The sequence below is a fragment of the Burkholderia sp. BCC1985 genome, assembly GCF_905339915.1.
GTDB lineage: Bacteria > Pseudomonadota > Gammaproteobacteria > Burkholderiales > Burkholderiaceae > Burkholderia.
This window is the reverse complement of the sequence record NZ_CAJPGY010000046.1, coordinates 1-52,656: the sequence shown is the minus strand read 5'-3', so window position 1 is coordinate 52,656 and position 52,656 is coordinate 1. Positions and strand designations below refer to the sequence as shown.

Genomic DNA, 52,656 nt, shown 5'->3' with positions numbered 1-52,656 from the left:
CCTCCCCCCGAGAGCCTCCAGTCGCCCGCCGCCCACCGCCCACCGCCCACCGCCCACCGCCCACCGCCCACCGCCCACCGCCCACCGCACCCCGCACCCCGCACCCCGCACCCCGCACCCCGCGGCTGGCGCGGCAATCCGCATCCGCGCACCACCGGCTCATGCGCGTGCCGACACCCGGCGAAATGCATGTCCACTCACTGTAGACGCAACCCCACCTTGATTCCGGATCGTATGAATTAAGATGCAGCCGGCACTTCGGGGTGTCCGGCGCTGGGCGACAGAGGCAGTACGCAAGCCGTCGTCCGTACCGGAAGCAAAGGCCGTCCGCGCGATCGAACCGGGCGAGGCTCGACGAAAGCGCGGCATTCCATATCCATTGAATGGCACTGCTTATCAATATGCGCGGCAGGTTCGACCTGCTGCACGGGCAAGCACATGCCGTCAATCCAGAACAAGAGGATTGTGATGAAACCCGTTACCTGGACGGCCATGGCCGTCGTTCTCGCGTTGACCGCATGCGGCGGCGACGACGTCTCGACCAAGAGCGGTGCGTCGCAGTCGACGCCGACCTCCCCCGGATCACCTTCCGGCACGACATCGCCCGGCGGCGGCTCGAACGGCGGCTCGAATGGCGGGCCGACCGGCGGCGGAACCACGCAGCCGCAGGCCGGCTGGTCGACGGCCGTCGCGGTGGACGGCAAGGGGCCGGAAGGCGACCCCAGCGTGACGATCGACGCGAGCGGCAATGCGCTCGCCACCTGGATGACCGTCGACCCGGCCAGTCCGTACGGCAACGAAATGTGGGGCGCGCGCTATGTCCCCGGTTCGGGCTGGCAAAGCGCGACGCGGCTCGACACGAGCGACGGTACGCATTCGATGAACGGATTGACCGGCGTTCCGCCGCAGCTGGTCGGCAATGCGAGCGGCCAGGCGGTCGCGTTCTGGACCGAATGGATGCCGGGCCCCAACACGTACGCATTGTGGGCGCGCCCGTACAGCCCGGGCGCCGGCTGGGGCACGGCGTCCGAACTGGCAGCGGACATGAGCGGTTCGTCCTACACGGCCGGGATCGACAGCCAGGGCAATGCGCTCGTCGCCTGGACGCAGTCGATCAGCCTGCTCGATACGCGCATCGCCTGGACGCGCTATACGCAGGCGGGACAGTGGTCGCCCACGGCGCTGATCCAGATGCCGGTGCAGACCGGGCCGGGTGCGGTGACCGGCGATACGGACAACGTGAGGCCGATGATGTCGGTCCTGTCGTCCGGCCGCGCGGTGCTCGCGTGGCGGCAGACCAACCATACGCATTCGGCGCTGTGGACGGCCACGTATGACCCGACCAACGGCTGGACCGACGTCAACCAGGCCGTGTCGAACACGAGCCTGTTTACGACGATCATCTCGCCCGCGGCCGGCATGGACGCGAAGGGCAACATCACGCTGGTGTGGGGGCAGCTCGACGTGACCGGCGGGCATCTCGAGACGACCACGATGGCGCAATGCTTCGTCGCCGGCACCGGGTGGCAGCCGGCCGCGCCGGTGGCGCCGGCGATCACTGAGCCGACCGGCTTCATCGCGACGCCGATGCTGACCGTCAACGACAACGGCATCGCGGCCGTGATGTGGGCGGAGGGCGGCGCGGTGCTGCAGGCGAGCGTGTCCGATGCCGGCGGAAACTGGGGGCCGCTGCAGCGGCTGACGGAACACCTGAACGGGGCGGCCGCCCAGTACCCGTCGCTGGTGATCGACGCGGCGGGCCACGTGACGGTCGCATGGCAGGACACGGGCTTGCCGGGCGCGTCGGCCGTCATCGCGGCCCGCTACCGGGACGGGGCGTGGAGCGCGTCGACGGTGGCGGCACAGAGCGCATCGTGGCCGGCGCTGGCCGTCAACGCGACGGGGTCGATGGCACTCCTCTGGCAATCGTACGTCGCGAGTATCGGCAGCCAGCTGCAGTCCAGTTTCTATACCCCGGGCTCGTGATCGCGTTGCGCGGGAAACCGAAGGAGAAGCCATGAAGAAGACCTTGCTTTGCACCGTACGGACCGCGCTGGGCGCCGCGGCCGCCGGCCTCGCGCTGGCCGGTTGCGGCACGACGCAGATGAACATGACCGACGTGCAGACATCGACCGCGAAGACGATCGGCCTTGCGTCGTCGGACGAAATCACGATCGCCAACGTGCAGTACGGGAAGAAGAACGGGCTCGGCGGCCAGCAGGTGAGTTACGACGCGACCACCGGCAAGGGGCGGCGCTTCACCTGCACCGTGTTCATGATTCCCGGCCTCACGCCGATCGACCGGCCGACGTACAACGACTGGGAATGCCACCCGCGTCGCTGACGCCCGCGCTGCCCGCCGCGCGCATGTCGATCGACGGCGCGGCGGGCACTGCGACGAACCCGCTGTCCACCGCCGCATTTTGGTCCGATAATCGACGAACCGATCCCTTCCTTTCCTATCGGCTCGAATGAAAACTGCCATGGATCAAGCGGATGCCATCCCCGTCTTCAAGTTTCGTACCACCGACTATCCGGTGCGGGACCGATTCCACGTGTGGGTCAAGGACATGCTCTGCGACTACCGGCTGGACGACCTCGGCGACTACGGCGCGTTCAACGCGGAAGCGACCGGCGCGGCGCTCGGCCCGCTGATCTTCTCGAGCCGGTGCTGGCGGTCGCGCGCGCCGACCTACTCGGTGCACCGCACGACGCGGCGGATCCGGCTCGACGGCCAGGATTCGATCCGCTTCACGCTGCTGCTGGGCGGCCATCTCACGTGCCGCACCGGCGGGCCGGAGCTGGTCAAGCGCGCGGGCGACCTGTTCGTCTATGACGTCGCGCAGGTCAACGATTGCCGGGTCGAGGCCGGCGACGTGATCAGCCTCGTGGTGCCGCGCTATCTGCTGCCGGCCCATGCGGCGAACGCGCACGGGCAGACGCTGGCGAGCGGTGTCGGGCGGCTGCTCGGCGACCAGATGCTGTCGCTGCACCGCAACCTGCCGAACCTGCGCACGCACGAATTGCCGAGCGTCGTGCAATCGTTGCTGCTGCTCATGAGCGCGGCCGTCGCCCCGAGCGCACAGGCGTTCGACGAGGCGCGCGGCCCGATCGACACCGCGCTGATCGAGCGCGTGCGGCGCTATATCGACGCGCACCTGCTGGAGCCCGACCTCGCACCCGAGCGGATCTGCCGGGACATCGGCGTGTCGCGGGCGCGGCTTTATCAGCTGTTCAAGGAAGAGGGCGGCGTGATGCGGCAGCTCACGCGCAGGCGGCTGCGTCACGCGTACCACGTGCTCGGCGATCCGCAGCGCCGGCACCAGCGCATCGCGGAGATTGCATGGGCGCACGGCTTTCCGGACGAGAAGTACTTCCATCGGCTGTTCAAGGCCGAGTTCGGCCATACGCCGAAGGAAACGCCGGCATGCGCGGCGGCGCCGGTTCTGCTGCCGTTCGGCGCGGACGATGAAAGCCGCTGGGGAGACGGCGGGCGACTGAAGGGGTGGACGCTGCCGTTCGGGGTACTCAACAACTGAGCGGATCACGCGTGATGATTCAACGCGGAAGTCGCGCCATTCGTGCCATTCGCGCTCGCACGTCACGCCTCGTTCGCAGCGCTGTCGCCCATGTCGCCTTCGATCGCGGCCATCAGATCGTCGACGCTCACCATCAGCGCCCGAACCTGCCGCAGCGATTCGTACTGGTGCAGCACCGTGCGCCATGACGGCAGTTCCAGCAGCGCTTGCCAGACGGCGCCGAGGCCATGCGGATCGGCATCCGCGCACTGCGCGAGCGCGCTCGCGTATTCGAGGCTCGCCGGCGCCGACAGCAACTGCATCCGGCTTGCGGCACCCAGCAAGCGCGGCGCCGGGTCTGCCGACGCATCGCAGCAGTACAGCACTTCGCGCTGCAATGCCGCGTCGTCGATCGTCAGCGCGCGCAGCGACGCGCCGTGCAGGCGTACCGTGCCTTCGCGCGTGTCGAACGCATAGACGGTGTCCGGATCGGCTTGCGCGAGCAGGCTCAGGCCGCGCAGCAGGCGCGGCAGATCGGTCGTCGCGGCATCCGCGGACGCTTTCGCTTCGACGAGAAACACGACGTGCCACGCGGCCGACGGATCGTCGCCGCGCGCGCGAGCGAGCAGCACCGCATCCCACTCGGTCTTCGCGCGGTCGTGCTTGGCCGGTATCGAAGCCGGCACGCGCATCGACGTGACCACGCGATACGTGCGCTGCGCATCGCTCGCATCGAGCTGCGCGGCCAGGGCGTCGAGCGCCTGCGCGGCCAGCGCCTCGACGGCCGCGCCCCGCTGTTGCGACGTGACACCTTGCGCGACGGCGAGCGCGCTGCCTTCGAGCGGACCCTGGCGGCTCCACAGCGTGCGGTACAGCCGGACGTCCGGATCCGGCGCCAGCGCATCGAGACGCCGCAGCCGCGCGAGCGCGGCGCTGTCCTTCAGTCTGGCGACGTCCTGTTCGAACGCGGTGTCGGTCGCCATCTCCGGCCGCGCGAGCAGCTGCCGCAGCGCGGCGTCGAGATCGTCCCACGACGCGCGGGCCGCGGCCGCATGCAGCCGCGCGAGCGGTTCGCGTTGCCATGCCTGCGCATGCCGCTCGAGCCGGGCCGGATGCGCGATCGTGTTGACGGCCGAGCGCAGCGCGCGCCGGTCCTGCTCGGCATGCGCGGCGAGCGATGCGTATTCGCGCACGGCCGCCGCGCGATGCCGAAGCACCGCGGCCTGGAAGGCGGGGTCGCCGGATTGCGGGTCCATCGCGTCGCCGATCATCCGCGCGAGCGCATCGATGAAGCGGCGTTGCAATGCGGGGTCGGGCGTGCGGCCGTCGGCCTGCATCCGGCGCGCTTCTTCGATCGCGACGGCGATGACGACGGCCGGGTTCGCGGCGTCGGCCAGCGACGGCGCGCGCACGAGCGGCGGCAACCGGTAGCGGCGATCGACGGTGCGCAGGACTTCGTCCAGCAGGGCGGGCAACGGTGTCGGCGGCATGGCGAATGTCGGAAAGGCACGCGGTTCAAGCGTGACGGGCGTTGTGCAACGGTATCACGCAGCGTCGGCAGGCGGGGCGGGCGCCGCGTTCGTCGCGAGCCGCCCCCGCCGCTGAACGTCAGGCCGTCAGCCCGTCAAGCCGTCAGCGTCACCGACAGGCTGCCGAGTTCACCGAAGCGCACCGTCAGCGCATCGCCGAGCGGCACGTCGATCGCGCCCGCATACGAACCGGTCGTCACGATCTGGCCGGCCCGCGCGCCGTCGCCGCGCGATGCGAGGAAATTGACCAGCCATACCAGCGGCTTGAGCGGATCGCCGTCCGGATGACGGCCGTCGATCGTGCGATTCAGCGCACCCTCGAACGACAGCGCGAGCGTCTCGAGCGGCACGTTCAATCCGTCCGGCACGACGGGACCCACGCACAATCCCTGGTTGAACTGCCCGTCGGCGAGCAGTTCGAACTTCGATGCGCGTGTGGGCTCCGCATAGCGGCAACCCAGCACCTCGAGCACGATGCGCACTTCGCGGATCGCGCCGCGCACGTCGTGCTCGTCGTACGGCTGCGCGCGGGCGGGCAGGTCGCGATCGAGCACGAACGCGATTTCCGGCTCGATCCGCACGATCGGGCCGCCGACGACGCGGTACGGCGCATCGGCCGCGCGGATCGTCGACGCGAAGATCGGCGCGACGATCACGCGGTCAGGCGGCGGCAGCGCGCATTTCCATCCGCCGATGGATTCGCCGAGCAGGTCGGCGACGCGATGCTGGATCGCGAGTGCGGTATCGACGTTCTCGGGGCGCAAGGCGTCGGGCAGCAGCGGGCCGGGCACGCCGGCATGGCGGGCGGCGACGAGATGCTGGGCGGCGCCGTCCACGCGTTCGGTAGTCGTTGTCATGTCGGTTGAGCGAGTTGAAAGTGAGCCGGCAAAAAAGGGCCGGACGAAGGTCGTAACGTCGATGATAGCGCCTTCGGCGGCATGGCCGCTCGGCAGCACGGTTCGGCCACCGGGACGGCACCCCGGCTGCTCCGCGTGGCGCTTTGCCGCACGACCCGCTGTCGGGGAATCTTGATCGCCGTCAACCTTCGAACCGGCCGTCCGCCGATGATGGGCACATGGCCGCGCGCGACCGCGCCCGGCAACTCACCCCAGCGAGGTTCGCATGTACAAGAAGATCATGGTGGCCGTCGACGGCAGCGCTTCGTCGAAACAGGCGCTTGCCGAGGCAGTGAAGGTGGCACTGGCGGGCGACACGCACGTCAGCGCCGTCTATGTGGTCGACAAGTCGGTGCTGTTCACGTACGCGGGCCGTTTCGACCCGCACGCGCTCATCGAGGAAATCCGCGACGACGGGCGCAAGGTGCTGCGTGAAGCCGAACAGATCATCGCACTGGCCGGCGCGAAGGGCGAGGCCGAGCTCGTCGAAACCGAGAGCATCGGCGAGGACGTCGCGGAACGCCTGCAGCGTTACGTGACGGAGCGCGGGATCGATCTCGCGGTGGTCGGCACGCACGGGCGGCGCGGCATCCGGCGCGTGCTGCTCGGGAGCGTCGCCGAGCGCTTCGTGCGCGGCGCGAAGTGCCCGGTGCTGCTGATTCGCGGCGACGATTCCGGCGAGCCGGCGTCCGCCGCGGCAGCCTGACGCGAGCGCACGATGATACGTCGCCAGTACCGGATCGTCGTCGCGGCGATCGCCGTGTTCGTGTCGCTCGCGGGGATGATGGCCGTCGTGACCGGGCTGCTTTTCGACGCGACGATCGCGCTGCGCGGCGGCGCGATCGCGTTGATCGTCGGCGTGGCCTGCTTTGTCGTGATGCTCAACCCGGGGCCGAAGGGCGAGGGGTGACGCGCGGCCGGCGTCGATTCTGTCCGTGCGGCGCACGCCTGTGACAGGCTGACCGTTCCCGCGCGAAGCCGTAAACCCCGGCATCGCGCGCGTGTCTCGCAGCGCTCGAGGCGTTTTCGAGCGTCGGCAGTTCTGTCAAACTGGCGCCCATGACACCGCGCCTCGCCTCACCGCCTTCCTCCGATTCCGCGCCTACGCCCGCAGGTTTTCCCGACGCCGACGAACTGGCCGCGCTGCGAGCGTGGTATGCGGGCATGACCGTGCGTCAGGCCGTCGAGCGCTATTTGCCCGATCGTCTCGGCGACGGGCGCTCGGCGCGCGGCGTGATCGGCGGGATTCGCCGCGGCCTCGTGCGCGTCGCGCGGCAGGCCGGGCGACCCGACCTCGCGGAGCAGCTCGGTCATGCCGACAGCGCGCGCATCCAGATGGCGAAGGCCGCGACCGATGCGATCGGCGTGCTGCGCCATGCGCGCGCGCCGGTGCCGCAGATCAGCGACGACGTCGGCTTGTGGCTGCCGGCGCGCGCCGTCGTCGCGCTGCGTGCGCACGGGATCGCGACGCTGGCCGACCTGACCGTGCGGATTCCGCGGCGGCGTCAGTGGTGGCGCGCGATCGCGGGGCTCGGCATGGCGAGCGCGCGGCATATCGAGGCGTTCTTTTCCGCGCATCCCGACCTGACCGAGCGGGCGCGTGCGCTGATCGCGGCCACGCCGCGCAGCGGCATCGTGCCGTGGGAGCAGCTGAAGCTGCCGCACGAAGTCGACGGATCGAACGGCACGTTCCGCGCGCCGCGCGCAACCAGCACGCTCGACGCGGACAACGATTACGCGGCCGTGCACGCGTGGCTGTCGCTGCACGAATCGGCCGCGACGCGCCGCGCGTACCGGAAGGAAGCCGAGCGGCTGATCCTGTGGGCGATCGTCGAGCGCGGGCGCGCGCTGTCGTCGCTGACCACCGAGGATGCGGTCGCGTATCGCGCGTTCCTGCGCAACCCGGCGCCGCACGAGCGCTGGGTCGGGCCGGTGCGGCCGCGCGGCGCGCCGGACTGGCGGCCGTTTTCGGGCGGGCTGTCCGCGCGCTCGGCCGCGTACACGCTGTCGGTGCTCGGTGCGCTGTTCCGCTGGCTGATCGAGCAGCGCTACTTGCTCGCGAATCCGTTCGCGGGCGTCAAGGTGCGCGACACGCGCGGCGCGAATGCGCTCGACACGTCGCATGCGTTCACCGAAGGCGAGTGGCTGCTCGTGCGCACGATCGCGGACGGGCTCGAGTTTCGCAAGGACAAACCGTCCGGCGCGCCGCAGTCCGGCTGGACGCCGGCCGCCGCGCAACGGCTGCGCTTCATCCTCGATTTCGGCTATGCGACCGGGCTGCGTGCGAGCGAGCTGGTCGGCGCGACGCTCGGCGACATCGAAACGGACGCGCACGGCGATGCATGGCTGAAGGTGATCGGCAAAGGCAGCAAGGCCGCGCGTGTCGCGCTGCCGCCGCTCGCGCGCACGGCGCTCGACCGGCATCTGGTCGCGCGGCGGCTGCCGGTGACGCCGGTGCGCTGGCGCCCGGATACGCCGCTGATTGCGAGTCTCGCGGAAGACGGCGCGGCCGGCATCACGAGCGTGCGGCTGTGGAAGGTGATGCAGCGGTTCTTCGCGCAGACGGCCGCGCTCGTCGATGACGACAATCCTGCGCTCGCGCAGAAGCTGCGGCAGGCCAGCCCGCACTGGATGCGCCATACGCACGCGACGCATGCGCTCGCGCGCGGCGCGGAGCTGACGACGGTGCGCGACAACCTGCGCCATGCGTCGATCTCGACGACGTCGATTTATCTGCATGGAGACGATGTGAAGCGGGCGCGGCAGATGTCGAGTGCGTTTTCGGCTGACAAATGAGCTGGGGGAGCACGGTGCACGAGCGATTGCGCGACGATTGAACGGAACGACACCGCATCGGTGACGGTCAGAACGGTTATTCGATCACGGAGCGCATGAATGGCATCGAGTCAGGGAACCGTGGATTTCATCGTCGAGCAGATGGCTGCGGCGGGCGCCGTGTCGGCCCGCAAGATGTTCGGCGAATACGGCATCTACTGCGACGGCAAGATGGTCGCGCTGGTGTGCGACGACCGGTTGTTCGTCAAGCCGACGCCCGACGGGCGTGCGTTTCTCGGTGCGTGCGAGGAAGGTCCGCCGTATCCGTCGGCGAAGCCGCATCTCGTCATCGGAGGAGAGCGCTGGGACGACCGCGAATGGCTGTCGACGCTGATCCGGATCACGGCCGCGCAACTGCCGGTGCCGGTGAAGCGCAGCCGATAGCGGTCGGCGTATTCTGTGAACCATGCGCGCTTCCCCCGCGCCCCCGCTGGAGCACAAGAATGGAGACATCCACCCCCCCGCAAGCCCCGCGCTACGCCCGCCGCGCCTGGCACGCGCTCGTCGCGGCGCTATGGGTCGGCTGGAGCGCGCTGTCGTTCGGCGCGGACGGCGCCGACGGCGCGGCGGCCCTGCTCGACCGTTACCACAGCCTCGGCGAGCAACTGAAGAACAACCCGTTCCACCGCCCGCTGTACCTCGAATCGTCCGAGGCATCTTCATCGCTGAAGGGCGATATCTACGCGGTCGTCGACTATCCGTTCGCCGTCGTCAACGGCAAGCTGAACGATCCCGCGCAGGGCCCCGCGAACTGGTGCGCGGTGCTGATCCTGCACCTGAACACGAAGTACTGTCACGCGTCGACCGGCGGCAACGGCCCGGTGCTCGACGTGAACCTCGGCCGCAAGATCGAGCAGAAGCTGTCGGACACCTACCGCGTGCAGTTCCGCTACCGCGTGGCCGCCGCGACGCCCGACTACTTCCAGGTCGACCTGACCGCCGACAGCGGCCCGATGGGCACGAAGGATTACCGGATCGCGCTCGAGGCCGTGCCGGTCGGCGCGTCGCGCACGTTCCTGCACCTCACGTATTCGTACGGCTTCGGCACGGTCGGCCGCATGGCGATGAAGACCTACCTCGCGACGGTCGGCAGCGACAAGGTCGGGTTCACGGCCGCGAGCGGCGCATCGGCTGCGCAGCCGCAATACATCGGCGGCGTGCGCGGATTGCTGGAGCGCAACACGATGCGCTACTACCTCGCGATCGACACGTATCTCGCGACGCTCGACAAGCCGCTCGACCAGCGCCTCGCGCGCTGGTTCGACGCGACCGAGCAGTATCCGCAGCAACTGCACGAAGTCGAGCGCGGCGCGTATCTGCAGATGAAGGCGCAGGAGGTGCAGCGGCAGCAGACGGCGCGATGACGCCGCCTGCCGCGCGCTGCTCGGCGTCGATCAGTTCGACGCGCCGCCGACCGTGCGAATGCTGTGCCACTGCCCCTGTTCGACGCGGAACAGCGTGTAGGGCGGCTTGATCAGGTCGCCGCGCTCGTCGAACGAGATCTTCCCGGTCACGCCCGTGACCGACACGCCCGGCAGGCTCGCGACGATCCTGCTGCGGTCGACCGAGTCGGCCTTGCGGATCGCCGCGATCATCGCGAGCGTCGCGTCGTACGCAAACGGCGCATACAGCTCGACGTCCTGGTTGAAGCGCGCCTTGTAGCGCTGCGCGAACGCGATCGCCGACGGCAGCTTGTCGAGCGCCGGCCCCGGCTCGAGATCCTGCGTACCTTCGCCCGCATTGCCGGCGATCTTCAGGAACGCATTGCTTTTCAGCGCGCCGGCGCCGAACAGCTGCGCGCGGATGCCGAGCGAGCGCATCTGCTTGACGAGCATCGCGCCCTGTTCGTCGAGGCCGCCGAAGAACAGCAGGTCGATGTTGTTGCTCTTCATCGTGGTCAGGATGCCGCGGAAATCGACCGCCTTGTCGTTCGTGTATTCTCGGCCGACGATGGTGCCGTGCGCGTCCTTCACGCCTTTCTCGAATGCGTCCGCGAGCCCCTGGCCGAATGCGGTGCGGTCGTCGATGATGCCGATCCGCTTGGCCTTCAGCTGCTCGACCGCGAAGCGTCCGGCGACCACGCCGCCGACGCCGTCGTGCCCCATCGTGCGGAACACGTTCTTGAAGCCCTGCATCGTCAGTTGCGGATTGGTCGAGCCGGGCGTGATCATCGCGACGTTCGCCTGCTTGTAGACGGCCGACGCGGGGATGCTGCAGCCCGAGTTGTAGTGGCCGACCACGCCGACCACGCCGTCGTCGACGAGCTTCTGCCCGACCTGGATCGCGATGCGCGGATCGGCCTGGTCGTCCTGCACGTCGAGCACGAAGCGCACGGGCTTGCCGCCGATGGTCGGGTGTTTCGCGTTCTCCTCGTCGAGCGCGAGCTGCGCGCCGTATTGCAGGTCCTTGCCGACGCGTGCGACCGGGCCCGTCAGCGGGCCGGCGAAGCCGATCTTGACGGTTTCCGGGTCCGCGGCCTGCGCGGACGCGGTGACCGTGCCGATCGAGCAGACGGCCAGCCATGCCAGCCAGTTACGACGATTCATGATGCCTCCTTGCAGTGGTGGAAGTGGCGGCGCGCGTCAGAATCGCGCGGCCCGGTAGGGGGTGAGATCCAGCGGCGGCGCGCGTTGCGCGACGAGATCGGCGACGATCCGCCCGGTGATGCCGGCGAGCGTGACGCCGAGATGCTGGTGGCCGAACGCGTGGATCACGCGCTCGCTGCGCCGCGCGCGGCCGATCACGGGCACGCCGTCCGGCAGCGTGGGCCGAAAGCCGAGCCAGCTGCGCGTCGGCGCGCCGAGCGATGGCAGTGCCTCGCGCGCGGAGCGGGTGAGCAGCGCGACCAGCGAGCGGTTCATGCCGGCGTCGAAGCCGCCGAGTTCGACGGTGCCGGCCGCGCGTAATCCTTCGTCGAGCGGCGTCATGTAGAACCCGCGCTCGGCCCAGCCGACCGGCCGCGTGACGATCTGCTCGTGCGCGGCGAACTGCACGTGGTAGCCGCGCTCGGTGTCGAGCGGTACGGCGTCGCCGCACGCGGCGGCGAATGCGCGCGAGCGGGCGCCGGCGGCAATCACCACATGATCGAAGCGGCGCACGGTGCCGCCCGCATGCAGGCTCACGCCGTCGCCGACGGGCTCGATCCGTTCGACCTGCGCGCGTTCGAGCGTCGCGCCGCCGGTTGCCAGGTGCGCGAACAGTTCGCCGAGGAACCCGCAGGGATCGGAGAAATGCCAGCTCCCGTGGAACAGCACGCCGCGCGTGAAGATCGGCGCGAGCGCGGGCTCGAGCCGGCGGATCGCGTCCGCGTCGAGCGTGTCGAACGGCACGCCGAGCCGGCGCCGCAGCGCGAGCGACGGCTGCGCGGCGTCGAACGACGCCTGCCGTGCGTACAGATACAGGCATTCGCGCGGCCGCACGAATGCCGCGAGCCGCGACGGCGCGAGCAACGGCGCATAGCCGTCGGCGGCGCGCGTCAGCAGCGCGGCCAGCGCGCTCGCGCTGCGCGCGTGATGCGCGGGCGTCGACGCGACGAGGAACCGTGCGAGCCACGGCGCGCCGCGCAGCAGGTAAGGCCAGCGGATGCGCAGCGGGCTGTCGGCGCCGAACAGGAAGTGCGGCATGTCGCGGAACACGGACGGGCCGTTGACGGGCACGCAGCCATACGGCGCGAACGTCGCGGCGTTGCCGAACGACGCGCCATGGCCGACGCCGGCCGGATCGAACAGCGTGACGCGGTGCCCGTCGCGCTGCAGCCAGGCCGCCGCGCCGAGTCCGATGAAACCTGCACCCACGATGGCGATGTTCGCCATGTCGCCTCTCCTCCGGCACGCGTGATTCACACAAAGATGGGATAAAGAATCACACAGTAATTTTTTGTGTGCAATCAAAAAGCGATTGTATGGCGCTAGCGTTTACCCGATTTCAAGTCACTGTTTTGACTGACCTTTCGGCTGACGTTTGACCGGAAGGGGATGTCATATACAATCGCTGGGCAGGCTTGAACGGCAGACAAACGCTTTTTGTGTGGATACAGGCGACGAATGGCAGCAGACAAATTTTCCGGTGAGCGCGACGGCGACGCGCCCGCGCAGGCGAAGCGGCCGACCTATGTCGAGGTATCGAGCTCGATCGAGGCAGAAATCCGCAACGGCATGTACCCGCCGGGCAGCCGCCTGCCGCCGCAGCGCCAGCTCGCGACGGAGCTCGGCATCAACGTGTCGACCGTGTCGCGCGCGTACAAGGAACTGCAGCTGCGCGGCCTCGTGATCGGCAGCAAGCGGCGCGGGTCGCTCGTCACCGGCGGCGCGATGCCGAGCATCGAGCCGGCCCGCGCGTCGCTCGCGGCGGGCAACGGGGTGATCGACCTGACGGTGAACCGGCCGGCGACCGGCGAGTTTCTGGCGTGCCTCGCGCAGACGTTTGGCACGCTGCCGGCCGATCCGCGGTTCGCCTCGTTGCAGGAATACCAGCCGCCGCAGGGCCCCGACTGGGCGCGCGCCGCGGGCGCGCAGTGGCTGGCCGCGCCGGGCTTCACGCCGTCGCGCGACCAGGTGGTCGTCACGAGCGGCGCGCAGCACGGGCTTTATGCGGTGCTGAACAGCCTGATCGGCACCGACGGCGTGATCGTCGCCGACCGGCTCACGTATTACGGCCTGAAGGCGCTCGCGCCGGTGTTCCAGTTCGAGATCGTTAGCGCGCCGGCCGACGACGACGGCCTGCTGCCCGACGAGATCGAGCGGATCTGCCAGCGCATGCCGGTCAAGGCGATCTTCGTCGTGCCGAACCTGCAGAACCCGACCGTGACGACGATGAGCCTCGCGCGCCGCATGGCGCTCGTCGACGTCGCGCGCCGCCATCACGTGACGATCATCGAGGACGACGTGTACGGGCCGCTCGTGCGCGACCGGCTGCCGGCGATCGCGGGCTTGTGTCCCGAGCTCACGTTCCATATCGGCGCGACGTCGAAGATCCTCGCGCCCGGGCTGCGCCTCGGCTACCTGAGCTGCCCGCGCGACAGCGTCGCGCTGTGCGCGGAAGCGGTGCGCACCACCGCGTGGATGCCCGCGCCGACGTCGATGCTGATCGCGACGGTGTGGATCGAGAACGGCACCGCCGAGCGGATCATGAGCGCGCAGCTGGCGGAGATCCGCGCGCGCGTCGATCTGGCGCGGGAACTGCTGCCGGCCGGGCACCTGAAGTCGGATCCCGCATGCATGTTCGTGTGGCTGCGGCTGCCGCCGCCGTGGCGGGCCGACGACTTCGCCGCGAACGCGAAGGCCCGCGGCGTGATCGTGATGCCGTCGTCGACGTTCGCGGTCGATCGCGCGGAAATCGAGCACGGCGTGCGCATCAATCTCGCGTGTCCGGCGACCCGCGACGAGCTCGTGAACGGGCTGCGGATTCTGGCCGGCACGCTGAAGGACCGGCCGCGCGCGCTGTTCGGGTCGATCTGACGCGCGCCGTTCGCGCCGAGCCAACCCGCAACGACTTCGACGATCCGCCGCGACAGCGGCGCTGTGCCGTCACGCAGGCGTGACATCGCGTGCAGCGGTGGCGGCTGGCGGTTCGCCGCCTGTATCGGGCCGGCCGATGGTGATCCTCACGCCGGGCGTCGGCGAACGGCCCGCATGCCTTGTCCTCACCGGAGCGCGGCCGCATCTCGTCCGGGCCCGATTCCCCGACCATCGAGACACGCGCTGGCGCGCGTGCCAATCGCCGCGGCGTTCTGGCGTGATTTTCACGGCTGCACGATCGCGGGTCGGTGCAACCCATCCCTGCCGGGCCTGTACTGCATTGCCGGATGCCGCGGACGCAACCGCGAACTGCGCGATCACCCGGTACCCCCTCGAATCCCCAGCCGCCGCCTCCCCAGCCTCTGCGCCAATTCATAAGACGTACAGTTCGCCCGAAATCGCAAATTCGCGCCGAACTGTACTCTTGTGTGCGTATCCGATGTGTGTACTCCGCGCCAACTGTTCTGCTTTTAAGATTCGATCATCAAGTGCACAGTGCCGCAAGCCCAGACGTCACGGGCCGCCCGGCGCATCTTCAAAAGCGAGCCACGGCGATGGAAAAGGCAAAACCGGAGGGAGCAATCAGGCATCACGACAGCCCGGTCGGCGGGCAGAACACGCGCGCATCGGACGCGCGCGGAGGGGCGGCGCGCATGCGCGCGCCGGCGGGGAGCATGCGATGAAGCTCTACGAAAAACTCGCGGACGACATCGAACGCCTGATCCGCCAGGGCGTGTACCGGCACGGCGACCGGATTCCGTCGGTGCGGCAGGCGAGCCAGCAGCACCGGATCAGCATCACGACCGTGCTGCACGCGTACCTGCTGCTCGAAAGCCGCGGGCTGCTGGAAAGCCGTCCGCAGTCGGGGTACTTCGTGAACCTGCGGCGCGACGACAACCATGCGCCGGTGCGCGAACTGCGGCCGTCGAAGCCGATCGCGATCTCGTCGTCGGTCGACATGAGCCGGCTCGTGCTGTCGACGCTGCGCTCGATCGGTACCGACGACGCGGTTCCGCTCGGCTCGCCGTACCCGGACCCGAGCCTGTTTCCGTTCGAGAAGCTGAACCGCTACGCGTACGCGGCCGGCCGCGACAAGTCGCTGTGGGGCGTGACCGACGGGCTGCCGCCCGGCCATCCGCGCCTGATCCGGCAGATCGCACGGCGCTACCTGGAAAACGGGATGTCGGTCGACCCGAACGAGATCATCGTGACGGTCGGCGCGACCGAGGCGATCAACCTGTGCCTGCAGGCGGTCGCGAAACCGGGCGACACGATCGCGGTGGAATCGCCGACGTTCTACGCGATGCTGCACGCGATCGAGCGGATGGGGATGAAGGCGATCGAGGTGGCGACGCATCCGGAATACGGAATCGACATCGCGGCGCTGGCGGCGATTGCGAAGTCGCAGCCGATCGCCGCATGCATGGTGATGCCGAACTTCCAGAATCCGCTCGGCTTCCAAATGCCCGACGAGCGCAAGCGCGAACTGGTGGAGTTCGCAACTAAAATCGACATGCCGATCATCGAGAACGGTGTGTATAACGAACTGTATTTCGGCGAGTCGCATCCGAGCACGCTGAAGTCCTACGACCGCAGCGGGATCGTGCTGCACTGCGCGTCGTTCTCGAAAAGCCTGACGGCCGCCTACCGGATCGGCTGGGCGTTGCCGGGCCGGTATCGCGATCAGGTCGAGAAGCTGAAGTTCCTGAACACGCTGGCGACGCCGTCGCTGCCGCAGCTGGCGATCGCCGAGTTTCTCGAACGCGACGGCTACGAGCATCACCTGCGGCGCCTGCGCAAGGCGTATGCGCAGCAGGCGAACCTGATGCGCGCGATGGTGTCGCGGTTCTTTCCGGAAGGCACGCGCATCTCGAGCCCGGCGGGCGGCTACGTGCTGTGGGTCGAGTTGCCGGCGCAGGTCGATGCGATGCGGCTGTACCAGCTCGCGCTGGAGCAGGGAATCACGATCGGTCCGGGCTACATGTTCTCGATCACCGACAACTACCGCAATTTCATCCGGCTGAACTACAGCAGCCCGTGGTCGCCCGAGATCGAGCAGGCGGTGATCGCGGTCGGCAAGCTCGCGGCGTCGTGCATGCGGTGAGGCGAACGCCGGTGCGCGTCGCGTGCGCCGGCCTGCTCGATGGCGATATACGGGTTGAACTGCGCGCCCGGGTGTCGGCGTGCGGCGATCAGCGGCTGCCGCGCGCGATGGCCAGCATCACGCCGAAGCCGACGAGCAACACGCCAAACGTTCGATCGATCCAGTGACGCAAAGACAGCAAGCGATCGCGGACGGCGTCGGCGGAGAAACAGAGCGCCACGAGACTGAACCAGCCCGCGTGCGCCAGCGCGATGAACAGGCCGTAGCCGATCTGCACCGGTAATGGCGTGTCGGGGCGGACCGCCTGCATGAACAGGCTGACGATGAACACGGTGGTTTTCGGATTCAGCGCGTTCGTCAGAAAGCCGGTGCGCAGCGCCGCCAGATCCGACAGGGGCGCGGCCTGCGTCGCGGGGCGGCCGTCCACGGGTTTGGCCGCGAGCATCTTCGCGCCGAGGTAGATCAGGTAGAGCGCGCCGACGAGCTTCACGGCATTGAAGAGCCACAGCGACTGGCGGAGCAGGAGGCCTACGCCGAGCAGCGTGTAGCTCACGTGAACCGTCACGCCCAGCCCGATTCCCCACGCGGTGAGCAGGCCCGAGCGGCGCGACAGCATCAGGCTGTTGCGCGTGACCATCGCGAAATCCGGCCCGGGGCTGACGACGGCCAGCAGCGTGATGGTGACTACGACTATCCATTCCGTCATTGCATCGTCCTTTTGAAATTCATCGTGATGAGCGAATATTAGGGATCACGATTCGCGAGGAAAAGCGATGTTTTCTGACCAGGATGGTGAGCCTGACTCACATGAAATTAGAGCCAATCTGCCGTCGTTGATGGCCCTGCGCTGCTTCGAGGCGGCGGCGCGCCATGAGCATTTCAGCCGCGCCGCCGATGAACTGCATCTGACGCACGGCGCCGTCAGTCGCGCGGTGCGTCTGCTCGAAGACGATCTCGGTGTGGCGTTGTTCGAGCGGCGCAGTCGTCGGGTCTTCCTGACCGACGCGGGTCGCAAGCTGGCGCAGGCCGTCCATGACGGCCTGCATCTGATGAAACAGGCCGCGCATGAATTGCGGACCGAGGCGGCCCGCGCGCAGCGTTGGGTGCTGTCGTGCGAACCGACGCTGCTGATGCGCTGGCTGATTCCGCGCTGGCCGGATTTCCAGGCAGCTTACGCGGGCGTCGATATCCATCTCGCCGCGGCGGGCGGCCCGTTCTCGTTCGACAACGGCATCGACATGGCGATCCGCCGCAATGACTTTGCGTGGCCCGCCGGCTATCACGCGGAGCGACTGTTCGCGGAGAAGGTCGGTCCGGTGTGCCGGCCCGACAAGGTCGATGCGTGGTTTTCAGGCAGTCGGCATGACCGCGCGTTGAAGCGGGGCGCGCCGCGACTGCATACCCGGACGCGGCCGGACGCATGGAAGGAATGGGCGGCGGCCGCGCATCAGCCGGCGGGAAGCGGACGCGGGCAGGCGTTCGACCATTTCTATTTCAGCCTTCAGGCGGCCGTCGCGGGGCTGGGTGTCGCGATCGGGCCGTGGCATCTCGTTCGCGACGACCTCGAAAGCGGCGTGCTGGTCGCGCCGATGGGTTTCGTCGACGACGGCTCGCACTATTGCCTGCTGACGCCGGAGCCCGTGAAGGACGGAAGCGCACAAGCGGATCTGCTCGGCTGGCTGAAGGCGATGGCCTGACGTGTGAGCCGGACCGCTTTTAGCGCCGGCGACATCCAGAAATTCAAAAAAAATGGCGCCGCGGCCATTCAGCCCGCGGCGCCATTGCGTGCCGCCACGACGGGCATCACCCGCCGCAGCGCGACAGCATGCTTAGATCTGCACGGTGTCGGCGACTTCCTTGAAGTCTTCGATCTGGTCGAAGTTCATGTACTGGTAGATCTTGTCGCCGTTTGCCGTGAGCACGCCCATGTCGGCCATGTACTCTTCCTTGGTCGGGATCTTGCCCAGACGCGAGCAGATCGCCGCCAGTTCCGCCGAGCCGAGGTACACGTTCGTGTTCTTGCCCAGGCGGTTCGGGAAGTTGCGGGTCGACGTCGACATCACCGTCGCGCCTTCGCGCACCTGCGCCTGGTTGCCCATGCACAGCGAGCAGCCCGGCATTTCGGTGCGAGCGCCGGCCGTGCCGAACACGCCGTAGTGACCTTCTTCCGTCAGCTGCTTCTGGTCCATCTTGGTCGGCGGCGCGACCCACAGCTTGACCGGAATGTCGCGCTTGCCTTCCAGCAGCTTCGACGCGGCACGGAAGTGACCGATGTTGGTCATGCACGAGCCGATGAACACTTCGTCGATCTTGGCGCCGGCCACGTCGGACAGCGTCTTCACGTCGTCCGGGTCGTTCGGGCATGCGACGATCGGCTCGTGGATGTCGGCGAGGTCGATCTCGATGACGGCCGCGTATTCGGCGTCGGCATCCGGCGCGAGCAGTTGCGGGTCAGCCAGCCACTGCTCCATCGCCGCGATACGGCGCTGCAGGCTGCGCGGATCCTGGTAGCCCTGCGCAATCATCCACTTGAGCAGCGTGATGTTGCTGTTCAGGTATTCGATGATCGGTTCCTTGTTCAGGCGCACCGTGCAACCGGCGGCCGAACGCTCGGCCGACGCATCCGACAGTTCGAACGCCTGCTCGACCTTCAGGTCGGGGAGGCCTTCGATTTCGAGGATGCGGCCCGAGAAGATGTTCTTCTTGCCTTGCTTCGCGACCGTCAGCATGCCTTGCTTGATCGCGTACAGCGGAATCGCGTTGACGAGGTCACGCAGCGTGACGCCCGGCTGCATCTTGCCCTTGAAGCGGACCAGCACCGATTCCGGCATGTCGAGCGGCATCGTGCCGGTGGCGGCCGCGAACGCGACCAGGCCCGAGCCTGCCGGGAAGCTGATGCCGATCGGGAAGCGCGTGTGCGAGTCGCCGCCGGTGCCGACGGTGTCGGGCAGCAGCATGCGGTTCAGCCACGAGTGGATCACGCCGTCGCCCGGACGCAGCGCGATGCCGCCACGCGTGCTGATGAAGTTCGGCAGCGTCTGGTGCGTCTTCACGTCGACCGGCTTCGGATAAGCGGCGGTGTGGCAGAACGACTGCATCACGAGGTCGGCCGAGAAGCCGAGGCACGCCAGATCCTTCAGTTCGTCGCGGGTCATCGGGCCCGTGGTGTCCTGCGAGCCGACCGAGGTCATCTTCGGTTCGCAGTACGTGCCCGGGCGCACGCCCTGGCCTTCCGGCAAACCGCATGCGCGGCCGACCATCTTCTGCGCGAGCGAGAAGCCCTTGCCGCTGTCGGCCGGCTGGTGCGGCAGGCGGAACAGCGTCGACGGTGCGAGGCCCAGCGCTTCACGCGCCTTCGCGGTCAGGCCGCGGCCGATGATCAGCGGAATGCGGCCGCCGGCGCGCACTTCGTCGAACAGCACGTCGGACTTGACCTGGAATTCGGCGATCACGTTGCCGTCCTTCAGCGCCTTGCCTTCGTACGGGCGCAGTTCGACCACGTCGCCCATGTTCATCTGCGACACGTCGAGTTCGATCGGCAGCGCGCCGGCGTCTTCCATCGTGTTGTAGAAGATCGGGGCGATCTTGCCGCCGAGGCACACGCCGCCGAAGCGCTTGTTCGGCACGAACGGGATGTCCTCGCCGGTGAACCACAGCACCGAGTTGGTGGCCGACTTGCGCGAGGAGCCGGTGCCGACCACGTCGCCGACGTAGGCGACCAGGTGACCCTTTTCCTTCAGCGATTCGATGAACTTGACCGGGCCGCGCTTGCCGTCTTCTTCCGGCGTGATGCCGGGGCGCGCGTTCTTCAGCATCGCCAGCGCGTGCATCGGGATGTCCGGGCGGGTGGTGGCGTCCGGGGCCGGCGACAGGTCGTCGGTGTTGGTTTCGCCCGTGACCTTGAACACCGTGATGGTCAGGCTTTCCGGCACTTCCGGACGGCTCGTGAACCATTCGGCGTCGGCCCAGCTCTGCAGCACGGCCTTCGCGTGCGCGTTGCCCTGGTCGGCGAGTTCCTTCACGTCATGGAACTGGTCGAACATCAGCAGGGTTTTCTTCAGCGCGTCGGCAGCGACGGCCGCGACCGCTTCGTCGGACAGCAGCTCGATCAGCGGCTGGATGTTGTAGCCGCCGAGCATCGTGCCGAGCAGCTCGGTCGCGCGCTCGCGCGAGATCAGCGGGCAGGCCGTCTCGCCCTTCGCGACGGCGGCCAGGAAGCCGGCCTTCACGCGCGCGGCTTCGTCGACGCCGGCGGGCACGCGGTGGGTGATCAGGTCGAGCAGCGTCTGCTCTTCGCCTGCGGGCGGGTGCGCCAGCAGTTCCACCAGTTCGGCGGTTTGCTGGACCGTCAGCGGCAGGGGGGGAATACCGAGCGCGGCGCGGGCGGCCACGTGAGCACGAAAGTTTTCAAGCATGGGGGGACCTGCTGAGATTGCGTTTCAGGGGAAGGGCTTTCCAGGCACGCCGAGGCTGCTGTTCCGGACACTGCTTCACTGCTTGGACGGGATTCTAGTCGCAATATGGTCAGGCGTCAAATGTCTTATGTCTTATATAAGAGTTGCGCCGCATGGCGGCTGAGCCGTCTTGCCGGGTATCCGGCGGGGCGCATCGAAGCTGGATGCAAAGCGGGCGGAAAATCGCGAACTGCGTGGGCCGGAGCGGGACGGTTCGACGCAGGGGCGTGATCGTGAATTTGGGCCGTCGCTACGATGCCCTGACGGCGGGACGGCATTTCGCTTGCCCTTGGTGCGACGCGTGCCGGGGTAGCTTCCAGCTCCTATATCATTCGTGTCAGTCCGTGCGCGGTAGCTGTACTTGCAGGCTGGAGGGCGGATTCCTCATGCCCGCATGCCGCCGAAGGCATCGATAAATTGTGGATATGCATCAGGAGTTGCTACGTGGAAAAGTCTGAGTTGCGGAATGATCTGGTGGAGTTGCGCGAACTCGTCCGCCAGTTTGTCGACGAGCGCGACTGGGACAAATTCCACACGCCGAAGAACCTGGCGACAGCGCTCAGCATCGAAGCGAGTGAATTGCTGGAGCCGTTTCAATGGCTCGTTTCGGGCGACAAGAGCGAACTTGGCGAAGCCAACCTGACGGCCGTCCGTCACGAGATGGCCGACGTATTGGTGTATCTGGTTCGCCTCGCGGACAAGATGGGTGTCGATCTTTTTCAGGCGGTGCTTGAGAAGATGGAGCTCAACCGGGCAAAGTATCCGGCTGACAGAGTGAGGGGCGACTCGCGAAAATACTCTGAATATAAAAATCAGGAGAAATGAGGCTGGATGCGAGTCACGGCAAGTCGCGTGGCTTGATGATCCATTTGCCTGTTTCGTGGGCGGGGTTCATGACAACCTCGTTACGACCGGAGATGTAGTCGACCCCGATTTGGGGTCCGGATGCGGCCTTTTCGTACGCGCACATCGCGTTCTCCGTGACGCAGTGGTTCGGCACGCGCAAGGGCGCGCCGATGACGGCCGAAACCCCGAACCGGCTCGCCCGGCGCGAACGGATGCCCGCGCGTCCGGCCTTGCGGAAAGTGGCCGGCGCGCCGGCCGGCTACCCGACGTCGATCGACCACCCGTCCCGGATTTTCTTCGCGAGTTCGTCTAGCCGCCAGTCAGGCATCGGGCAGCCTAAGCCCGCCGGTCGCCGCCCGATGCGAACGGATCACCCGCCCGTCACCGGCGGGAAAAACGCCACCTCGCTATCCTCCCGCACGACGAATCCCCCGGTCACCATCTCGAGATTCACGGCCGCCCGCACGGGCCGGTCCATCCGCAACGCTTCGCCGCTGCGCGCGTCGCGTGCGGCGAGCGTGCCGCGCAGCGCGTCGACGGTGACCTCGTGCGCATCGATCTCGACGACTTCCTGATCGATATGCAGCTGTTCGCGAATGCTCGCAAAGTATTTGATCGTCAGTTTCATTGAAATGTCCCGGGCGAAATCGGCGAAATGGGCGGAATCGGCAACGCATCGGCCGGCACGCTCAACCCCATCGCCGCATCGCCTGATCGTCGTGCGCCTTCGGCTCGACCCAGCCGGCCACGCCGTCGTGCCGGATCTCCTTCTTCCAGAACGGCGCATGCGTCTTCAGGAAGTCCATGATGAATTCACACGCATCGAATGCCGACGCACGATGCGCGGCGGCCACCACGACGATCACGACCGGCTGGCCGAGCGGAATGCGCCCGACGCGATGCACGATCCTGACCGCTTCGAGCCGCCAGCGCGCGCTGGCTTCCTCGACGATGCTCCAGAGCGCCTGCTCGGTCATCGTCGGATAGTGCTCGACTTCGAGCGCGATCACGTCGTCGACGTCGCCTTCGTTGCGCACGACACCGATGAAATTCACGACCGCGCCGACATTCGGATTCCGAACGATCGGTGCGATCTCGGTTCCAGCGTCGATCGCCGCGTACTGCACACGCACCTCGAAGCCGGCGGCAATCGCCGGCGGCGGCTCGGCGTGCGGCTCGGCGGGTTCGGCATGGGTGGCGTCACGCGACGGATCGTCGGGTGACGCGGCACGGGATTCGGTGAAACTCGTCATGACGGTTCTCCAGTAAGCGGTGCGCGCCGCCGAGCGCGGCAGCCGTCAGCCGCCGACGAGCGACATGCGCACGGTCGGATAGGTCTTGCCCGACGGCCGGGCCGCACGCGTGGCGCGCCGCTCGGAGTAGCGGTCGTCGCGCCGCGTCCATCGCGCATGCACGGCGTCGGCGAGGTGGTCGACCGATGCGCCGTCGTCGAGCCACGGCCGCAGGTCGGTGCCCCGCATCGCGAACAGGCATGTATAGAGCTGGCCGTCGGCCGACACGCGGGCGCGCGAGCACGTGCCGCAGAACGGATGCGACACGCTCGCGATGAAGCCGACCTCGCCCGCGCCGTCGATGTGCCGGCAGCGGATGGCGGTGGCGTCGTGGCCGGGTTCGCCGACGAGCACGAGCGGATAGCTCGCGTCGATGCGTTCGCGCATCCGCGCGGCCGGCACGACCTTGTCGCCGGACCACGCGCTCGCGCCGCCGACGTCCATGTATTCGATGAAGCGCACGGCCACGCCGCTATGACGGAAGTGGCGCACGAGCGGCAGGATCTGGTCGTCGTTCGCACCGCGCTCGATCACGGCGTTGACCTTCACGGGCGCGAGCCCGGCCGCCTGCGCAGCCTCGATGCCGGCCAGCACGCGCGCGACCGGCACGTCGGTGTCGGTCATCCTGCGGAACACGGCATCGTCGATCGCGTCGAGGCTCACGGTCACGCGCGACAGGCCCGCATCGCGCAGCGTGCGTGCCTTCGCGGCGAGCAGCGAACCGTTGGTCGTCAGCGCGATTTCGACGGGCTTGCCGTCGACGGTCGTCAGCGTCGCGAGCCGTTCGATCAGCGCTTCGAGATTGCGGCGCAGCAGCGGCTCGCCGCCGGTGAGGCGGATCTTCTCGACGCCGAGCGAGACGAACGCGCGCGCGATCTTCTCCAGTTGCGCGAACGACAGCCGCTCGGACGACGGCATGAACGCATAGTCGGGCCCGAAGCTGTCGCGCGGCATGCAATAGCCGCAGCGGAAGTTGCACTGGTCGATGACGGACAGCCGCAGATCGCGCAGCGGCCGCGCGAGCGTGTCGAGCGGGCGGGAGAAGGCGCCGGGCGATGCGCCGCCGGATGCAATGGCGGCCGGTGCGGGAGCGATGGCATTCACGATCGGTTTTTCGACCTGCATGAAGTGAGCGGAGCGGCGTCGCCGATCGGCCGCCTGTGTGCCGACGTGTCGGCGCACGGGTCGTGACGAGCCTCTTCGTGAGGATAGTCCGCCGGATTTTCCCGACAGGGACACAATCCCGCCCGAAATGCAGGAATACAGTTCGTGATCCTGCCTGCACGCAAGGCGGACATGACGCGCATGGGCATGCTCACGCGAGCCAGTGCGCGAAATCGTAATACGGCACCGCGTCGCCGCGCGCGATGCGTCGGCCGGCCGGCAGCCGCGCGAGCCCGCTCGCCTGAACGAGCGATTGCAGCGTGCCGGCGCCTTGTTGCCGCAGCGTATCGAGTACGGGCGCGCCGTTGGCGTCGAGGGTGCGGCGCACGCGGACGACGCGCTCGCGCTGCGCATCGGGTTCGACGTCGATGTCGATCGGCAGCGACGGCACGGCCGGCAGGCAGTCGTCGCGCCCCTGCAGGCAGCGGATCAGCGGCGCGACGAACAGCGCGAACGCGGTCATCGCGGCGCCCGGATTGCCGGGCAGCAGCACCACGGGCCGTTCGTCGAGCCGCGCGAGCGCGACCGGCTTGCCGGGTTTCATCCGCACGCCCGACACCACGAACGACGCGCCGAGCGCGGTCAGCGCGGGACGCAGCAGGTCCTTGTCGCCGACCGATGCACCGCCGACGCAGACGACCAGGTCGCAGCGCGCGGCCATGCCGCGCAGCGCCTGTTCGATGGCGGCCCGCGTGTCGGCGGCGTGCTCGCTCGCCGCGACGCCGGCACCGGTTCCCGACACCAGCGCGGCGAGCATCGGCGCGTTGCTGTTGTAGATTTGCTGCGGCGCGCGCGGCTGGCCGCACGGGACAAGCTCGTCGCCGGTCGTCAGGATGCCGACCCGCAGTGGCGGGCGCACGTCGATGCGCGTGCAACCCTGCGCGGCGGCGACGCCGACGTGCATCGCGCCGAGCCGCACGCCGGCCGGCATCAGCAGGGCGCCCGCGCGCACTTCCTCGCCGCGGCGGCGGATATGCGATCCGCTGCGCTGCGGTGTGTCGAACGCAACCCAGCCATCCTGTTCGTGCGCGTGCTCCTGCATCACGACGGTGTCGGCGCCCGGCGGAATCAGGCTGCCGGTAAAGATGCGCGCGGCCGTGCGCGGCGCGAGCGCCGACGGCGCGTCGCCCGCATAGCAGCGCTGCGCGACGCGCAGCGGCTCGCCGTGTTCGAGGTCCGCGTGACGGACCGCGTAGCCGTCCATCGCGCTCTGGTCGGCGGGCGGCTGGTCGAGCACGGCGGTGAGCGGCGTGGCGAGCACGTGGCCGGCCGCCTGCGCGACCGGGATGGAGACGGCCGCATGCGACGGTGCGAATACGCCGGCGAACTGCCGTTGGGCGGTGTCGAAATCGGTCAGGGGTTTCATCAAGCGGTGAGCGCCTGCGCTTGCGCAGGCGTCGGTTCGGGTAACGGGAGCGGGTCGGGCGACACGTATTCGACGAAGCCGTCGTTGCGGCAGAAGCCGAGCAGCCGCACGCCGGCTTCGCGGGCGACGTCGATCGCGAGCGAGGTCGGCGCCGAGATCGTCGCGATCATCGGGATGCCGACGCGTGCCGCCTTGCGCACGAGCTCGTAGCTCGCGCGGCTGGACAGGAACACGAAGCCCGCACCCAGGTCGGCGCGGCGCCGCGCGAGCCGGCCGATCAGCTTGTCGAGCGCGTTGTGGCGGCCGACGTCCTCGACGACTTCCAGCACCGTGCCGTCGCGCTCGCACCACGCGGCCGCGTGGATGCCGCCGGTCGCGTGCATCAGCGGCTGCCGCTGCGGCAGCGCGCGGGCGGCGCGCGCGACGGCGTCGGCGCCGATGCCGGCCGCCGCGCCCGCGGCCGCGATGCGCGGCGGATGCAGGTCGAGCTGCGCGATGCTCTCGATCCCGCAGACGCCGCAGCCGGTGCGGCCGGCCAGCGCGCGCCGGTGCGCCTTCAGCGCCATGAACGCCTGCTGCGCCACGGTGAGCCGCACTTCGGCGCTGCCGGGCCGGCATTCGCTTTCGATATCGAAGACGTCCGACGCGCGCTCGACGATCCCTTCGCTCAGCGCGAAGCCGAGGCCGAACGCGTCGAGGTCGATCGGCGTCGCCATCATCACCGTGTGCGCGATGCCGTTGAATACGAGTGCAACCGGCGTTTCGTCGACGACGCGATCGACGGTGTCCCGCGCGTCGCCGGCACGATGACGCGTCACATGACACGCGCGGGTGCCGGCCGGATCGTCGGGGCGGTCGCTGGGATCCATGCGGGTTTCTCCAGGGGGATCGGCCGGCGCGGGCGCCGGGCGATCGAAACGGATTCTGCGGGGGCGGTGCGCGGGGTCGCGCTCGTTCGCCACGGGCAGGCCAGGAGCCGATGGTACGGGCGTTCGGCGGTGCCGCGGATGCACAGCGTTGCAGAGCGGAAAGCAGTACAGCTGAGGGCCTCGCGGCGCCGAAACGGGTTTTCCGTACACACATCTTCGGCCCCGGGGAAAGCACAGTTTCAGCGCACGTCCGCGCGATTGCGAGTATCGTCTGAAACGCGATATCGTCATTCACGCTTCGTTGCCGTGCACTGCGATCCGTCGTTGTGTGCACGTGCCGTCGCGAAGCCGTCGCGCGATTTCCTGCTTCGAGCTGACGTCCTCACAACCACGAGCAAATTACGGTCATGGAAATCTTCGATGCGTTCCATCTCGCCCGATTGCAATTCGCGTTCACGGTGTCGTTCCACATCGTGTTTCCGGCGATCAGCATCGGCATGGCGAGCTTCCTGGCGGTGCTGGAATGGCGCTATCTCGTCACCGGCGACGCCGCCTACAAATCCATGTTCCAGTTCTGGTCGAAGATCTTCGCGATCGGCTTCGGGATGGGCGTCGTCTCCGGCGTCGTGATGGCCTACGAGTTCGGCACGAACTGGGCGGGCTTCTCGCGCGTCGCGGGCAATATCACCGGCCCGCTGCTCACGTACGAAGTCCTGACGGCCTTCTTCCTCGAAGCCGGCTTCCTCGGCGTGATGCTGTTCGGCTGGCAGCGCGTCAGCCCGCGTGCGCACTTCTTCGCGACGCTGATGGTCGCGGTCGGTACGCTGATCTCGACGTTCTGGATCCTCGCGTCGAACAGCTTCATGCAGACGCCGCAGGGCTACAAGATCGAGAACGGGCTCGTCGTGCCGGTCGACTGGTTCAAGATCATCTTCAACCCGTCGTTCCCGTATCGCCTCGTGCACATGACGATCGCCGCGTTCATCGTCGCGGGCTTCATCGTCGCCGCGTGCGGCGCGTGGCACCTGCTGAAGGGGCGCCGCGACGAGCCGGTCAAGCGCAGCTTCTCGATGGCGCTGTGGATGCTGCTGCTGCTCGCGCCGATCCAGATCGTCGTCGGCGACGCGCACGGGCTGAACACACGCGAATACCAGCCGGCGAAGATCGCGGCGATCGAAGGGCTGTGGGAAACCGAGAAGGGCGGCACCGCGCTGAACCTCGTCGGGCTGCCCGACATGCAGGCCGAGACGACGCGCTATGCGGTCCAGGTGCCGCACCTCGGCAGCCTGATCCTCACGCACAGCTGGAGCGGCGAGATTCGCGGGCTGAAGGAATTCCCGGCGCAGGACCGTCCGTATTCGCCGATCGTGTTCTGGACCTTCCGGATCATGGCCGGCCTCGGGATGCTGATGCTGCTCACCGCGCTGCTCGGCCTGCTGCTGAGAAAGGGCGGACGCCTGTATGAAACGCGCTGGTTCCAGTGGTTCGTCGTGTGCATGGGGCCGTCGGGCATCGTCGCGCTGCTGGCCGGCTGGATCACGACCGAGGTCGGGCGGCAGCCGTGGACCGTATACGGCGTGCTGCGCACCGTCGATTCGGTCGCGCCGCTCAGCGCGCAGCAGGTCGGCGTGTCGCTGCTGATCTTCGTGGTCGTGTATTTCCTGGTGTTCGGAACGGGTATCTACTACATGCTGAACCTGATGAAGCGCGGACCGGCTGCCCACGCCGGATACATCGAGCTGCACCGGCATCCGGGGCTGCGCAAGAGCGCGCTGTCCACGCCGCTGAACGTCACCGAAGCGGAGTAAGCCATGCAGATCGATCTTCCTGTCGTGTGGGCCGCGATCATCGGCCTCGGCGTGTTCCTCTACGTGATGCTGGACGGCTTCGACCTCGGCATCGGCCTGCTGTTTCCGTTCTTCGACGCCAAGGTCGAACGCGAAGTCATGCTGAATACCGTCGCGCCGGTGTGGGACGGCAACGAGACCTTTCTGGTGCTCGGCGGCGCGGGCCTGTACGGCGCATTCCCGGTCGTCTACTCGACGCTGTTGCCGGCGAACTACCTGCCGCTGATCCTGATGGTGGTCGGGCTGATCTTCCGCGGCGCGGCGTTCGAGTTGCGCGCGAAGGCGAACCGCACGCAACACCTGTGGGATCTCGCGTTCATCGGCGGCTCCGCGCTGGCCGCGTTCTGCCAGGGCGTCACGCTGGGTTCGCTGTTGCAGGGCATCCGGATCGTGAACAACCAGTTCGCGGGCGGGCCGTTCGACTGGTTGTCGCCGTTCAGCCTGTTCTGCGGGATCGGCGTGCTCGTCACCTATGCGACGCTCGGCTGCGGCTGGCTGATCCTGAAGGTCGACGGCGAACTGCAGCGCAAGATGCGCGTGCTGATGAAGCCGCTCGCGGGCGTGCTGCTCGCCGTGATGGGCGTGGTCAGCCTGTGGACCGTGATCGGGCTGCCGGCCGTCGCGCACCGCTGGTTCGGCAGCGGCTACCTCGGCTGGTTCCTGCCGGTGCCGGTCCTCGTCGTCGCATGCGTGTGGGGCATCTTCCACACGCTGAAGCGCCGGCACGAGGCAACGCCGTTCCTGCTGACGCTCGCGCTCGTGTTCCTCGGCTATACCGGGCTCGTGATCAGCATCTGGCCGAACATCGTGCCGCCGTCGCTGACGATCTGGGATGCGTCGTCGAGCCATTCGAGCCAGCTGTTCGCGCTCGTCGGCACCGTGATCGTGCTGCCGATCATCCTCGTGTACAACGCGTTGCAGTACCGCGTGTTCCGCGGCAAGGTGCGCGAGGGCGACGCCGGCTATCACTGACCGGCGCGGCCGGTGACGGCGCGCGGCGCGCGCGGGCGTATCATCTCGCGCAGCCGCCGTGCGTCTCGTCACCCGGCCCGGTATCGATCGGACAGCGGCCCGCCACGCGCGGGCCGTCGCACATCGGGCGGCGGCGCGCCGCATTGCGTATTCCCTTGGCAGTCGAGACAACACCATGATCGTCAGACCACGACAAAACTGGCTCAGGATGCTGTTCGTATGGAACGGCTCCGTGCTGCAGTCGATCATTCCGCAACTCGTGTTCATGGCGATCGTCAGCACGCTGGCGGTCTTCACGAACGGGCGCATCTTCGGCGAGAAGATTCCGCTGAACACGGCGCCGTTCACGCTGTTCGGGCTCGCGCTCGCGATCTTTCTCGCGTTTCGCAACAACGCGAGCTTCGAGCGCTTCAAGGAGGCGCGGCTTCTGTGGGGCAACTTGCTGATCGCCGCGCGCACCGTCACGTCGCAACTGCGGCCCTACCTGCCCGACAGCGTCGGCGACGCGGAGTGCAACCGGCTCGCCGATCTGCTGATCGCGTTCACGTATGCGCTGAAGCATCAGCTGCGTCATACCGATCCGGCGCAAGACCTGCAGCGCATCCTCGGCGCCGAGCGCGCCGCCGCGTTCGCGCACAAGTGCTACCAGCCCGTCGCGATTCTCGACGAACTGCGCGGCGGGATCGTCCGCGCGCTGGGCCGCGCGCCGGGCAGCGACGCGACGTGCTGGATGTTCGATGCGCAGTTGGTCGAGCTGGGCAAGGCGGTGGGCGGCTGCGAGCGGATCCTGACGACGCCGATTCCGTTCTCGTACAGCGTGCTGCTGCATCGCACCGTCTATGCTTATTGCGTGCTGCTGCCGTTCGGCCTCGTCGATTCGACGGAGTTTTTCACGCCGCTGATTTGCGTGTTCATTTCGTACACGCTGATCGCGCTCGAAGCGATCGCGAACGAGGTCGCGGAGCCGTTCGGCCTCGCGCCGAACGCGCTCGCGCTCGATGCGATGGCGCGCACGATCGAACGGTCGGTGCTGGAGCTGGGCGATCGCGCGATGCCGGAGGAATTCGTGCCGGCATCGACGTATCAGATCACGTGAGCGGCACGGCGACGACGCGCGCGGCGGCACGCGTGATTCGGAGAACATCACATGCGCATCTACGTGACGAGCATCTTTGTCGACGATCAGGACAAGGCGCTCGCGTTCTATACCGACACCCTCGGCTTCCGGCTGAAGAACAACGTGCCGGTGGGCGAGTACCGCTGGCTGACGGTCGTGTCGAAGGACCAGCTTGACGGCACCGAGCTGATGCTCGAGCCGAGCCATCATCGCGCGGTCGAGCCTTATCGTCAGGCGCTCTACGAGGACGGCATTCCGGCGGCGTCGTTCCAGGTCGACGATCTCGGCGCGGAGTTCGCGCGGCTCGACGCGCTCGGCGTGCGCTTCACGCTGGCGCCGATGGACGCGGGGCCCGTGCGCGTCGCGGTGCTCGACGATACGTGCGGCAACCTCGTGCAGCTGATGCAGATGAAGTGACGCGTGGCGGGCGCCGTGTTCGACGCGCCGATCAAAGCGTCGGTGACGCTGCGTGAGGATCAGTTCCTGATCGCATCCGCGTCCCACGCACCCAGCGCGATGGCTTTGCCCAGCATGCCGACGGTCAACGCGTCTCGATCGAACGTATGGGGCTTCCTGAGAATGAACTTGCGAACCAGGTGATACAGGAGCCCTTCACCCTCCATCAGGAAGTAACGCCCGAAATCGCAGTCGCCGCGATCCACACCGAATCGCGCGAAGAAGCGCTCCATGAAGATGTCCGCGTCGTCTCCGGTTTGTCCGAGATCGTCGGCGATCGAGGTCTCCGCGGTAATCCGCTGTTTGCTCGATACTGCCGCCTCCTCGCGAACGAATGCTTCCAGTGCTTCCCAAATGTGGCGGTCGTCCGTCATGGAATCCTGTCCTCCGGTTTTGCGATCTGGTTGTACCGGTAGCCGGTTCGAAGTGACATGTTTGTGTAGACTCGTGCTCGTTCAACGGAGCCAATCCCATGCAACTTCTCGACCACGTGTCCATCGGCGTTCCTGATATCGACCAGGCACGCCCTTTCTACGATGGCGTCATGGCCGCACTTGGCGCGGCCAAGGTTTACGACCGGCCCGCCGCACTCGGTTACGGCGAACGCTGCAATGCAAACGACACCGCCTCGACTTTCCTGGCCGTGTATCTCGATCCCGCCGAAGTTGGAACGAGCAAGCGGCACTGGTGCTTCAAGGCCGCTTCTCGCGAGCAGGTACATGCATTTTTCGAGGCAGGGCTCTGCGCGGGCGGGCAGTCCGACGGCGATCCCGGATTGAGGCCGCATTATCACGCCGACTACTACGCGGCGTTTCTCGTCGACCCTGCCGGCAACCGGATCGAGGCCGTGTGCCACGCAGCGCCGTCGGCGCACGAGCGGTCGTGACGGTGCTTGCGGACGACTGACCGCGGCTTCGCGGTGTGCGGGTGGACATCGGGGTAAGCGCGGCGCCGGCATTGCGCCACGCCACGCCGCCCGGCCGTGTTTGCCGCGCACGGCTCAATCGAAATACGTGAGCCCCATCGCGCCTTTCACCTCGGCCAGCGTCGCGCCGGCCACCTCGCGCGCATGCATCGTGCCGCGCTTCAGGATCGCCATCACCTCCGCCTTGTCCGCCTCGAATTCGCGGCGGCGCGCACGGATCGGCTCGATCAGCGCCTGCAGCCGCTCGTTCAGCACGCGCTTGACGACGCTGTCGCCGAGGCCGCCGCGGCGATAGTGCGCCTTCAGTTCGTCGACCTTCTGCACGTCGGGCTCGAACGCGTCGAGGAACGTGAACACGACGTTGCCTTCGACCTGGCCGGGATCGCTCACGCGCAGGTGGTTCGGATCCGTGTACATGTCCTTCACGGCCTGCGCGATCTCGTCCGGCGTCGAGCCGAGCGTGATCGCGTTGCCGAGCGACTTGCTCATCTTCGCCTTGCCGTCGATGCCCGGCAGCCGCGTGACCGCCGACAGCACCGCCTCGCATTCCACCAGCACCGGCTTGTCGACCGTCGCGTTGAAGCGGCGCACGAGTTCGTTGGTCTGTTCGATCATCGGCAGCTGGTCGTCGCCGACCGGCACGTGCGTCGCCTTGAACGCGGTGATGTCGGCGGCCTGGCTGACGGGATAGGTCAGGAAGCCAGCCGGGATGTCGCGCTCGAAGCCGCGCAGGCGGATCTCTTCCTTGATGGTCGGGTTGCGCTCGAGGCGCGCGACCGTGACGAGGTTGAGCAGGTATTGCGACAGTTCGGCGAGCTCGGGCACCTGCGACTGGACGACGATCGTCGAGATCGCCGGGTCGATGCCGACGGCCAGGTAGTCGAGCGCGACCTCGATCACGTTTTCGGTGACGCGCTGGCGACGGCCCATGTTGTCGGTCAGCGCCTGCGTGTCGGCGAGCAGCAGGAACTGCGTCGCGTCGTGCTGCATCTGCACGCGCGCGCGCAGCGAGCCGATGTAGTGGCCGAGATGCAGCGGGCCGGTCGTGCGGTCGCCGGTGAGGATGGTCGGTCGGGTCGGGTGCGTCATGGTGTGGATTGGCTCCGGGTTATCGAAGCCACCAGCCATGATTCGGGCGCAGAAACGACAATGCCGCCATGGCTGGCGGCATCACGTTCGGGACATGCAAAAGGAAACGGGCCGCCTGGGTCAGGCGCGCCACCAGCGATGCACGTTCGGCGAGGCAGGTTGGGTTTCCATTGCGCGAGTATAGCGTAGTGCGGGGACGGGCGTGCTGCGTCAGCGTATGACCGACTCCATCGCGAGGTAGGCGGTTTCGGCCGACGGCCACAGCAGGTACAGCAGGCCGGCCATCAACAGCAGCGCGCCGGCGCGTACCAGCGGCGTGCGGTCGATCTCGCCCAAGGTGCGGATGTGCTGCTTCAGTTTCTTCATGCTTGCAGGCGCAACGTGCGCTACTCCAACGGTTGCTGCAACGGGTCGGGTGGGGCCGACGCCGGGGTGTTGCGGGGTTCGACGGGGGGCTGAGCCGGTGGCTCGGCGCGGCAAGGGATCGCGTGCGGGAGATCGAAAAGGGGAACGATCAGGTGCGCCGGATGCGTCTCGCCTAGTGATGCGCATCCTACCAGTTCGACGGCGTGCGCATAGTCAAGAATTGTGGGGTGGGGACAGGTTAAAGGGACGCAACGTAAAATCAGCGGCATATGAACGGAGATGCTGTCCCGACTGCGGGCCATTGCCGACGGCCCATGAAATTGCCGGATGAGGGCCTTGTCAGCAGGCCGTTTGTGCCGTTCCATACTGCGCACGTGACCGTGCATTCATTTCTTGTCGTGCAAGGTATTCGATATCGTGCGAATTCGATTGCGTCTGATTACCGCGGACCGTGGCCGGCAGATCCGATTGGCTTCCGTTCTTCTGATCGTTGGATGTGCCGCCTGTTCAAGGAACGATTCGCTTCCTCGCAACATGTCGCTGACTGCGTTCAATCCGCACCGCGAAGCGTTCGAATGCAAGCATGAAGCCGACGTTGTTCCTCGGATCGATCCAGAGGCAGATCGTTGGAATACGCGAGCGATCGCGCTCTCCAGTTCGTTGCTGTGGCCGGATCAGCGCGACTATAGGGGGGCCGTCGAGTTATGGGCGAAGGCCGCCGAGCGCAAACACTGGAAGGCGATGTTGAATCTGGCGAATGCGTACGCTCGCGGCGAAGGCGTGGATGGTGATTCCGAACATGCCGTTCAAATCGCTGAACAGGCGATGAAACTCGGCATTCCGGCGGCCTACGATCTGATGGGCACGTATTACATGGACGGGATGGGGGTAAGCAGGATGCGAGCAGAGCCTATGCATTCTGGCAACTGGCTGCCGATAGGGGCAGCCCGAATGCGATGGCCTATCTGGGCGGCAAGATGGATGCGATTTATGACGATCCCAAAGCGGGCTTTTGGGGTAATCGCAAGATTGCGCTTCAAATGCTGGAATGCGGTGTCGCGCAGGGTAACGGGCGTGCAGCATATGAACTGGGGACGACGATCATCGGTGATCGCCAAGAATTGGGCGAGAACAACCAACGTGCACTCAAAACCTTGCATGCGGGTGTGAAATTTGGGAGCGCCGAAAGTGCCGGATGGTTGAGCGCTTCATTTGGCAAGGGTGATCCGTTGGTCGGCCATGTCAAGGACGAGGCACGCGCCGAACGCTACGGAATTCTCGCCGACCGCCTCGAGCGCGATCCGGACCTTCGTCTGCCAAACCTTGACAAGGTCGTGCCGCTGCCGCCGGCCAAACTGCCCAAGTGGGACGGCAACAAAGCGACATTGATCGATGCGGCGAAACCGACGCTGCCGGTTTCGGACACGCTTCCCGTTTCCGCCGGGCATCGCATCGACCGTGCACATACGCAGGAATAGCGTTGGGCAGTCTGGGCCGAACGCGGTGCTCTATGCCCGTTCCGCCAGCCATGCTCGATCGCCCCAGCTTTTTTCTCGTCAACAACCACAAAAATGATCGTTTCGCCCTAGCGAGCCTGTCAGCAGAATGTCTCCATTCCCCCTCGCGCGACGACACGAGCATCGCCGCGAGCCGCACTTCAAGGAGACAGCCGTGGCAGTGGAAACAACCTCAATCGATACGCTGGTCGTCGGGGCCGGCCAGGCCGGCGTGGCCATGAGCGAGCACCTGGGCAAGCTCGGCGTGCCGCATCTCGTGCTGGAACGCGACCGCATCGCCGAGCGCTGGCGCACCGGGCGTTGGGATTCGCTGGTCGCGAACGGCCCCGCGTGGCACGACCGCTTTCCGGGCCTCGAATTCGACGGCCTCGATCCCGATGCGTTCGCCACGAAGGACCAGGTCGCCGACTATTTCGAAGCCTATGCGCGCAAGTTCGACGCGCCGATCCGCACCGGCGTCGAAGTGAAGAACGTCGTGCGCAACACGGGCAAGCCGGGGTTCATCGTCGAAACCTCGGAGGGCACGATCGAGGCGAACCGCGTGGTCGTCGCGACGGGCCCGTTCCAGCGTCCGGTCATCCCGCCGATCGCGCCGGACGACGCCAGCCTCGTGCAGATCCACTCCGCCGACTATCGCAATCCGGCGCAATTGCCGGACGGTGCGGTGCTGGTGGTCGGCGCGGGTTCGTCGGGCGTGCAGATCGCCGACGAGCTGCAGCGCGCGGGCCGGCAGGTCTACCTGTCGGTCGGCCCGCATGACCGCCCGCCGCGCGCGTATCGCGGCCGCGATTTCTGCTGGTGGCTCGGCGTGCTCGGCGAATGGGACAAGGAAGTCGCGACGCCCGGACGCGAACACGTGACGATCGCGGTGAGCGGTGCGCGCGGCGGCCACACGGTCGATTTCCGCGCACTCGCGCACCAAGGCGTGACGCTCGTGGGGCTGACGAAGTCGTTCGACGGCGGCGTCGCGGTGTTCGAACGCGATCTCGCGGCCAATCTCGCCCGCGGCGACGAGAACTACCTGTCGCTGCTCGACGCGGCTGACGCATACGCGGCACGCAACGGCCTCGACCTGCCCGAGGAACCAGAAGCGCGCCGCATCCTGCCGGATCCGGATTGCGTCGCGCAGCCGATCCTCGCGCTCGACCTAGCCGGCGCCGGCGTCACGTCGATCGTCTGGGCGACGGGCTACGCGGTCGACTACGGCTGGCTGAACGTCGACGCGTTCGCCGCGAACGGCAAGCCGCAGCATCAGCGCGGCGTGTCGAAAGAGCCGGGCATCTATTTCCTCGGACTGCCGTGGCTGTCGCGACGCGGCTCCAGCTTCATCTGGGGCGTGTGGCACGATGCGAAACATATCGCCGACCACATCGTCACGCAGCGCAAGTACCTCGACTATCACGACGCATCGCGACGCCGCGCCGAGACGCGCATCGCGCACGACGACACGGCGCACACGGCGCGGGTCGATGCCTGCCCGCTCGTCGACACGATCGACTGATACGCGCTCACGCCACGGCCCGCGCGCGGCAAGCAGCCCGGACGCGGCGCCCTCGCTACAACCCGAACCCGCCGCGACCGCTTCCGCTGCGGCGGGCGCACCCACCGTCAATCGAAGGACCTCGATGAGCCAGCCTACCCACACCCGTATCCGCATGTTCAACACGAAGGATACCTACCCGAACCAGACGCTCGACAACGACCTGTGCCAGGCCGTGCGGGCCGGCAATACCGTGTACGTGCGCGGCCAGGTCGGCACCGATTTCGACGGCAACCTGATCGGCCTCGGCGATCCGCGCGCGCAGGCCGCGCAGGCGATGAAGAACGTGAAGCAGCTGCTGGAGGAAGCCGGCAGCGACATCACGCACATCGTGAAGACGACGACCTACCTGATTGACCCGCGCTATCGCGAGCCGGTGTACCAGGAAGTCGGCACGTGGCTGAAGGGCGTCTATCCGATCTCGACGGGGCTCGTCGTGTCGGCGCTCGGCCAGCCGCAGTGGCTGATGGAGATCGACGTGATCGCCGTGATCCCGGACAACTGGCAGCCGAACCGCGCATAGGAGCCGACATGACTTTCTCCATCGTCGGGCGCTGCCCGGAAACGGGCCAGCTCGGGATCGCGATCAGCTCGTCGAGCATCGCGGTGGGCGCACGCTGCCCTTGGGTGCGCGCGGGCGTCGGCGCGGTCGCGACGCAGAACATCACGCTGCCGGCGCTGGGCCCGCAGATCCTCGATCTGATCGAGCATCGGCAACTCGCGCCGGCCGCCGCGCTCGACCACGCGCTCAGCGCGAACGGCTGGAGCCAGTACCGGCAGGTCACGGTGATCGACGGGCAGGGGCAGACCGCGTGCTTCACCGGCAAGGAAGCGCTCGGCACGCACCATGCAGCGCAGGGCGAGCAATGCGTGGCGGCCGGCAACCTGCTGGCCGCGCCGGCCGTGATCGATGCGATGGCGCGCGCGTTCGAGCAGGCGCCCGGGCTGCTGGCCGATCGCCTGCTGGCTGCGATGCACGCAGCGATCGCGGCGGGCGGCGAGGCGGGACCCGTGCATTCGGCCGCGCTGAAGGTGGCCGGCGACGTGACCTGGCCGATCGTCGACCTGCGCGTCGACTGGTCCGATGCCGATCCGATCGGGCAGCTCGATGCGCTGTGGCACGCGTATCGCCCGCAGATGCAGGATTACCAGACGCGCGCGCTGAACCCGACCGCCGCGCCGAGCTACGGGGTGCCGGGCGATGAGTGACACGTCGAGCCGCGCACTGCTCGAGCGGCTGATCGGCTTCGCGACGGTCAGCCGCGATTCGAACCTCGCGATGATCGAATTCATCCGCGATTATCTCGGCGGCTTCGGCGTCGAGAGCGAGCTGTTCTACAACGCGGAACGCACGAAGGCGAGCCTGTACGCGACGATCGGGCCGCGCGATCGCGGCGGCATCGCGCTGTCGGGCCATACCGACGTGGTGCCGGTCGATGGGCAGGCGTGGACGGTCGAGCCGTTCCGGCTGACCGAACGCGACGGCCGGCTGTACGGGCGCGGCACGGCCGACATGAAGGGCTTCATCGCGTCGGTGCTCGCGGCGGTGCCGGCGTTCGTCGCGCGGGCATCGAGCCTGCCGGTGCATCTCGCGTTTTCCTACGACGAGGAAGTCGGCTGTCTCGGCGTGCGGCCGATGCTCGACGCGCTGGCCGCGCGCGCGCACCGGCCGCGCCTGTGCCTGATCGGCGAGCCGACTGAACTGAAGCCGGTGCTCGGTCACAAGGGCAAGCTCGCGATGCGTTGCCACGTGAAGGGCGCGGCGTGCCACTCGGCGTACGCGCCGCTCGGCGTCAACGCGATCGACTACGCGGCGAAGCTGATCGGCCGGCTCGGCGAGATCGGCGCGGCGCTCGCGCGGCCCGAGCATCGCGACAACCGTTTCGATCCGCCGTTCTCGACCGTGCAGGCGGGACTGATCAAGGGCGGCCGCGCGCTGAACATCGTGCCGGCCGAATGCGAGTTCGACTTCGAGGTGCGGGCGCTGCCGGCGTTCGATGCGCACGACGTACCGATGAAGCTGCAGGATTATGCGGAATCCGAACTGTTGCCGAAGATGCGCGCGGTGCAACCCGATACCGACATTCGCCTGGAGCCGCTCGGCGCGTATCCGGGGCTCGCGACGTCGCCGGACAGCGAAGCCGCGCGACTGCTCGCGATGCTGAGCGGCTCCGACGCGTTCGACACGGTCGCGTTCGGCACCGAGGGCGGGCTGTTCGGGCAGGCCGGCATTCCGACCGTCGTGTGCGGGCCGGGCAGCATGGACCAGGGGCACAAGCCCGACGAGTTCGTCACGGTCGAGCAGCTGCACGGATGCGACGCGATGCTCGCCCGGCTTGCGGCGTATCTCGCTGAAGCGGGTTGATTCGATCGATCCGCACGACTCAGCCGACTCAGCGGATTCAGTCGACTGAGTCGGTCGGGTAGTCCTGCCGCTAACTGCACACCGCACGCTGCGCGCCCCCGGCGCGTGCGTCTTTCCCCGTCGTTCTACCGCACCGATTCCGTGACGATCTGCGCAAATCGCTCGCGGCAGAACTCGACGAACGACTGCGCCTGCTTCGTCAGTTGCCCGCGTTTGAGCCGTGCGCTCACGAGCCCCGACGGGCTGACCGTTTCGCTGAGGGCGATCGTCACGACGCGCCGGCCGTCGTACGTGTATTCGGAATGCGGCCGCGTGACGAGCAGCGAGAAGCCGAACCCCTGGCCGACCATCCCGCGCACCATCTCGATCGACGGCGAAGCGAACACGATGTTCGGCGTGAGCCCGAGTTCGTGAAACAGGCTGACGAAGTATGTTCGGCTCGGCAGCACGTCGAGCAGGATCATCGGCTCGACGCAGAGGTCGCGCAGCGAGACGTGCGACTGGCCCGCGAACCGGTGGTTCTCCGGCAGCAGCACGTACGGCTGCTGCGCCGGCATCAGCGGCTCGGTTTCGATCGTGCCGTCGAGATCGTGATCGTAGAGGAACGCGAGATCGAAGGTGCCGGCCGTGAGGCCCTGCACGAGCTCCTGCTGGTCGCCGTCGCGCAGCCGGATGTTGACGCCCGGGTAGCGCTCGCGAAAGCCCGCGATCAGTTGCGGCAGGTAGAGCGGGGCGACGGTCTCGAAGCAGCCGATATCGATCTGGCCGGTGACCACGTCGTTGTCGGCGAGCGCATTCTGTTCGAATTCGTGCGCGATGCGCAGCAGTTCCTGCGCCTTCCGGTAGAAACGCGTGCCGCTCGGCGTCAGCGACACGCCCTGCGCGTGATGGCGGATGAACAGCTTCACGCCGAAACTCTCCTCGAGCCCCTTGATCGCGCTGGAGATCGACGGCTGCGCGATGAAGAGCTGGCGCGACGCCTCGGCGACGCTGCCGGATTCCACCGTCGTCACGAAATATTTCAGTTGCCGCAAAGTGTAGTGAGCCACGAGCACCCCTGTTACCGCTGTTACCCCTGATACCCCTGTTACTCGGCTCCGGCGCGCACGCGTCGCCGGCGCGCGCAACCGGGCCATCGTTTCGGGTAGCACCTTAACCGAAGAAAATCGGCGCCGCCGTTTCCGCTGCAGAGCTTTTTCGTATGTCCCGGAAATATTTTTAGTATTTTCCGGTCGCCGCATGCGTGGCGCACCATCGTCTCCAATCCGGATCGCGACAAAAGCGCGCACGCACCGGCGGGGCATGTCATCCGTCCCCGCGCGTAGTGGCGTAGTGGCGTAGTGGGCGCCGGCGCGTCGATCGGCGTCGCCCGCGTGTCCGGACCCGATTGCAGGCGCGCGCACGGTCGCGCGCCGGCTGAAACGGCACGCGCGCATCGCCGCGCAGCACAGGAGACTTCGCCATGACGACCGCGGACCGCAACGCGTCCCCCATGATAGAGAAACACACGATCGGCTACGTGCCGCCCGCAGAACGCCACGGCAAGGTGCGCGACCTGTTCACGCTCTGGTTCGGCGGCAACATCGCGCCGCTGCCGATCGTGACCGGCGCGCTCGGCGTGCAGCTCTTTCACCTGAACCTGATGTGGGCGATCGTCGCGATCGTCGTCGGCCAGGCGGTCGGCGGCGTGCTGATGGCGCTGCATTCGGCGCAGGGGCCGCAGATGGGCATCCCGCAGATGATCCAGAGCCGCGCGCAGTTCGGTTCGTGGGGCGCGCTGCTCGTCACGGTGATCGCGGCGGTGATGTACGTCGGCTTCTTCGCGTCGAACATCGTGCTGGCCGGCAAGTCGGTGCACGGCATCGCGTCGTCGGTGCCGGTGCCCGTCGGCATCGTGATCGGCGCGGTGGGGTCCGGGCTGATCGGGATCGTCGGCTACCGGTTCATCCACATCCTGAACCGGATCGGCACATGGGTGCTGGGCATCGGCATCGTGGTCGGCTTCTGGATGATCCTGTCGCACGTGAGCACCGCCGATTTCCTCACGCGCGGCGGCTTCGATTTCGCCGGGTGGCTGGCAACGGTGTCGCTGTCCGCGCTGTGGCAGATCGCGTTCGCACCGTACGTGTCGGACTATTCGCGCTACCTGCCGGAAGACGCCGGCGTCGCGTCGACGTTCTGGGCGACCTATCTCGGCTGCACGATCGGCTCGACGCTCGCATTCATCTTCGGCGCGGTCGCGGTGCTCGCGGTGCCGGCCGGCGCGGACACGATGGACGCGGTCAAGCAGGCGACGGGCCCGCTCGGCCCGCTGATGCTGGTGCTGTTCCTGCTGAGCGTGATCAGCCACAACGCGCTGAACCTGTACGGCGCGGTGCTCGCCGTCATCACGTCGGTGCAGACCTTCGCGTACAAGTGGATTCCGACCGCGAAGACGCGCGCGGTGGTGTCGGTGGTGATCTTCATCGCGTGCTGCTACGCGGCGATCGGCGCGTCGACCAACTTCGTCGGCAATCTCGTCGATCTCGTGCTCGCGCTGCTCGTCGTGCTGGTGCCGTGGACGGCGATCAACCTGATCGACTTCTACGTGATCCACAAGGGCAAGTACGACATCCAGTCGATCTTCATGGCGGACGGCGGCGTGTACGGCCGCTTCAATCCGCAGGCGCTGCTCGCGTATGCGATCGGGATCGTCGTGCAGATCCCGTTCATGAACACGCCGATGTATGCGGGCCCGATTCCCGCGCATCTCGGCGGCGCCGACCTGTCCTGGCTCGTCGGCCTCGCGCTGACGTCGCCGCTGTACTACTGGCTCGCGACGCGCGACAGCGCGTACCGTCGCCGGCAGACGGGCGCGCCTCTGCCGCCGTCGGCGGCGCGGTAAGCGGATCGTCGTTCGCCGCGATGAAACGAAGCGGCCGCCGCATCGGTTGCGATGCAGCGGCCGTGAGAGCGGGGAGGCGGGGCGGCAGCCAGGTTCTCGGCGTCACGGCATGTCGCATGCGTGCCGTACGTCGCGAACCTGCCCGCCCGCGGATCACACGACCGCGGAACGCGCGACCCTCACCGGCACCGACTTGTACGACGGCGTGCCGCTTTCCTTGTCGATGTAGTCGAGCGGCACGAGCACGTTCGCTTCCGGGTAATACGCGCCGACCGAGCCCGGCGCGATGTCGTACTCGATCGCGGTGATCTTCTCGAGGCGCAGCGTGCGGCCCGAGGCGGTGATCGTCTCGATGTCGACGAGGTCGCCGTGTTCGAGCCCGTACTTCGCGAGATCGGCTGCGTTCATGAACAGCACGTCGCGCCGCCCGAACACGCCGCGATAGCGGTCGTCGAGCCCGTAGATCGTCGTGTTGTACTGGTCGTGGCTGCGCAGCGTGATCAGCCGCAGCACCTGCTCGGCGCCGAGCACGTCCGCGTCTTCCTTCACGCCCGTGTAGACCGAGAACATCGCCTTGCCGGTCGGCGTGGGCCACACGCGCTCGGTTGGCGGCAGCGGCAGGCGGAAGCCGCCTGGCGTGCGGATCCGCTCGTTGAACGCCTCGAAGCCGGGCACCGTCTTGTCGATCAGGTCGCGGATGCGGTCGTAGTCGGCGATCAGGTCGAGCCACGCGACCGTGCTGTTCGGCAGCGTCGCATGCGCGATCCCCGCGACGATCGCGGGCTCCGAGCGCAACGCGTCGGACGCCGGCTTGAGCTTGCCGGCCGACGCGTGGACCATCGACATCGAATCCTCGACGGTGATCGACTGCCGGCCGCTCGCCTGCATGTCGAGCTCGGTGCGGCCGAGCACGGGCAGGATGTAGGTTTCCTTCGCAACCAGCAGATGCGAGCGGTTCAGCTTCGTGCCGAGATGCACGCTGAGATCGAGCTTCGCCATCGCGGGAAACGACAGCTCGGGATCGGGCAGCGCGACCGCGAAGTTGCCGCCGAGGCACAGCAGCGCCTTGGCCTGGCCGTCGACCATCGCCTGCATGGCCTGCACGGCGTCGTGCCCGTGATGCGCGGGCGGCTTGAAGCCGCACACGTCCTCGATCTTCTGCAGGAACTCGGCCGACGGCTTCTCGGTGATGCCGACCGTGCGGTTGCCCTGCACATTGGAGTGGCCGCGCAGCGGGCATACGCCCGCGCCGGGCTTGCCGAAGTTGCCGCGCATCAGCAGCAGGTCGGCGATCAGGCGCACGGTCGCAGTGCCCTTGTTGTGCTGCGTGACGCCCATCCCGTACGTGACGATCGTCGCGTTCGATTTCGCATAGGCGAGCGCGACCTGCTCGAGCTGCGCCTGGCTCAGGCCGCTCGCGCGCTCGATGTCGTCCCACGACGTGGCCTGCAGGTCGGTGGAGAACGCGTCGAAGCCGCTGGTGTGCTGCGCGATGAAGTCGCGGTCGAGCACGTCGCCGCGCTCGGCCTCGAGCTGCAGCAGCGCCTTCATGATGCCCTTCAGCGCGGCCGCGTCGCCGCCCGCGTCGACCTGGTAGTACGTCGACGCGATGCGCGTCGAACCGAACGACGCCATCTCGATCATGTCCTGCGGATCGGCGAAGCGTTCGAGCGCGCGCTCGCGCAACGGGTTGAACACGATGATCGGCACGTTGCGGCGCGAGCACTCGTGCAGCGTGCCCATCATCCGCGGGTGGTTCGTGCCGGGGTTGTGGCCGATCGAGATGATCAGCTCGCAGTGGTCGAAATCCTCCAGCGACACCGTGCCTTTGCCGATCCCGATCGACTGCGGCAGGCCGACGCTGGTCGGCTCGTGGCACATGTTCGAGCAGTCGGGGAAGTTGTTGGTGCCGAGCTCGCGCGCGAACAGTTGATACAGATACGCGGCTTCGTTCGACGCGCGCCCCGACGTATAGAACTCGACCTGCTCGGGCGGCAGCGCGCGCAGCACTTCGCCGATCCGCGCGAACGCGTCGTCCCATTCGACCGCGCGGAACGTGTCGGTCGCGCGATCGTAGACGAGCGGATGCGTGAGCCGGCCCATGTTCTCCAGCTCGTAGTCGGACATCCGCAGCAGCGACGACACGGTGTTCGCCGCGAAGAACTCGGGCGTCACGCGCTTGGTCGTGGCCTCCCACGTGACGGCTTTCGCGCCGTTCTCGCAGAACTGGAACGTCGACTTGTGTTCCTTGTCGGGCCACGCGCAGCCGGGACAGTCGAAACCGTCGGGCTGGTTGGTCTGCATCAGCACGATCGGCGCCTCGATGGTTTCCATCTGCGTGCGCACGGCCTCGGCTGTCGCGCGAAGCGCGCCCCAACCGCCGGCGGGCCCATCGTACTTCCTGATGCCTGGCACTTCGCGTCGATTTGTCATGTGAATCTCCATGAGCCGGGCCCGCTGCGGGGTGGCTCGGGTTGCGCCGCGTCGCGGCGTTGGGGCGGCGCCGTCCGGCGGACGGCGCCGGTCATGCGGGCCCAGGCATCCGGGCCCGCGTGGTATCAGTGCGCGTCCTTCTTCGCACCGGACGACTTCTTGCCGGATGCCTTCGCGACGGGCGGCGGCGTATCGGCCTTTGCTTCGTCATCCTTTTCATCGGCCGATGCCTTCGCGGCCTTGCCGTTCGGCCTGGCCTTGCCGTCGGCGTCCTGCTTCGCGTCCTTCGCATCAGGCGGCGCGAGCTTGTTGAACGTCACCGTGTCGCCGGCCGTGTCGTAGTCGACTTCGACGCGGTCGCCCGACTGAAGCTTGTCCGCGAGGATCTCCTTCGCGAGCTTCGTTTCGATGATCTGCCGAACTTGCCGCTTCAGTTCGCGCGCGCCGAACTCCGGCTGGTAGCCGGCTTCGGTCAGGTGTTCGACGAGCGAGTCGCCCATCACGAGCGTGATGTCCTGCGCGGCGGCGGTGCGCACCACGCGGTCGAGCTGGATCTGCACGATCGAGCGGATGTTCTCCTTCGACAGCGCATGGAACACGATCACCTCGTCGATCCGGTTCAGGAACTCGGGGCGGAAATGGCCCTTCAGCACCTGCATCAGCTGCTCGCGGATCGCCTTGTCGGTCTTGCGCGCGGCTTCCGGCTGCGTGAGGTTGTCCATGATGATCGCGGCGCCGAGGTTGCTCGTCGCGATGATGATCGTGTTGCTGAAGTCGACCACGCGGCCCTTGCCGTCGGTCAGCCGGCCGTCGTCGAACACCTGCAGCAGCACGTTGTAGACGTCCGGATGGGCCTTCTCGATCTCGTCGAGCAGGATCACGCTGTACGGGCGGCGCCGCACGCGCTCGGTGAGCTGGCCGCCTTCGTCGTAGCCGACGTAGCCGGGCGGCGCGCCGATCAGCCGCGCGACCGCGTGCCGCTCCATGTACTCGGACATGTCGATGCGGATGATCGCCTGCTCGTCGCCGAACACGGTCTCGGCCAGCGCCTTCGCGAGCTCGGTCTTGCCGACGCCGGTCGGCCCGAGGAACAGGAACGTCGCGATCGGCCGGTGCGTCTGGCCGAGGCCGGCACGCGACAGCCGCACCGCGTCGCTGACGGCGACCACCGCGTCGTTCTGGCCGACCACGCGCTCGCGCAGCTGCTCTTCCATCTTCAGCAGCTTCTGGCGCTCTTCCTGTGTAAGCTCGGACACCGGAATGCCGGTCAGCCGCGACACGACTTCGGCGACCGATTCGACGGTCACCTCGAGCGTCTCGGAACCGGTCTTGCGCTGCCACGCTTCCATCTTTTCGTCGAGCGACTTCTGCTTCTCGTTGATCTGTTCTTCGAACTGCTTCGCTTCGTCGAAGCGCTTGCGCGACGTCGCGTAGTCCTGCTCGCGCTTCAGCTGCGCGATCTGCGCTTCGCCTTCCTGGATGTCGACGGGGCGCGACGTCGCGCCGATCCGCACGCGCGCGGCGGCCTGGTCGATCAGGTCGATCGCCTTGTCGGGCAGGAAGCGCGCGGTGATGTAGCGGTCGGCGAACTCGGCGGCCGCGACGAACGCGTCGTCGGCGAACGTCACCTGATGGTGCGCCTCGAGGCTGTCGCGCAGCCCGCGCAGGATCACGATCGTCTGCTCGACGCTCGGCTCCGGCACGAACACCGGCTGGAAGCGCCGCTCCAGCGCCGCGTCCTTCTCGATGTGCTTCTGGTATTCGTTCAGCGTGGTCGCGCCGATCAGGCTCAGCTCGCCGCGCGCGAGCGCCGGCTTCAGCACGTTCGCGATGTCGAGCCCGCCTTCGCCGCCGCCCTGGCCCGCGCCGACGATCGTATGCAGCTCGTCGATGAACAGGATCAGTTCGTCGTGCTTCGCGATCACTTCGTCGATCAGCTGCTTCGCGCGCTCCTCGAATTCGCCGCGATACTTCGCGCCGGCGACCATCGAGTTGATGTTGACTTCGACGAGCCGCTTGCCGCGCAGCACTTCGGGCACGTCGCCGTTCACGATCCGCTGCGCGAGGCCTTCGACGATCGCGGTCTTGCCGACACCCGGCTCGCCGATCAGCACCGGGTTGTTCTTCTTGCGGCGCGCGAGCACCTCGATCGTGCTTTCGATTTCCTGCGCGCGGCCGAGCACCGGATCGAGCTTGCCCTGGCGCGCGATCGCGGTGAGGTCGCGGCCGAACTTGTCGAGATTCGGCGTGCCGGTCGGCGCATCGACGCGGCCGTCTTCCGCGCCCTTGCCGACGACCTTCACGACCTTCTGGCGCAGCGCCTCGGGCGTCACGCCGTATTTCTTCAGCAGCGTGCCGGCGATGCTGTCCGGCACCGACGCGAGACCGATCAGCAGGTGCTCGGGGCCGATGTACGAGTGACCGAGGTCGCGCGACGCCTGGAACGCGTACTGCACGGCCTTCTTCACGCGCGGCGAGATCGACAGCTTGTCGAGCGACGCATCGGGGGAGGCCGTGCCGGTATGCGCGTGCTCGTCGATGTACGACTTGATGTCCTGCGGCGACAGCTTCAGTTCCTTCAGCAGCGCCGCGCACACGTCGGTGTCCGCGAGCGCGTACAGCAGGTGTTCGGTGTCGAGTTCGCTGCGGCGCAGCTCGTGCGCCTTCTCGGCCGCGCGCTGCAGCAGTTCGAGCGTCTGCTCGCTGAACGCGTCGGTCGGGTCGACCGACTCGCGCGGAATCTCCGCGGCGAGCGGCGACGTGTCGCCGGACTCGCCGAACAGCGACGACGCGCCGCCGCCCAGCAACGAGTCGAACGGGTTCAGCATGCTCTGATGCCGCATCAGCTGACGGAAGTGGTAGTCGCAGATCGAGATCGTCTTGCGCTCGCCGTCCTGCATCACGGTGGCGCGCGCGACGGCCGGCCGGGCGTGACAGATGTCGCAAAGTGCGGGCATGGTGGTCTGGCTCCTGTCAATGAACGTGAATCGAAACGGAAGTCCCGATGCGCGAGGGCGCCGGGGCGTGCCTGCCGCACGACGCGACCGGCGGCGCGCGCGCCATGCCGGCGCCGTCGCGCCGCGCGCGCCGGCATGGCGACCGGCCGTGCTCGACGCCGGCAATACCGCTGCTTCGCGGCGCCTGCGCCATCACTTCGACTGCGTTCAAAATAGCGAATCGGCCCGGGGCCTCCAAGACACAGTTCCGCATTGGCCCGGCCGGGAATTGCACCCTCACAAGGGTGCGAGCATGAGACGCAAGGAGTACAGACGAGCGCGCATGCGGGTGCGGCGTGCGGGCTGCGCAAACGTGGCGGCGTGCGACGCGCGCGAAGCGCGGTGCGACATCGGCGCGCAGGGCGCCGGCAGCGAGCCAACGGGAAGGGGGGCGCGCGACGCAATGCGGCGCGCGCGCATCGGCGCGAGCGCGCAGGGCGGCAGCGTGCGCGGACGGGTCAGGCCGGGCCGCGCGCGCACCGCAACCGGTGCGTGGCGCGCGGCCGCTGGCGAAGCGGGCGGGTTGCACGGTGCGGGCCGGACATGGCCCAACCGTGACGAGGCGGCGGCGTCAGTCGGAGAGCGTCATCGCAAGTTTCTGCCGTGCGATCTGCTTCACGTCGGTTGACAGTGCCGCATTCTGCAGACCATTGGCCCAGACGGAGAACGAATCCTCGATCAGGTTGCGGGTGTCGGGCGGCAGTTCGGCCAGCATCAGCGCCACCACGGTGAACAATACGGCGGTGTCGCCGGCCTGGCGGCTCGCGTTCGCGTCGACGGCCTGCTTCAGGCTGTCGATCGACGCTTGCAGTGCCTGTAGTGCTTCATTCGATTCGCTCATTTCTCGCTCCATGCAGGATGGTTCGATCGGCGACGAACGTGCGGCCGGCCATGCGGCCGGTGGGCGCGATGCCGGTCGGGCATCGCGCGGGCGGAACGTCAGGTCGCCGGGTTGCCCTGCGGCGCCACGGCCACCGATGCCTCGCTCGTCAGCATCAGGAACGTGAACGTTTCGCGCAGGTAAAGGCGAACGACCTTGTCGGTATGGCCCGTGTAGCCGATCGACACGTCTTCGCCGAGGTGCAGTTCATAGTCGCCGCCGCGGGTCGACAGCACGCAGCCGCCGCTGATCGCCGGCGCCCAGATGATCTCGCCGCTGACGATGCGCTTGATGTGGCCGAGGACCGGATAGCCCTGGTCGCGCGCCTCGCTGAGCGCCGTGTAGGCGTCCGAGCCGAGCACGACCGAGTACGGGCCGTCGACGCCGGCGAGCCGCAGCGCTTCCAGCGCGTCGCTGATCGCGTCCGGATACGCGCTGACGTCGGCCGGCAGCGTGAGCTTGCGATTCGACGTGCCTTCGCGGATGCCGACGATGTCTGCGGCCAGATAGCCGTCGAAGATCGCGCCGTCTTCCGCGAACGCGAGGCGTTGCGCGGCGTCCTTCGCCGGCTGCCAGTCGGCGTCGCGCGCGCCGCGCTCGACGCTGTCGATCGCATCGCGGCTCAGCTCGAACGGCACCGTCAGCTCGACGATCGTGCGGACTTCGCGCAGCCGTGCGCCGACCAGCTCGCGCGGCGCGGCAACCTCGCGCAGATGCCCGGTGCCGACGGCCGACAGCTCGGGGCCGGCCGGGCCCTCGACGTCGACCACGCGGCGCCCGGCCACCGAGCGCTTGAAGGTGCGTGCGACTTCTTCCTCGATCTGCTCCCAGGCGGACGAGGAAATCGGCGCGAGTTCGCGGTGCAGGTTATTCATAGGCTTTGGCTCCTTTCAGCGATCCGATGTTCAGCGAGCCGTCACGACGCGACTCGGGCGATGCGGGGGCCGGCTGCGCGGCGGTGGCGGTGGCTTCGGCGCCCGGTGCGGGGCGATCGGCGAGCGCCTCGAGCAGGTCGGCCGACGGCACGAAGAACAGCGAGCCGGTGACCGCGCGGCTGTAGTCGAGCAGCCGGTCGTAGTTGCCGGGCGGGCGGCCGACGAACATGTTCTCGAGCATCTGCTCGATCGGCGCCGGCGAGCGCGCGTAGCCGATGAAGTAGGTGCCGAATTCGCCGGAGCCGGGGCGCCCGAACGGCATGTTGTCGCGCAGGATCTTCACTTCCTGGCCGTTCTCGTCGAGCGTGGTCAGCGAGCTGTGCGAGCACGACGGCTTCACGTCCGGCGCGAGCTCGATGTCGGACAATTTGGTGCGCCCGATGATGCGCTCCTGCGTCTCGACCGCGAGCGCGTTCCAGCCGGCCATGTCGTGCAGGTACTTCTGCACGATCACGTAGCTGCCGCCCGCGAATTCGGCATCTTCGTCGCCGATCACCGTGAAGTCGACCGCGTCGCGGCCCTCCGGGTTCTCGGTGCCGTCGACGAAGCCGATCATCGCGCGCTGGTCGAAGTTGCGGAAGCCGTGCACCTCGTCGACGACCGTGACCGCGTCGCCGAGCGCGCCGAGCAATTGGGTCGCGAGTTCGAAGCACAGGTCCATCGCGTCGGCGCGAATGTGCAGCAGGATGTCGCCGGGCGTCGCGATCGCGAGGCGCTGGCCGGCGCCGAATTCGCGGAACGGATGCAGCGACGCGGGGCGCGGATCGCCGAACAGCGCATCCCAGGCGTCGGCGCCGAAGGCGCATACGCAGGACAGGTTGCCGTCCGGCACGCGCTTGCCGACCGAGCGCACGAGCGCGGCGATGTCGCCGCACCACGCGCGGATCGTGTCGGCGCGCTCGGCGCCGGGGTTGACGGTGGCGACGAGGAAGATCGCGCTGCGCGTGACCGGGCTGTGAACGGCCTGGGAAAGCGGGGGACGGGTTTGCATCGCGGCCTGCCGGTCAGTCATGTCGGGACGGACGGGCCGCGGATGCCGCGGCGCGCGAAGACGAACGGTTGGACTGTGTCATGCGACTGTTCTCTTTGTGACATGCGGATGAAGGACGTTGCGCGGGCATCGCGCAACGGGCCGCAGCGGCGGCGGCCTGCCGCCCGGGCGCGCAAGGGGGAGGCAGGCTCGGTGGCCGCGCGTTCGCCCGGCGCGCGACCTCGCCGCACCGCGTAACGTCGTCGAGCATGCAATCTAGCAGCTTCGGCGGGTCTTTGGAACACGTATCGCCAATCTGTCATTCGAATGGGTTGATCGGGTTCCGATTTCGCGTCGCGGGCGTGCAGCTGTACTCCTGAAACCCGCGGCGCTGTGCTCTTGAGCGGGCGTGGCGCGTGCAGTAGATTAGGTTCGCTCCGCCCGCCGACGAGGACCATCATGATGAACCTGCTGGAAGCGATGCGTATTTATGTCGCGGTGGTCGAGCATGGCGGGGTGTCCGCCGCGGCGTCCGAACTGAAGCTCGGCCGCGCGCAAGTCAGCGAGCGGCTGGACCGCCTCGAACGGTATCTCGGCTGCCGGCTGTTGCTGGCGCGTGCGGGCGGCGACGTGGCGTGTACCGATGCGGGCGTCGCGTTCCACCAGTGCTGCCGGCGCACGCTGTCCGCGGTCGCGCAGGCCACCACCGCGGCCGGTGCGTGCGCAACCTTTCCCGATGCGCGCGTCGCGGGCTGTCCGCCGCCCGAAACCATCCGCCGTGTCGACGCAGCGTCGATCGCGGCACAACCCTCATTGCACCGGTCATCGCCTTGAATACGTCCACTGTTTCCGCCGATACGGCCGCCGAGCGCATCCGCCGCCGCTTCGGACACTTCCTCCACGCGGCCGAGCTGGCCGGGCTGATCGTGATCGGTCTCGCGACCGCGTTCGCGATGACGCAGGAAGCGTGGAAGGTCGTGCTCGCGGGCGAGGTGTCGCTGACCGACCTGCTGCTGATGTTCCTCTATCTCGAAGTGCTCGCGATGAACGTGCGTTACCTGCGGCTCGGCCGGCTGCCGGTGCGCTTTCCGCTGTTCATTGCGATGACGTCGCTCGCGCGCGACCTGATCCTGCGCGGCGCCACCGACAGCCCCGAGCGGATGCTGATGACCACGTTCGGAATCGTGCTGCTCGCGGTAGGCGTGCTGATCCTCAGCTTCGGCCAGCATCGCTTTCCCGCGGAAGTCGACGACGTCGAGGACGATGTGCATGCGCGTCGGTGATGCGTGTGTGTGCGGGGCCGATCGATGGGGGCGTCGGTTCGGCAGTTCATTTCGTTATACCGAGATTGATTCGGTGCGGCGCCGACTCGCGGCTGCCGCGTTTCCATCTGTTCACCACACGTGTGCGATTTGAGGTTTGATCGCCAAACTGTCACTTACATTCCCCGAAATGACGCAGTAGGATGCCGATCCTTCTCATGATGGATTTCGCATTGCTATCCGCCTTCAATTTCGGTAATGGACGTGGCTCGCACCGGAACGCCCGCGGCCGGACACGGCTATGCGGCTTCGTGCAGCGGCACGGCACGCGCACCTGGGCGTCGCAGGCTGGTTCACCGCTGGCAGGGCGAGGCGGATGAAGCTCTACGAGAAATTCGCGAACGACATAGAGAGACTCATCCGGCAACGCGTGTATCGACATGGCGATCGTGTGCCGTCGGTGCGGCAGGCGAGCCAGCAGCACCGGATCAGCATCACGACCGTGCTGCACGCGTACCTGCTGCTCGAAAGCCGCGGGCTGCTGGAGAGCCGCCCGCAGTCGGGGTACTTCGTCAACCTGCGCAACGACGACGGGCACGCGCCGGTGCGCGAGCTGCGGCCGTCGAAGCCGATCGCGATCTCGTCGTCGGTCGACGTGAGCCGGCTCGTGCTGTCGACGCTGCGCGCGATCGGTACCGACGACGCGGTGCCGCTCGGCTCGCCGTACCCGGACCCGAGCCTGTTTCCGTTCGAGAAGCTGAACCGCTACGCGTACGCGGCCGGCCGCGACAAGTCGCTGTGGGGCGTGACCGACGGGCTGCCGCCGGGCCATCCGCGCCTGATCCGGCAGATCGCACGGCGCTACCTGGAAAACGGGATGTCGGTCGACCCGAACGAGATCATCGTGACGGTCGGCGCGACCGAGGCGATCAACCTGTGCCTGCAGGCGGTCGCGAAACCGGGCGACACGATCGCGGTGGAGTCGCCGACGTTCTACGCGATGCTGCATGCGATCGAACGGATGGGGATGAAGGCGATCGAGGTCGCTAAACACCCGGAATACGGAATCGACATCGCGGCGCTGGCGGCGATCGCGAAGTCTCAGCCGATCGCCGCGTGCATGGTGATGCCGAACTTCCAGAATCCGCTCGGCTTCCAGATGCCCGACGAGCGCAAGCGCGAACTGGTTGAATTCGCAACTAAAATCGACATGCCGATCATCGAGAACGGCGTGTACAACGAACTGTATTTCGGCAATGCGCACCCGAGTGCGCTGAAGGCGTTCGACCGCAACGGGATCGTGCTGCATTGCGCGTCGTTCTCGAAAAGCCTGACGGCCGCGTACCGGATCGGCTGGGCGTTGCCGGGCCGTTATCGCGAACAGGTCGAGAAGCTGAAGTTCCTGAACACGCTGGCGACGCCGTCGCTGCCGCAGCTGGCGATCGCCGAGTTCCTCGAACGCGACGGTTACGAGCATCACCTGCGGCGGATTCGCAAGGCGTATGCGCAGCAGGCGAACTTGATGCGCGCGATGGTGTCGCGGTTCTTTCCGGAAGGCACGCGCATCTCGAGCCCGGCGGGCGGCTACGTGCTGTGGGTCGAGTTGCCGGCGCAGGTCGATGCGATGCGCCTGTACCAGCTCGCGCTGGAGCAGGGCATCACGATCGGGCCCGGCTACATGTTCTCGATCGCGGACACCTACCGCAATTTCAT

General features: G+C 67.6%; 47 protein-coding genes. 27 read left to right on the top strand and 20 right to left on the bottom strand.

Annotated features, from left to right (window positions below; genetic code table 11):
- Positions 1 to 468: 468 nt before the first annotated feature.
- Genes U4Z31_RS31075 through U4Z31_RS31060 form a run of 4 tightly spaced genes read left to right on the top strand, consistent with a single transcriptional unit; the run spans position 469 to position 3,539 of the window.
- Positions 469 to 1,986 (top strand): hypothetical protein, encoded by a 1,518-nt coding sequence (locus U4Z31_RS31075; RefSeq protein WP_321812348.1) that lies wholly within the window; start codon positions 469 to 471, stop codon positions 1,984 to 1,986.
- A gap of 31 nt (positions 1,987 to 2,017) precedes the next feature.
- Complete coding sequence (locus U4Z31_RS31070; protein WP_044848119.1) at positions 2,018 to 2,344, top strand: hypothetical protein; 327 nt, start codon at positions 2,018 to 2,020, stop codon at positions 2,342 to 2,344.
- On the top strand, positions 2,326 to 2,475 hold the full coding sequence (locus U4Z31_RS31065) for a hypothetical protein (protein ID WP_321812347.1): 150 nt from the start codon (positions 2,326 to 2,328) through the stop codon (positions 2,473 to 2,475). The genes U4Z31_RS31070 and U4Z31_RS31065 overlap by 19 nt, the downstream gene beginning before the upstream one ends.
- A gap of 8 nt (positions 2,476 to 2,483) precedes the next feature.
- A complete protein-coding gene (locus U4Z31_RS31060; RefSeq protein ID WP_321797576.1) occupies positions 2,484 to 3,539 on the top strand; it encodes an AraC family transcriptional regulator in 1,056 nt (351 codons plus the stop codon).
- A 62-nt stretch (positions 3,540 to 3,601) separates the two neighbouring features.
- On the opposite strand, the gene U4Z31_RS31055 is transcribed toward U4Z31_RS31060, so the two are convergent.
- Both U4Z31_RS31055 and U4Z31_RS31050 read right to left on the bottom strand, forming a co-directional pair.
- Positions 3,602 to 5,008 carry a 3-deoxy-D-arabino-heptulosonate 7-phosphate synthase gene (locus U4Z31_RS31055; protein WP_321812346.1) on the bottom strand — a complete coding sequence of 469 codons (1,407 nt, stop codon included), beginning with the start codon at positions 5,006 to 5,008 and terminating at the stop codon, positions 3,602 to 3,604.
- A gap of 134 nt (positions 5,009 to 5,142) precedes the next feature.
- Positions 5,143 to 5,904 (bottom strand): 2-keto-4-pentenoate hydratase, encoded by a 762-nt coding sequence (locus U4Z31_RS31050; protein WP_321812345.1) that lies wholly within the window; start codon positions 5,902 to 5,904, stop codon positions 5,143 to 5,145.
- A 265-nt stretch (positions 5,905 to 6,169) separates the two neighbouring features.
- On the opposite strand from U4Z31_RS31050, the gene U4Z31_RS31045 reads away from it, so the two are divergent.
- The 5 genes from U4Z31_RS31045 (at position 6,170) to U4Z31_RS31025 (ending at position 10,142) form a co-directional block, all read left to right on the top strand.
- Complete coding sequence (locus U4Z31_RS31045; protein ID WP_321812344.1) at positions 6,170 to 6,649, top strand: universal stress protein; 480 nt, start codon at positions 6,170 to 6,172, stop codon at positions 6,647 to 6,649.
- Positions 6,650 to 6,661: 12 nt separating this feature from the next.
- The gene (locus U4Z31_RS31040; protein WP_044848124.1) at positions 6,662 to 6,853 is read left to right on the top strand and encodes a DUF2964 family protein; all 192 of its coding nucleotides are present in this window, start codon (positions 6,662 to 6,664) and stop codon (positions 6,851 to 6,853) included.
- A gap of 149 nt (positions 6,854 to 7,002) precedes the next feature.
- Positions 7,003 to 8,739 carry a site-specific integrase gene (locus tag U4Z31_RS31035; protein WP_321812343.1) on the top strand — a complete coding sequence of 579 codons (1,737 nt, stop codon included), beginning with the start codon at positions 7,003 to 7,005 and terminating at the stop codon, positions 8,737 to 8,739.
- 99 nt (positions 8,740 to 8,838) lie between these two features.
- Complete coding sequence (locus U4Z31_RS31030) at positions 8,839 to 9,162, top strand: TfoX/Sxy family protein (RefSeq protein WP_044848126.1); 324 nt, start codon at positions 8,839 to 8,841, stop codon at positions 9,160 to 9,162.
- A gap of 59 nt (positions 9,163 to 9,221) precedes the next feature.
- On the top strand, positions 9,222 to 10,142 hold the full coding sequence (locus U4Z31_RS31025; protein ID WP_321812342.1) for a hypothetical protein: 921 nt from the start codon (positions 9,222 to 9,224) through the stop codon (positions 10,140 to 10,142).
- A gap of 30 nt (positions 10,143 to 10,172) precedes the next feature.
- Here U4Z31_RS31025 and U4Z31_RS31020 read toward each other — a convergent pair whose 3' ends face one another.
- Entirely contained in the window at positions 10,173 to 11,324 is a 1,152-nt protein-coding gene (locus U4Z31_RS31020; protein ID WP_321812341.1) for a branched-chain amino acid ABC transporter substrate-binding protein, read from the bottom strand.
- A gap of 36 nt (positions 11,325 to 11,360) precedes the next feature.
- The gene (locus U4Z31_RS31015) at positions 11,361 to 12,590 is read right to left on the bottom strand and encodes an NAD(P)/FAD-dependent oxidoreductase (RefSeq protein ID WP_321812340.1); all 1,230 of its coding nucleotides are present in this window, start codon (positions 12,588 to 12,590) and stop codon (positions 11,361 to 11,363) included.
- 231 nt (positions 12,591 to 12,821) lie between these two features.
- Here U4Z31_RS31015 and U4Z31_RS31010 point away from each other — a divergent pair, with 231 nt between their 5' ends.
- Together U4Z31_RS31010 and U4Z31_RS31005 are read left to right on the top strand one after the other, a co-directional pair.
- Positions 12,822 to 14,234, top strand: coding sequence for a PLP-dependent aminotransferase family protein (locus U4Z31_RS31010; protein WP_044848130.1), 1,413 nt, complete (start codon positions 12,822 to 12,824; stop codon positions 14,232 to 14,234).
- 739 nt (positions 14,235 to 14,973) lie between these two features.
- Positions 14,974 to 16,398 carry a PLP-dependent aminotransferase family protein gene (locus tag U4Z31_RS31005; protein ID WP_044848131.1) on the top strand — a complete coding sequence of 475 codons (1,425 nt, stop codon included), beginning with the start codon at positions 14,974 to 14,976 and terminating at the stop codon, positions 16,396 to 16,398.
- Between the two features lie 88 nt (positions 16,399 to 16,486).
- Here the strand turns inward: U4Z31_RS31005 and U4Z31_RS31000 are convergent, their stop codons facing one another.
- On the bottom strand, positions 16,487 to 17,104 hold the full coding sequence (locus tag U4Z31_RS31000; protein WP_321812339.1) for a LysE family translocator: 618 nt from the start codon (positions 17,102 to 17,104) through the stop codon (positions 16,487 to 16,489).
- A 67-nt stretch (positions 17,105 to 17,171) separates the two neighbouring features.
- Here U4Z31_RS31000 and U4Z31_RS30995 point away from each other — a divergent pair, with 67 nt between their 5' ends.
- Positions 17,172 to 18,095 (top strand): LysR family transcriptional regulator, encoded by a 924-nt coding sequence (locus U4Z31_RS30995; protein WP_321812338.1) that lies wholly within the window; start codon positions 17,172 to 17,174, stop codon positions 18,093 to 18,095.
- Between the two features lie 132 nt (positions 18,096 to 18,227).
- On the opposite strand, the gene acnB is transcribed toward U4Z31_RS30995, so the two are convergent.
- A complete protein-coding gene (acnB, locus tag U4Z31_RS30990; RefSeq protein ID WP_321812337.1) occupies positions 18,228 to 20,813 on the bottom strand; it encodes a bifunctional aconitate hydratase 2/2-methylisocitrate dehydratase in 2,586 nt (861 codons plus the stop codon).
- Between the two features lie 483 nt (positions 20,814 to 21,296).
- On the opposite strand from acnB, the gene U4Z31_RS30985 reads away from it, so the two are divergent.
- On the top strand, positions 21,297 to 21,677 hold the full coding sequence (locus U4Z31_RS30985) for a nucleotide pyrophosphohydrolase (protein WP_321812336.1): 381 nt from the start codon (positions 21,297 to 21,299) through the stop codon (positions 21,675 to 21,677).
- A 391-nt stretch (positions 21,678 to 22,068) separates the two neighbouring features.
- Here U4Z31_RS30985 and U4Z31_RS30980 read toward each other — a convergent pair whose 3' ends face one another.
- From U4Z31_RS30980 to fdhD, 5 genes are all read right to left on the bottom strand, one after another.
- Positions 22,069 to 22,326 carry a MoaD/ThiS family protein gene (locus U4Z31_RS30980; RefSeq protein ID WP_044848136.1) on the bottom strand — a complete coding sequence of 86 codons (258 nt, stop codon included), beginning with the start codon at positions 22,324 to 22,326 and terminating at the stop codon, positions 22,069 to 22,071.
- A gap of 61 nt (positions 22,327 to 22,387) precedes the next feature.
- The gene (locus tag U4Z31_RS30975; protein ID WP_044848137.1) at positions 22,388 to 22,951 is read right to left on the bottom strand and encodes a molybdenum cofactor biosynthesis protein MoaE; all 564 of its coding nucleotides are present in this window, start codon (positions 22,949 to 22,951) and stop codon (positions 22,388 to 22,390) included.
- 45 nt (positions 22,952 to 22,996) lie between these two features.
- Positions 22,997 to 24,115 carry a GTP 3',8-cyclase MoaA gene (moaA, locus tag U4Z31_RS30970; protein WP_321812335.1) on the bottom strand — a complete coding sequence of 373 codons (1,119 nt, stop codon included), beginning with the start codon at positions 24,113 to 24,115 and terminating at the stop codon, positions 22,997 to 22,999.
- 190 nt (positions 24,116 to 24,305) lie between these two features.
- Positions 24,306 to 25,520 carry a gephyrin-like molybdotransferase Glp gene (glp, locus tag U4Z31_RS30965; RefSeq protein WP_321812334.1) on the bottom strand — a complete coding sequence of 405 codons (1,215 nt, stop codon included), beginning with the start codon at positions 25,518 to 25,520 and terminating at the stop codon, positions 24,306 to 24,308.
- Positions 25,520 to 26,389: a formate dehydrogenase accessory sulfurtransferase FdhD gene (gene fdhD / locus U4Z31_RS30960; protein WP_321812333.1), complete on the bottom strand. Its 870-nt coding sequence runs from the start codon at positions 26,387 to 26,389 to the stop codon at positions 25,520 to 25,522. The genes glp and fdhD overlap by 1 nt, the downstream gene beginning before the upstream one ends.
- A 407-nt stretch (positions 26,390 to 26,796) precedes the next feature.
- On the opposite strand from fdhD, the gene U4Z31_RS30955 reads away from it, so the two are divergent.
- From U4Z31_RS30955 to U4Z31_RS30940, 4 genes are all read left to right on the top strand, one after another.
- Positions 26,797 to 28,197 (top strand): cytochrome ubiquinol oxidase subunit I, encoded by a 1,401-nt coding sequence (locus U4Z31_RS30955; RefSeq protein ID WP_321812332.1) that lies wholly within the window; start codon positions 26,797 to 26,799, stop codon positions 28,195 to 28,197.
- A gap of 3 nt (positions 28,198 to 28,200) precedes the next feature.
- Positions 28,201 to 29,208 (top strand): cytochrome d ubiquinol oxidase subunit II, encoded by a 1,008-nt coding sequence (gene cydB, locus U4Z31_RS30950; protein ID WP_321812331.1) that lies wholly within the window; start codon positions 28,201 to 28,203, stop codon positions 29,206 to 29,208.
- A 175-nt stretch (positions 29,209 to 29,383) separates the two neighbouring features.
- Complete coding sequence (locus U4Z31_RS30945) at positions 29,384 to 30,304, top strand: bestrophin family protein (RefSeq protein ID WP_321812330.1); 921 nt, start codon at positions 29,384 to 29,386, stop codon at positions 30,302 to 30,304.
- Positions 30,305 to 30,355: 51 nt separating this feature from the next.
- The gene (locus U4Z31_RS30940) at positions 30,356 to 30,742 is read left to right on the top strand and encodes a VOC family protein (RefSeq protein ID WP_321812329.1); all 387 of its coding nucleotides are present in this window, start codon (positions 30,356 to 30,358) and stop codon (positions 30,740 to 30,742) included.
- Positions 30,743 to 30,801: 59 nt separating this feature from the next.
- Here U4Z31_RS30940 and U4Z31_RS30935 read toward each other — a convergent pair whose 3' ends face one another.
- Complete coding sequence (locus U4Z31_RS30935; RefSeq protein WP_044848145.1) at positions 30,802 to 31,155, bottom strand: DUF1493 family protein; 354 nt, start codon at positions 31,153 to 31,155, stop codon at positions 30,802 to 30,804.
- 98 nt (positions 31,156 to 31,253) lie between these two features.
- On the opposite strand from U4Z31_RS30935, the gene U4Z31_RS30930 reads away from it, so the two are divergent.
- Positions 31,254 to 31,667: a VOC family protein gene (locus U4Z31_RS30930; RefSeq protein WP_321797536.1), complete on the top strand. Its 414-nt coding sequence runs from the start codon at positions 31,254 to 31,256 to the stop codon at positions 31,665 to 31,667.
- A gap of 114 nt (positions 31,668 to 31,781) precedes the next feature.
- Here the strand turns inward: U4Z31_RS30930 and trpS are convergent, their stop codons facing one another.
- On the bottom strand, positions 31,782 to 32,795 hold the full coding sequence (trpS, locus tag U4Z31_RS30925; protein WP_321797534.1) for a tryptophan--tRNA ligase: 1,014 nt from the start codon (positions 32,793 to 32,795) through the stop codon (positions 31,782 to 31,784).
- A gap of 210 nt (positions 32,796 to 33,005) precedes the next feature.
- Positions 33,006 to 33,161: a hypothetical protein gene (locus U4Z31_RS30920; RefSeq protein WP_193759875.1), complete on the bottom strand. Its 156-nt coding sequence runs from the start codon at positions 33,159 to 33,161 to the stop codon at positions 33,006 to 33,008.
- Positions 33,162 to 34,117: 956 nt separating this feature from the next.
- Here U4Z31_RS30920 and U4Z31_RS30915 point away from each other — a divergent pair.
- From U4Z31_RS30915 to argE, 5 genes are all read left to right on the top strand, one after another.
- Positions 34,118 to 34,639: a DUF6396 domain-containing protein gene (locus U4Z31_RS30915; RefSeq protein WP_321812328.1), complete on the top strand. Its 522-nt coding sequence runs from the start codon at positions 34,118 to 34,120 to the stop codon at positions 34,637 to 34,639.
- A 193-nt stretch (positions 34,640 to 34,832) separates the two neighbouring features.
- Entirely contained in the window at positions 34,833 to 36,179 is a 1,347-nt protein-coding gene (locus U4Z31_RS30910) for an NAD(P)/FAD-dependent oxidoreductase (RefSeq protein WP_321812327.1), read from the top strand.
- 124 nt (positions 36,180 to 36,303) lie between these two features.
- The gene (locus U4Z31_RS30905; protein ID WP_321812326.1) at positions 36,304 to 36,741 is read left to right on the top strand and encodes a RidA family protein; all 438 of its coding nucleotides are present in this window, start codon (positions 36,304 to 36,306) and stop codon (positions 36,739 to 36,741) included.
- A gap of 8 nt (positions 36,742 to 36,749) precedes the next feature.
- On the top strand, positions 36,750 to 37,427 hold the full coding sequence (locus tag U4Z31_RS30900; RefSeq protein ID WP_321812325.1) for a DUF1028 domain-containing protein: 678 nt from the start codon (positions 36,750 to 36,752) through the stop codon (positions 37,425 to 37,427).
- Positions 37,420 to 38,583 carry an acetylornithine deacetylase gene (gene argE, locus U4Z31_RS30895; RefSeq protein ID WP_321812324.1) on the top strand — a complete coding sequence of 388 codons (1,164 nt, stop codon included), beginning with the start codon at positions 37,420 to 37,422 and terminating at the stop codon, positions 38,581 to 38,583. Before U4Z31_RS30900 ends, argE begins: the two co-directional genes overlap by 8 nt.
- 125 nt (positions 38,584 to 38,708) lie before the next feature.
- Here the strand turns inward: argE and U4Z31_RS30890 are convergent, their stop codons facing one another.
- Positions 38,709 to 39,632 carry a LysR family transcriptional regulator gene (locus tag U4Z31_RS30890; RefSeq protein WP_321812323.1) on the bottom strand — a complete coding sequence of 308 codons (924 nt, stop codon included), beginning with the start codon at positions 39,630 to 39,632 and terminating at the stop codon, positions 38,709 to 38,711.
- A 413-nt stretch (positions 39,633 to 40,045) separates the two neighbouring features.
- Between U4Z31_RS30890 and U4Z31_RS30885 the strand changes: the two genes are divergently transcribed.
- Positions 40,046 to 41,467, top strand: coding sequence for a cytosine permease (locus U4Z31_RS30885; RefSeq protein ID WP_321812322.1), 1,422 nt, complete (start codon positions 40,046 to 40,048; stop codon positions 41,465 to 41,467).
- 153 nt (positions 41,468 to 41,620) lie between these two features.
- Here the strand turns inward: U4Z31_RS30885 and U4Z31_RS30880 are convergent, their stop codons facing one another.
- The 5 genes from U4Z31_RS30880 to U4Z31_RS30860 all read right to left on the bottom strand — a co-directional run bounded on the left by U4Z31_RS30880 (position 41,621) and on the right by U4Z31_RS30860 (position 49,723).
- Positions 41,621 to 43,900, bottom strand: coding sequence for an FdhF/YdeP family oxidoreductase (locus tag U4Z31_RS30880; RefSeq protein ID WP_321812321.1), 2,280 nt, complete (start codon positions 43,898 to 43,900; stop codon positions 41,621 to 41,623).
- Positions 43,901 to 44,025: 125 nt separating this feature from the next.
- Positions 44,026 to 46,857 carry an ATP-dependent Clp protease ATP-binding subunit gene (locus U4Z31_RS30875; protein ID WP_321812320.1) on the bottom strand — a complete coding sequence of 944 codons (2,832 nt, stop codon included), beginning with the start codon at positions 46,855 to 46,857 and terminating at the stop codon, positions 44,026 to 44,028.
- A 610-nt stretch (positions 46,858 to 47,467) separates the two neighbouring features.
- On the bottom strand, positions 47,468 to 47,737 hold the full coding sequence (locus tag U4Z31_RS30870; RefSeq protein WP_124521663.1) for a hypothetical protein: 270 nt from the start codon (positions 47,735 to 47,737) through the stop codon (positions 47,468 to 47,470).
- Positions 47,738 to 47,835: 98 nt separating this feature from the next.
- On the bottom strand, positions 47,836 to 48,651 hold the full coding sequence (locus U4Z31_RS30865; RefSeq protein ID WP_321812319.1) for a family 1 encapsulin nanocompartment shell protein: 816 nt from the start codon (positions 48,649 to 48,651) through the stop codon (positions 47,836 to 47,838).
- Complete coding sequence (locus U4Z31_RS30860; protein WP_321812318.1) at positions 48,644 to 49,723, bottom strand: Dyp-type peroxidase; 1,080 nt, start codon at positions 49,721 to 49,723, stop codon at positions 48,644 to 48,646. Before U4Z31_RS30860 ends, U4Z31_RS30865 begins: the two co-directional genes overlap by 8 nt.
- A 417-nt stretch (positions 49,724 to 50,140) precedes the next feature.
- Here U4Z31_RS30860 and U4Z31_RS30855 point away from each other — a divergent pair, with 417 nt between their 5' ends.
- From U4Z31_RS30855 to U4Z31_RS30845, 3 genes are all read left to right on the top strand, one after another.
- The gene (locus tag U4Z31_RS30855) at positions 50,141 to 50,515 is read left to right on the top strand and encodes a helix-turn-helix domain-containing protein (RefSeq protein ID WP_415750314.1); all 375 of its coding nucleotides are present in this window, start codon (positions 50,141 to 50,143) and stop codon (positions 50,513 to 50,515) included.
- The gene (locus U4Z31_RS30850) at positions 50,512 to 50,964 is read left to right on the top strand and encodes a phosphate-starvation-inducible protein PsiE (protein ID WP_044848158.1); all 453 of its coding nucleotides are present in this window, start codon (positions 50,512 to 50,514) and stop codon (positions 50,962 to 50,964) included. Before U4Z31_RS30855 ends, U4Z31_RS30850 begins: the two co-directional genes overlap by 4 nt.
- A gap of 355 nt (positions 50,965 to 51,319) precedes the next feature.
- Positions 51,320 to 52,656: PLP-dependent aminotransferase family protein (locus U4Z31_RS30845; RefSeq protein ID WP_321812317.1), on the top strand; the 1,337-nt coding region annotated here is incomplete at its 3' end.

What these genes read in the sequence shown, in the direction of transcription:
- U4Z31_RS30870 (WP_124521663.1), bottom strand. Translation starts at nt 47,737, where the DNA reads ATGAGCGAATCGAATGAAGCACTACAGGCACTGCAAGCGTCGATCGAC.
- U4Z31_RS30875 (WP_321812320.1), bottom strand. Translation starts at nt 46,857, where the DNA reads ATGCCCGCACTTTGCGACATCTGTCACGCCCGGCCGGCCGTCGCGCGC.
- U4Z31_RS30865 (WP_321812319.1), bottom strand. Translation starts at nt 48,651, where the DNA reads ATGAATAACCTGCACCGCGAACTCGCGCCGATTTCCTCGTCCGCCTGG.
- U4Z31_RS30900 (WP_321812325.1), top strand. Translation starts at nt 36,750, where the DNA reads ATGACTTTCTCCATCGTCGGGCGCTGCCCGGAAACGGGCCAGCTCGGG.
- U4Z31_RS30995 (WP_321812338.1), top strand. Translation starts at nt 17,172, where the DNA reads ATGTTTTCTGACCAGGATGGTGAGCCTGACTCACATGAAATTAGAGCC.
- U4Z31_RS30855 (WP_415750314.1), top strand. Translation starts at nt 50,141, where the DNA reads ATGATGAACCTGCTGGAAGCGATGCGTATTTATGTCGCGGTGGTCGAG.
- U4Z31_RS31005 (WP_044848131.1), top strand. Translation starts at nt 14,974, where the DNA reads ATGAAGCTCTACGAAAAACTCGCGGACGACATCGAACGCCTGATCCGC.
- U4Z31_RS30880 (WP_321812321.1), bottom strand. Translation starts at nt 43,900, where the DNA reads ATGACAAATCGACGCGAAGTGCCAGGCATCAGGAAGTACGATGGGCCC.
- U4Z31_RS30980 (WP_044848136.1), bottom strand. Translation starts at nt 22,326, where the DNA reads ATGAAACTGACGATCAAATACTTTGCGAGCATTCGCGAACAGCTGCAT.
- U4Z31_RS31000 (WP_321812339.1), bottom strand. Translation starts at nt 17,104, where the DNA reads ATGACGGAATGGATAGTCGTAGTCACCATCACGCTGCTGGCCGTCGTC.
- glp (WP_321812334.1), bottom strand. Translation starts at nt 25,520, where the DNA reads ATGAAACCCCTGACCGATTTCGACACCGCCCAACGGCAGTTCGCCGGC.
- U4Z31_RS31025 (WP_321812342.1), top strand. Translation starts at nt 9,222, where the DNA reads ATGGAGACATCCACCCCCCCGCAAGCCCCGCGCTACGCCCGCCGCGCC.
- U4Z31_RS30955 (WP_321812332.1), top strand. Translation starts at nt 26,797, where the DNA reads ATGGAAATCTTCGATGCGTTCCATCTCGCCCGATTGCAATTCGCGTTC.
- U4Z31_RS31055 (WP_321812346.1), bottom strand. Translation starts at nt 5,008, where the DNA reads ATGCCGCCGACACCGTTGCCCGCCCTGCTGGACGAAGTCCTGCGCACC.
- moaA (WP_321812335.1), bottom strand. Translation starts at nt 24,115, where the DNA reads ATGCAGGTCGAAAAACCGATCGTGAATGCCATCGCTCCCGCACCGGCC.
- U4Z31_RS30930 (WP_321797536.1), top strand. Translation starts at nt 31,254, where the DNA reads ATGCAACTTCTCGACCACGTGTCCATCGGCGTTCCTGATATCGACCAG.
- U4Z31_RS31035 (WP_321812343.1), top strand. Translation starts at nt 7,003, where the DNA reads ATGACACCGCGCCTCGCCTCACCGCCTTCCTCCGATTCCGCGCCTACG.
- U4Z31_RS30920 (WP_193759875.1), bottom strand. Translation starts at nt 33,161, where the DNA reads ATGAAGAAACTGAAGCAGCACATCCGCACCTTGGGCGAGATCGACCGC.
- U4Z31_RS31060 (WP_321797576.1), top strand. Translation starts at nt 2,484, where the DNA reads ATGGATCAAGCGGATGCCATCCCCGTCTTCAAGTTTCGTACCACCGAC.
- cydB (WP_321812331.1), top strand. Translation starts at nt 28,201, where the DNA reads ATGCAGATCGATCTTCCTGTCGTGTGGGCCGCGATCATCGGCCTCGGC.
- U4Z31_RS31065 (WP_321812347.1), top strand. Translation starts at nt 2,326, where the DNA reads ATGCCACCCGCGTCGCTGACGCCCGCGCTGCCCGCCGCGCGCATGTCG.
- U4Z31_RS30940 (WP_321812329.1), top strand. Translation starts at nt 30,356, where the DNA reads ATGCGCATCTACGTGACGAGCATCTTTGTCGACGATCAGGACAAGGCG.
- acnB (WP_321812337.1), bottom strand. Translation starts at nt 20,813, where the DNA reads ATGCTTGAAAACTTTCGTGCTCACGTGGCCGCCCGCGCCGCGCTCGGT.
- U4Z31_RS30975 (WP_044848137.1), bottom strand. Translation starts at nt 22,951, where the DNA reads ATGACGAGTTTCACCGAATCCCGTGCCGCGTCACCCGACGATCCGTCG.
- U4Z31_RS31030 (WP_044848126.1), top strand. Translation starts at nt 8,839, where the DNA reads ATGGCATCGAGTCAGGGAACCGTGGATTTCATCGTCGAGCAGATGGCT.
- U4Z31_RS30945 (WP_321812330.1), top strand. Translation starts at nt 29,384, where the DNA reads ATGATCGTCAGACCACGACAAAACTGGCTCAGGATGCTGTTCGTATGG.
- U4Z31_RS30860 (WP_321812318.1), bottom strand. Translation starts at nt 49,723, where the DNA reads ATGACTGACCGGCAGGCCGCGATGCAAACCCGTCCCCCGCTTTCCCAG.
- U4Z31_RS30915 (WP_321812328.1), top strand. Translation starts at nt 34,118, where the DNA reads ATGGCCTATCTGGGCGGCAAGATGGATGCGATTTATGACGATCCCAAA.
- fdhD (WP_321812333.1), bottom strand. Translation starts at nt 26,389, where the DNA reads ATGGATCCCAGCGACCGCCCCGACGATCCGGCCGGCACCCGCGCGTGT.
- U4Z31_RS30905 (WP_321812326.1), top strand. Translation starts at nt 36,304, where the DNA reads ATGAGCCAGCCTACCCACACCCGTATCCGCATGTTCAACACGAAGGAT.
- U4Z31_RS31050 (WP_321812345.1), bottom strand. Translation starts at nt 5,904, where the DNA reads ATGACAACGACTACCGAACGCGTGGACGGCGCCGCCCAGCATCTCGTC.
- U4Z31_RS31070 (WP_044848119.1), top strand. Translation starts at nt 2,018, where the DNA reads ATGAAGAAGACCTTGCTTTGCACCGTACGGACCGCGCTGGGCGCCGCG.
- U4Z31_RS31015 (WP_321812340.1), bottom strand. Translation starts at nt 12,590, where the DNA reads ATGGCGAACATCGCCATCGTGGGTGCAGGTTTCATCGGACTCGGCGCG.
- U4Z31_RS31010 (WP_044848130.1), top strand. Translation starts at nt 12,822, where the DNA reads ATGGCAGCAGACAAATTTTCCGGTGAGCGCGACGGCGACGCGCCCGCG.
- U4Z31_RS31075 (WP_321812348.1), top strand. Translation starts at nt 469, where the DNA reads ATGAAACCCGTTACCTGGACGGCCATGGCCGTCGTTCTCGCGTTGACC.
- U4Z31_RS30935 (WP_044848145.1), bottom strand. Translation starts at nt 31,155, where the DNA reads ATGACGGACGACCGCCACATTTGGGAAGCACTGGAAGCATTCGTTCGC.
- argE (WP_321812324.1), top strand. Translation starts at nt 37,420, where the DNA reads ATGAGTGACACGTCGAGCCGCGCACTGCTCGAGCGGCTGATCGGCTTC.
- trpS (WP_321797534.1), bottom strand. Translation starts at nt 32,795, where the DNA reads ATGACGCACCCGACCCGACCGACCATCCTCACCGGCGACCGCACGACC.
- U4Z31_RS31020 (WP_321812341.1), bottom strand. Translation starts at nt 11,324, where the DNA reads ATGAATCGTCGTAACTGGCTGGCATGGCTGGCCGTCTGCTCGATCGGC.
- U4Z31_RS30885 (WP_321812322.1), top strand. Translation starts at nt 40,046, where the DNA reads ATGACGACCGCGGACCGCAACGCGTCCCCCATGATAGAGAAACACACG.
- U4Z31_RS31040 (WP_044848124.1), top strand. Translation starts at nt 6,662, where the DNA reads ATGATACGTCGCCAGTACCGGATCGTCGTCGCGGCGATCGCCGTGTTC.
- U4Z31_RS31045 (WP_321812344.1), top strand. Translation starts at nt 6,170, where the DNA reads ATGTACAAGAAGATCATGGTGGCCGTCGACGGCAGCGCTTCGTCGAAA.